Source organism: Zoogloea sp. GW822-FHT05C07 (assembly GCF_058800215.1).
This window is the reverse complement of record NZ_CM179510.1, coordinates 2986668-3041877: the sequence shown is the minus strand read 5'-3', so window position 1 is coordinate 3041877 and position 55210 is coordinate 2986668. Positions and strand designations below refer to the sequence as shown.

At 66.8% G+C, this 55210-nt stretch carries 53 protein-coding genes (2 of these 53 only partly in view); 13 read left to right on the top strand and 40 right to left on the bottom strand.

What is annotated here, in order from left to right:
- Positions 1-1534, top strand: the 3' portion of a protein-coding gene (locus AC3QL2_RS14235; RefSeq protein WP_493231047.1) for an acetate/propionate family kinase. It extends 776 nt beyond the left edge of the window; the window shows 1534 of its 2310 coding nt (coding positions 777-2310); its start codon lies beyond the left edge, outside the window; its stop codon occupies positions 1532-1534.
- A gap of 100 nt (positions 1535-1634) precedes the next feature.
- On the opposite strand, the gene AC3QL2_RS14230 is transcribed toward AC3QL2_RS14235, so the two are convergent.
- From AC3QL2_RS14230 to AC3QL2_RS14200, 7 genes are all read right to left on the bottom strand, one after another.
- On the bottom strand, positions 1635-1814 hold the full coding sequence (locus AC3QL2_RS14230) for a zf-HC2 domain-containing protein (protein ID WP_493231046.1): 180 nt from the start codon (positions 1812-1814) through the stop codon (positions 1635-1637).
- Entirely contained in the window at positions 1811-2398 is a 588-nt protein-coding gene (locus tag AC3QL2_RS14225; RefSeq protein WP_493231045.1) for a sigma-70 family RNA polymerase sigma factor, read from the bottom strand. The genes AC3QL2_RS14230 and AC3QL2_RS14225 overlap by 4 nt, the downstream gene beginning before the upstream one ends.
- 14 nt (positions 2399-2412) lie before the next feature.
- The gene (locus AC3QL2_RS14220; RefSeq protein ID WP_493231044.1) at positions 2413-2949 is read right to left on the bottom strand and encodes an HvfX family Cu-binding RiPP maturation protein; all 537 of its coding nucleotides are present in this window, start codon (positions 2947-2949) and stop codon (positions 2413-2415) included.
- Positions 2946-3704: an HvfC family RiPP maturation protein gene (locus AC3QL2_RS14215; RefSeq protein WP_493231043.1), complete on the bottom strand. Its 759-nt coding sequence runs from the start codon at positions 3702-3704 to the stop codon at positions 2946-2948. The genes AC3QL2_RS14220 and AC3QL2_RS14215 overlap by 4 nt, the downstream gene beginning before the upstream one ends.
- Positions 3701-4546: an HvfB family MNIO-type RiPP peptide maturase gene (locus AC3QL2_RS14210; protein WP_493231042.1), complete on the bottom strand. Its 846-nt coding sequence runs from the start codon at positions 4544-4546 to the stop codon at positions 3701-3703. Before AC3QL2_RS14210 ends, AC3QL2_RS14215 begins: the two co-directional genes overlap by 4 nt.
- Before the next feature lie 59 nt (positions 4547-4605).
- Positions 4606-4917, bottom strand: a complete 312-nt coding sequence (locus AC3QL2_RS14205; RefSeq protein WP_493231041.1) for an HvfA family oxazolone/thioamide-modified RiPP metallophore — start codon at positions 4915-4917, stop codon at positions 4606-4608.
- Between the two features lie 223 nt (positions 4918-5140).
- Positions 5141-5722, bottom strand: a complete 582-nt coding sequence (locus AC3QL2_RS14200; protein ID WP_493231040.1) for a peroxidase-related enzyme — start codon at positions 5720-5722, stop codon at positions 5141-5143.
- Positions 5723-5976: 254 nt separating this feature from the next.
- On the opposite strand from AC3QL2_RS14200, the gene AC3QL2_RS14195 reads away from it, so the two are divergent.
- On the top strand, positions 5977-6327 hold the full coding sequence (locus AC3QL2_RS14195) for a cyclophilin-like fold protein (protein ID WP_493231039.1): 351 nt from the start codon (positions 5977-5979) through the stop codon (positions 6325-6327).
- A gap of 25 nt (positions 6328-6352) precedes the next feature.
- On the opposite strand, the gene AC3QL2_RS14190 is transcribed toward AC3QL2_RS14195, so the two are convergent.
- The 14 genes from AC3QL2_RS14190 to AC3QL2_RS14125 form a co-directional block, all read right to left on the bottom strand.
- The gene (locus AC3QL2_RS14190) at positions 6353-7258 is read right to left on the bottom strand and encodes a LysR family transcriptional regulator (RefSeq protein ID WP_493231038.1); all 906 of its coding nucleotides are present in this window, start codon (positions 7256-7258) and stop codon (positions 6353-6355) included.
- Between the two features lie 27 nt (positions 7259-7285).
- On the bottom strand, positions 7286-9070 hold the full coding sequence (locus AC3QL2_RS14185) for a methyl-accepting chemotaxis protein (protein WP_493231037.1): 1785 nt from the start codon (positions 9068-9070) through the stop codon (positions 7286-7288).
- 7 nt (positions 9071-9077) lie between these two features.
- Positions 9078-10499 (bottom strand): pyruvate kinase, encoded by a 1422-nt coding sequence (gene pyk / locus AC3QL2_RS14180; protein ID WP_493231612.1) that lies wholly within the window; start codon positions 10497-10499, stop codon positions 9078-9080.
- The gene (locus AC3QL2_RS14175) at positions 10499-10906 is read right to left on the bottom strand and encodes a GlcG/HbpS family heme-binding protein (protein WP_374482366.1); all 408 of its coding nucleotides are present in this window, start codon (positions 10904-10906) and stop codon (positions 10499-10501) included. The genes pyk and AC3QL2_RS14175 overlap by 1 nt, the downstream gene beginning before the upstream one ends.
- Positions 10907-10966: 60 nt before the next feature.
- A complete protein-coding gene (locus AC3QL2_RS14170; protein ID WP_493231036.1) occupies positions 10967-12229 on the bottom strand; it encodes a glycerate kinase type-2 family protein in 1263 nt (420 codons plus the stop codon).
- Positions 12230-12247: 18 nt separating this feature from the next.
- Positions 12248-12670 (bottom strand): DUF3830 family protein, encoded by a 423-nt coding sequence (locus AC3QL2_RS14165; RefSeq protein ID WP_374487157.1) that lies wholly within the window; start codon positions 12668-12670, stop codon positions 12248-12250.
- A gap of 11 nt (positions 12671-12681) precedes the next feature.
- Entirely contained in the window at positions 12682-13578 is an 897-nt protein-coding gene (locus tag AC3QL2_RS14160) for a 2-hydroxy-3-oxopropionate reductase (protein ID WP_493231035.1), read from the bottom strand.
- Between the two features lie 38 nt (positions 13579-13616).
- A complete protein-coding gene (gene hyi, locus AC3QL2_RS14155) occupies positions 13617-14390 on the bottom strand; it encodes a hydroxypyruvate isomerase (RefSeq protein ID WP_493231034.1) in 774 nt (257 codons plus the stop codon).
- A gap of 79 nt (positions 14391-14469) precedes the next feature.
- Positions 14470-16245: a glyoxylate carboligase gene (gene gcl, locus AC3QL2_RS14150; protein WP_493231033.1), complete on the bottom strand. Its 1776-nt coding sequence runs from the start codon at positions 16243-16245 to the stop codon at positions 14470-14472.
- A gap of 182 nt (positions 16246-16427) precedes the next feature.
- On the bottom strand, positions 16428-16943 hold the full coding sequence (locus AC3QL2_RS14145) for an AmiS/UreI family transporter (RefSeq protein WP_493231032.1): 516 nt from the start codon (positions 16941-16943) through the stop codon (positions 16428-16430).
- 10 nt (positions 16944-16953) lie between these two features.
- Complete coding sequence (gene eno / locus AC3QL2_RS14140; RefSeq protein WP_493231031.1) at positions 16954-18234, bottom strand: phosphopyruvate hydratase; 1281 nt, start codon at positions 18232-18234, stop codon at positions 16954-16956.
- A 189-nt stretch (positions 18235-18423) separates the two neighbouring features.
- Positions 18424-18924, bottom strand: a complete 501-nt coding sequence (locus AC3QL2_RS14135; RefSeq protein ID WP_493231030.1) for an ureidoglycolate lyase — start codon at positions 18922-18924, stop codon at positions 18424-18426.
- A 9-nt stretch (positions 18925-18933) separates the two neighbouring features.
- Complete coding sequence (gene alc / locus AC3QL2_RS14130) at positions 18934-19977, bottom strand: allantoicase (RefSeq protein WP_493231029.1); 1044 nt, start codon at positions 19975-19977, stop codon at positions 18934-18936.
- Positions 19978-20144: 167 nt separating this feature from the next.
- Entirely contained in the window at positions 20145-21611 is a 1467-nt protein-coding gene (locus tag AC3QL2_RS14125; RefSeq protein ID WP_493231028.1) for an NCS1 family nucleobase:cation symporter-1, read from the bottom strand.
- A 345-nt stretch (positions 21612-21956) separates the two neighbouring features.
- Here AC3QL2_RS14125 and AC3QL2_RS14120 point away from each other — a divergent pair, with 345 nt between their 5' ends.
- From AC3QL2_RS14120 to puuE (AC3QL2_RS14100), 5 genes are all read left to right on the top strand, one after another.
- Complete coding sequence (locus AC3QL2_RS14120) at positions 21957-22709, top strand: GntR family transcriptional regulator (RefSeq protein WP_493231027.1); 753 nt, start codon at positions 21957-21959, stop codon at positions 22707-22709.
- Positions 22710-22746: 37 nt separating this feature from the next.
- Positions 22747-23478: an aspartate/glutamate racemase family protein gene (locus tag AC3QL2_RS14115; RefSeq protein WP_493231026.1), complete on the top strand. Its 732-nt coding sequence runs from the start codon at positions 22747-22749 to the stop codon at positions 23476-23478.
- 188 nt (positions 23479-23666) lie between these two features.
- The gene (locus tag AC3QL2_RS14110) at positions 23667-24770 is read left to right on the top strand and encodes a porin (RefSeq protein WP_493231025.1); all 1104 of its coding nucleotides are present in this window, start codon (positions 23667-23669) and stop codon (positions 24768-24770) included.
- An 87-nt stretch (positions 24771-24857) separates the two neighbouring features.
- Positions 24858-26327, top strand: a complete 1470-nt coding sequence (locus tag AC3QL2_RS14105; protein WP_493231024.1) for an NCS1 family nucleobase:cation symporter-1 — start codon at positions 24858-24860, stop codon at positions 26325-26327.
- Between the two features lie 75 nt (positions 26328-26402).
- Positions 26403-27338, top strand: a complete 936-nt coding sequence (puuE, locus tag AC3QL2_RS14100) for an allantoinase PuuE (RefSeq protein ID WP_493231023.1) — start codon at positions 26403-26405, stop codon at positions 27336-27338.
- Between the two features lie 167 nt (positions 27339-27505).
- Here the strand turns inward: puuE (AC3QL2_RS14100) and AC3QL2_RS14095 are convergent, their stop codons facing one another.
- Positions 27506-28378 (bottom strand): hypothetical protein, encoded by an 873-nt coding sequence (locus AC3QL2_RS14095; protein WP_493231022.1) that lies wholly within the window; start codon positions 28376-28378, stop codon positions 27506-27508.
- A gap of 36 nt (positions 28379-28414) precedes the next feature.
- Positions 28415-29848: a nucleobase:cation symporter-2 family protein gene (locus AC3QL2_RS14090; RefSeq protein ID WP_493231021.1), complete on the bottom strand. Its 1434-nt coding sequence runs from the start codon at positions 29846-29848 to the stop codon at positions 28415-28417.
- Positions 29849-30151: 303 nt separating this feature from the next.
- On the opposite strand from AC3QL2_RS14090, the gene AC3QL2_RS14085 reads away from it, so the two are divergent.
- Positions 30152-31057, top strand: a complete 906-nt coding sequence (locus AC3QL2_RS14085; RefSeq protein ID WP_493231020.1) for a DMT family transporter — start codon at positions 30152-30154, stop codon at positions 31055-31057.
- A gap of 11 nt (positions 31058-31068) precedes the next feature.
- The gene (locus tag AC3QL2_RS14080) at positions 31069-31767 is read left to right on the top strand and encodes a response regulator transcription factor (protein ID WP_493231019.1); all 699 of its coding nucleotides are present in this window, start codon (positions 31069-31071) and stop codon (positions 31765-31767) included.
- 1098 nt (positions 31768-32865) lie between these two features.
- Here AC3QL2_RS14080 and AC3QL2_RS14075 read toward each other — a convergent pair.
- The 5 genes from AC3QL2_RS14075 to AC3QL2_RS14055 form a co-directional block, all read right to left on the bottom strand.
- Positions 32866-33057, bottom strand: coding sequence for a 4-oxalocrotonate tautomerase (locus AC3QL2_RS14075; protein ID WP_493231018.1), 192 nt, complete (start codon positions 33055-33057; stop codon positions 32866-32868).
- A gap of 53 nt (positions 33058-33110) precedes the next feature.
- The gene (locus AC3QL2_RS14070; protein WP_493231017.1) at positions 33111-33893 is read right to left on the bottom strand and encodes a class II aldolase/adducin family protein; all 783 of its coding nucleotides are present in this window, start codon (positions 33891-33893) and stop codon (positions 33111-33113) included.
- A 10-nt stretch (positions 33894-33903) separates the two neighbouring features.
- Entirely contained in the window at positions 33904-34404 is a 501-nt protein-coding gene (locus AC3QL2_RS14065) for an ureidoglycolate lyase (RefSeq protein WP_493231016.1), read from the bottom strand.
- 9 nt (positions 34405-34413) lie between these two features.
- Entirely contained in the window at positions 34414-35457 is a 1044-nt protein-coding gene (alc, locus tag AC3QL2_RS14060; RefSeq protein ID WP_493231015.1) for an allantoicase, read from the bottom strand.
- A 119-nt stretch (positions 35458-35576) separates the two neighbouring features.
- On the bottom strand, positions 35577-36935 hold the full coding sequence (locus AC3QL2_RS14055) for a C4-dicarboxylate transporter DctA (RefSeq protein ID WP_493231014.1): 1359 nt from the start codon (positions 36933-36935) through the stop codon (positions 35577-35579).
- A gap of 288 nt (positions 36936-37223) precedes the next feature.
- Between AC3QL2_RS14055 and AC3QL2_RS14050 the strand changes: the two genes are divergently transcribed.
- Positions 37224-37886 (top strand): GntR family transcriptional regulator, encoded by a 663-nt coding sequence (locus tag AC3QL2_RS14050; RefSeq protein ID WP_493231013.1) that lies wholly within the window; start codon positions 37224-37226, stop codon positions 37884-37886.
- Positions 37887-37905: 19 nt separating this feature from the next.
- On the opposite strand, the gene puuE (AC3QL2_RS14045) is transcribed toward AC3QL2_RS14050, so the two are convergent.
- From puuE (AC3QL2_RS14045) to uraH, 4 genes are read right to left on the bottom strand one after another with little or no spacing between them, the layout of a single operon-like run.
- On the bottom strand, positions 37906-38838 hold the full coding sequence (gene puuE / locus AC3QL2_RS14045) for an allantoinase PuuE (protein ID WP_493231012.1): 933 nt from the start codon (positions 38836-38838) through the stop codon (positions 37906-37908).
- Positions 38839-38855: 17 nt separating this feature from the next.
- Complete coding sequence (gene uraD, locus AC3QL2_RS14040) at positions 38856-39371, bottom strand: 2-oxo-4-hydroxy-4-carboxy-5-ureidoimidazoline decarboxylase (RefSeq protein ID WP_493231011.1); 516 nt, start codon at positions 39369-39371, stop codon at positions 38856-38858.
- A gap of 43 nt (positions 39372-39414) precedes the next feature.
- The gene (locus AC3QL2_RS14035) at positions 39415-40608 is read right to left on the bottom strand and encodes a urate hydroxylase PuuD (protein ID WP_493231010.1); all 1194 of its coding nucleotides are present in this window, start codon (positions 40606-40608) and stop codon (positions 39415-39417) included.
- A gap of 42 nt (positions 40609-40650) precedes the next feature.
- Positions 40651-41001, bottom strand: a complete 351-nt coding sequence (uraH, locus tag AC3QL2_RS14030) for a hydroxyisourate hydrolase (protein ID WP_493231009.1) — start codon at positions 40999-41001, stop codon at positions 40651-40653.
- A gap of 123 nt (positions 41002-41124) precedes the next feature.
- Here uraH and AC3QL2_RS14025 point away from each other — a divergent pair, with 123 nt between their 5' ends.
- Complete coding sequence (locus AC3QL2_RS14025) at positions 41125-42060, top strand: LysR family transcriptional regulator (protein ID WP_493231008.1); 936 nt, start codon at positions 41125-41127, stop codon at positions 42058-42060.
- Positions 42061-42081: 21 nt separating this feature from the next.
- Here the strand turns inward: AC3QL2_RS14025 and AC3QL2_RS14020 are convergent, their stop codons facing one another.
- From AC3QL2_RS14020 to AC3QL2_RS13995, 6 genes are all read right to left on the bottom strand, one after another.
- Positions 42082-44283: a putative bifunctional diguanylate cyclase/phosphodiesterase gene (locus AC3QL2_RS14020; RefSeq protein ID WP_493231007.1), complete on the bottom strand. Its 2202-nt coding sequence runs from the start codon at positions 44281-44283 to the stop codon at positions 42082-42084.
- The gene (locus tag AC3QL2_RS14015) at positions 44280-45050 is read right to left on the bottom strand and encodes an oxygen-binding di-iron domain-containing protein (RefSeq protein ID WP_493231006.1); all 771 of its coding nucleotides are present in this window, start codon (positions 45048-45050) and stop codon (positions 44280-44282) included. The genes AC3QL2_RS14020 and AC3QL2_RS14015 overlap by 4 nt, the downstream gene beginning before the upstream one ends.
- 62 nt (positions 45051-45112) lie before the next feature.
- Positions 45113-46735 (bottom strand): methyl-accepting chemotaxis protein, encoded by a 1623-nt coding sequence (locus tag AC3QL2_RS14010; protein ID WP_493231005.1) that lies wholly within the window; start codon positions 46733-46735, stop codon positions 45113-45115.
- Between the two features lie 261 nt (positions 46736-46996).
- The gene (locus AC3QL2_RS14005; protein WP_493231004.1) at positions 46997-47629 is read right to left on the bottom strand and encodes a response regulator; all 633 of its coding nucleotides are present in this window, start codon (positions 47627-47629) and stop codon (positions 46997-46999) included.
- Positions 47626-48795: a sensor histidine kinase gene (locus tag AC3QL2_RS14000; protein WP_493231003.1), complete on the bottom strand. Its 1170-nt coding sequence runs from the start codon at positions 48793-48795 to the stop codon at positions 47626-47628. Before AC3QL2_RS14000 ends, AC3QL2_RS14005 begins: the two co-directional genes overlap by 4 nt.
- Positions 48796-48971: 176 nt before the next feature.
- A complete protein-coding gene (locus AC3QL2_RS13995) occupies positions 48972-49874 on the bottom strand; it encodes a LysR family transcriptional regulator (protein ID WP_493231002.1) in 903 nt (300 codons plus the stop codon).
- 123 nt (positions 49875-49997) lie between these two features.
- Between AC3QL2_RS13995 and AC3QL2_RS13990 the strand changes: the two genes are divergently transcribed.
- Positions 49998-51116 (top strand): S-(hydroxymethyl)glutathione dehydrogenase/class III alcohol dehydrogenase, encoded by a 1119-nt coding sequence (locus tag AC3QL2_RS13990; RefSeq protein ID WP_493231001.1) that lies wholly within the window; start codon positions 49998-50000, stop codon positions 51114-51116.
- Between the two features lie 65 nt (positions 51117-51181).
- Positions 51182-52030 carry an S-formylglutathione hydrolase gene (gene fghA, locus AC3QL2_RS13985; RefSeq protein ID WP_493231000.1) on the top strand — a complete coding sequence of 283 codons (849 nt, stop codon included), beginning with the start codon at positions 51182-51184 and terminating at the stop codon, positions 52028-52030.
- A 110-nt stretch (positions 52031-52140) separates the two neighbouring features.
- On the opposite strand, the gene AC3QL2_RS13980 is transcribed toward fghA, so the two are convergent.
- Positions 52141-53481, bottom strand: coding sequence for an aminotransferase class V-fold PLP-dependent enzyme (locus tag AC3QL2_RS13980; RefSeq protein ID WP_493230999.1), 1341 nt, complete (start codon positions 53479-53481; stop codon positions 52141-52143).
- 28 nt (positions 53482-53509) lie between these two features.
- On the bottom strand, positions 53510-55210 hold the 3' portion of the coding sequence (locus tag AC3QL2_RS13975) for a TonB-dependent receptor plug domain-containing protein (protein ID WP_493230998.1). It continues 744 nt past the right edge of the window; 1701 of the gene's 2445 nt are visible here — the last part of the coding sequence; the start codon falls outside the window, past its right edge; it ends in the stop codon at positions 53510-53512.

Sequence of the window (55210 nt, the reverse complement as noted above, 5' to 3'; positions counted from 1 at the left end):
CTTCGCCGCCGCGGCGGTCATCACGCCGACCGTCATCGCCGACATCGAGGCGCTGGCGGTATTCGCGCCGCTGCACAACCCGGTGAACGTGGCCGGCATCCGCGAAGCCCTCAAGCGGCTGCCCGACGTGCCCCACGTGGCGGTCTTCGACACCGCCTTCCACCAGACCCTGCCGCCCTACGCCTACCTGTACGGCCTGCCCTACGACCTCTACAAGCAGGATGGCATCCGCCGCTACGGCTTCCACGGCACCTCCCACCGCTACGTGTCGCTGAAGTCGGCCGAGGTGCTGAAGCGCCCCCTCGGCGAACTGGAGATCGTCTCCTGCCACCTGGGCATCGGTGCCTCCGTGTGCGCCATCGACCACGGCCGCTCGGTGGACACCTCGATGGGCATGACGCCCACCGACGGGCTGATCATGCCCAGCCGCTCCGGCAGCATCGACCCGGCTGTCATGGTGCACCTGATGGAGCACCAGCAGATGTCGCCGGAAGCCCTGTCCACGCTGATCAACACCGAGAGCGGCCTGAAGGGCATCTCCGGCATCTCCAGCAACATCCACGACATCGAGACCGCCGCCGGCAACGGCCACCACCGCGCGCTGCTGGCCCACAAGGCCTTCTGCTACCAGGTCCGCAAGAACATCGGCGCCTACGTGGCGGCGATGGGCGGTATCGACGTGCTGGCCTTCACCGGCGACATCGGCGAGACCAGCGCCGCGGTGCGCAGCCTGGCCTGCCAGGGCCTCGCCTACATGGGCATCAAGCTCGACGAGGAGAGGAACCGCAACCTCGGCAAGGTGGAAGACTTCGCGATCATCTCCACCGACGACTCGCCGGTAACCATCCTCGTCATCAACAATGACGACGAACGGCTGGTGGCCTGGGAGACCCTGCGCGCCATCGAAAGGGACGAACTGATCCGCGAGGCCAAGGCCGAGGAAAAGGCGCCGATGCCGATCCCCGTCGAGATCTCGGCTCACCACGTGCACCTGTCCCAGGCCGACGTGGAGAAGCTGTTCGGCCCCGGCCACCAGCTCACGCCGGAACACGAGCTGTCCCAGCCCGGCCAGTTCGCCTGTGCCGAGAAGGTGCACCTGGTCGGCCCCAAGGGACGCATCGCCAACGTGCGCGTGCTCGGCCCGACCCGCAAGGAGACCCAGGTCGAAATCGCCATGACCGAGCAGTTCAAGGTCGGCCTGCAACCGCCGATCCGCGAATCCGGCGACCTCGCCAACACCCCGGGCATCACCCTCGAAGGGCCGGCCGGCAGCACCACCATCGAACGCGGCGTGATCTGCGCCCAGCGCCACATCCACATGACGCCGGAAGACGCGCGCCGCCTGCGGGTGCGCGACAAGTACGTGGTGCGCGTGCGCGTCGAGGGCGAGCGCGAGCTGATCTTCGGCGACGTGATCGTGCGGGTCAGCCCGAGCTACCGGCTGGCGATGCACATCGACACCGACGAGGGCAACGCCGCCAACATCCGCACCGGCATGCTCGGCTACATCGAGGAAATCCAGAGCCGCCACTGAACCAGCCGGGCGCCCAGCCCGGCCCCGAGGAAGCAAGGAAATCCGAGGCAGTCCGGCATTTCCTTGCGTGCGGCAGCGCCTCTTCGAATGCGATGACGCGCTAGTCGCCGCGTTCGAGGAAGCGCCGAGTCGCCAGGCGCAAAAAATCCATCTGCTGACGAAAAGCCCGGCAGCCGCCGCAGAACAGCAGATGCACCCGCAAGCGCAGGCGTTCGCCGCGGCCCAGCGGGCGGTCCAGCGCCTCGGACATCAAGTGGGTCGCGTCCCTGCATTTCATCATGATGCCCGGCCCTCCGCGCCGAACCAGCCGTTGGTAAGACACTGCCGCAGCGCCGCGCGGGCCCTGTGCAGGATCACGTTGCAGTTATTGGCGGTGAGCACCAGCGTCGCACAGATCTCGTCGGTCTCGAAACCGAGGAACTCGCGCATCATGAAGACCCGCGCCGTGCGCGCCGGCAGCACCTCCAGACAGGTCTCGAAGACCTGCCAGAACTGGCGCTGGGCCAGCGCCTCTTCCGGATCGCCCCAGGCCTGCGGCCGCCCCTGCGGGCTCCAGTGCTCGTTGTCCTTGAAGAGCCGGTCGAAGGCCTCGTCGAGTTCCTCCTCGTCGCGCTCGAAGCTGGAGATCTGCACCGTACGGCCACGCTCGCGCAGCGTATCGATGATCTTGTGGCGCAGGATCGTGAAGATCCAGGTCTTCAAGGCCGAGCGCCCGGCAAAGCGGTCGATGCCCAGCAGCGCCGACTCGATGGCTTCCTGCACGGCGTCGTCCGCGGCGGCCTCGTCCTGCAGTTGCAGGCGGGCAAACTTCAGCATCTGCGGGCGGAAGCCCGAAATGAGGTCGGCACTGCCGGAGTCGATCATGGCTGGCGAACAATCTACGGGGCGGCGCTCCCATGCGGATCGGCAAGCAGCCGCCGACGGATCCACGCATCCATGCTCAGCCGCCCCGGCCCGAGCAGGATCAGTGGCATCAGCATAGCAAGGAAGAGCAGGGGCAACTTGAAATTGCCGTGGCCAGCGTCGGTGATCGCATAACCCTGCCAGAGTTCGCGGAGGCCCATCCAGTCCGCGGGCCAATGCACGGCAGCGATCGCCACCACCGTCAACACGGCCAGCGCCACGCTGAAGAAGCGCGTCGCCAGCCCCAGCAGCAGGGCTGCGCCGCCGATCAACTCGATCCACGTGGCGAGCTGCCAGCTGACCTCCGGCGGCACCAGGTCGAACGGAAATGGAAACTGGCCCTGGATGTCGGCAAACCAGTTGGGGCCGAACAGCTTTTCCCGCCCCGACTCGAAGAACTCCCAGGCCAGCAGTGTCCGCAGGCCGAGCAGCGCAATCCATTGCCCAAGGCTCTCCAGCTGCCCCAAGCCCGTATCGAACCAGGCCGAAGCCTGGATGCGCAGAGTCGTCATGTCCGTTCTCCCAGTAATACGCCGTGCTGGCGCAGCTCGGCCAGGCTGTGCCGGCCAAAATCGATGAATGCCGCATCGGCCGGCCGCCCCAGCTCCATGGCCAGCGCTTCGAGGGCTTGCCGCCCGCTGCGCTCGCCGTCGAGCAGCGCCAACAGACGCGCGCTTGCCGGGCTCAGCGCAATGAAGCGCACCACGTCGTCCGCATCCCGATACACCACCAGATAGGCCGCCTCGGGCTGGCGCGGCCGGAAGTCCGGCCCGATGCGCTGCACCGGCCACGCGAAGGCCAGCGACAGCCGCGCCGGGTTGGCCAGCGGCACGCCGTCGAGCAGATCGCCGTCGGGCCGGTGCGGCGGCACCGCCACATCCATCACGTCCACCGCCAGCTCCGTCCATTCGTAGCGCGCCAACTCGCCGAACCAGCGCGGCAGCGGCTGGCGGCAGGCGCCGCTGTCCAGGTAGGCCAGGAACTCCTGCGGGATCTCGCGGAACCACGGCGTCGCACAGCGCCAGTCGCGCAGGAAGGCGCGGCACAGGCGGGTCCACCGGGCCTCGCCCAGCGTCGCCCGGGCCACCGGAAAACAACGGTCGAGAAAGCCGCGCAGACGCTGGAACACCAGCCCCTCGTACACCGCCATGCGCCCGGCTGGCACGCCAACTGGACAGGCGGCCCGGCGGCCATGGCGCAGGCGCTCGCCGAAGGCGCTCTGCCAGGCCTGCAGCCCGGCGGCGGCCACATCAGCGGGCGCGCTCACACCGGCACCTCGGTGGCCCGCCGGGCACGGGCCTGGCGGGTGGCGATCTGCGCGACCTCGGCCCCCAGCGCGGCCAGCGGCGGAAAGTTGAAATCCCGCTCCAGGCAGGTCGGCAGCGGACCAGTACGCGCGTAGGCGGCATCGAGCAGCGCCCACACCGGGTCGATCACGTCGGCGCCGTGGGTGTCGAGGCGCAGCCCGTCCGGCTCCACGTCATGCCCCGCCACGTGGATGTAGCAGCAGCGCTCCAGCGGCAGCGCGTGCATGAATTCGTAAGGGTCGAAACCGAAGTTGGCGGCATTGACCAAGACGTTGTTCACGTCCAGGTGCAACCGGCAGTCGGCCTCCTCCACCACCGCGCGGATGAAGTCCGCCTCGCCCATCTCGGCGCCGGGCGGCGCCACGTAGTAGGAGGCGTTCTCGATGCCGATGGCCATGCCCAGCGCGTCCTGGGCCTGGCGGATGCGCGCGGCAACCCAGCGCACCGCCTCGCCGGTGCACGGCAGCGGCAACAGATCGTAGAGCTGGCCCGCATCGCCGCACCAGGACAGGTGTTCGGTGTACAGGCCGATGCCGTGCCCGGCCATGAAGGCGCGGATGCGCGCCAGCAGTTCCATGTCGAGGGGCTGCGGCCCGCCCAGATTCAGCGACAGGCCGTGGCAGACGAAGGGGTAACGCTCGGTGAAGGCGCGCAGCTGGCGCGCCGAACGACCGCCCATGCCGGCCCAGTTCTCCGGTGCCAGCTCGAAAAAGTCCACCGTGTCGGGTACGCCGGCTTCCATCTCCGCCAGCAACTCGCGGCGAAAGCCGAGCCCGGCCCCGTGGGGCATGCGTTCTGGCATGTCGAATCCTCCCGCATGGGCCGGGAAACGGCATGCGCCGTCCCGGCCATTCCGATCGATTATTTTTTCTTGTCGGCACCGCAGCTGCCGTCGGCCTTCTTGTCAGCGCCACAGGAGCCATCGGCCTTCTTGTCCATGGCCATCTTGTCGTTCATCTTCGTTTCGGCCTTGTGCGCGGACTTCCTGGCAGCCTTCTTGTCGGCACCGCACTTACCTTCACCGCACTTGCCGTCCTGCATCTTGGTGTCGGCCTGGGCCAGCTGGTAGCCCCCAGCCAGCGGCTTGGCGGCAAAGGGGTTGTCGGCGGCATGGGCAGCACCGAAAGCAACGGAAGCAGCCAGGGCGGCGGTGAGAGCGGTAGCCTTGTTCATTGCGAATCTCCTTGAGGGGTTGAAAGCAGCCCTGCCGGACGCCGGCATGGCGCCCCGGATTATCAGGTGCTGGCGATTGGACGGAAATGCCCCCCGCGTTCTTACAGCAACGACGAAAAAATATTCAGCGGCACCGCGAATGCCAAAAAAACGCCGGCAGAAGCCGGCGATGAAAGGGCCGGACTAGCGGCCGAGAGGGAAAGGAAAAAGCGGTTGCGGGTGCTCAGCTCTTCGGCAGGCGGCCCATCAGGTAGAACTCGTCGTTGGGGCGCAGGGAAATCAGGTTGGCGAGCCGATTGCTCATCGCGAAGAAGGCGGTGATCGCGCCGATGTCCCAGATCGCCTCGTCGTCGAAGCCGTGGGCCTTGAGGGCCGCGATGTCGGCATCGCCGACGGTGGCCGCATCCAGCGACAGCTTCAGCGCGAAGTCGAGCATGGCCTGCTGGCGCGGGCTGATCTCGGCCTTGCGGTAGTTGGTGGCCAGCTGGTCGGCGACGCGCGGGTTCTTGGCGCGGATGCGCAGGATCGCCCCGTGGGCGACCACACAGTACAGGCACTGGTTGGCGCCGGACGTGGCGACGACGATCATCTCCCGCTCGGCCTTGCTGAGGCCGACGTCCTTCTCCATCAGCGCGTCGTGGTAAGCGAAGAAGGCGCGGAATTCCTCCGGGCGGTGGGCCAGCGCGAGGAACACATTGGGCACGAAGCCGGCCTTCTCCTGCACGGCGAGGATGCGGGCGCGCACGTCGTCGGGCAGGTTGGCGAGTTCGGGAACGGGGTAGCGGCTGATCGGCAGATCGGACATGGCTGGTCTCCTTGAATTATGTTTTCTCATGTCATGGCGCGGGGTGCGCGCAGCCAGTGTAGCCGGCCCGCCGCGGCCCACGGCGCGGGCCCGTGCAGATCGTCGGAAAGTACAAACGAATTGGCCGAAAGCGCATGACGGCCGCCGCCGGGCCGATACCGGCGGTATGCACAGAACTGCCGCCCGCGGCGCTTATCGCCACCGCCCCACTCCCCTAAGATCAGCCCGACAGCATCGACACAAGGAGCACGGCCATGCGCATCCGGATTGCCTGGGATCACGGGGAAGTCTTCGCCCGCCTGGACGACACGCCGGGCGCTCGTGCGATGCTGGCCGCGCTGCCGCTGCAATCCACCGCGGCGAGCCGTGGCGACGAGGTCGTCCTCAGCGTTCCGCTGCGCGTCCGCGCTGGCGGCAAGACCCGTGACGACCTTGAGCCGGGCACCGTGTGCTACTGGCCGGCCGGCGCATCCATCGCCCTGCCCTTCGGCTCGTCGGCAGTCCACCACGACAGCGGCTGCCAGGTGCTCGGCCGCCTGGAGGACGATCCGCGCCTGCTGCGCCAGGTGCGTAGCGGCCACCTGCTGACGGTGACGCGGGCGTGAGGCAGGCAATGCCACGCGGCCGCCCTCAGCGTTCCCAGTAGCCCGGCTCGGCATAGATGCGCCTCAGGTAGTCCATAAAGACGCGCACCTTGGCCGGCAGGTAGCGCTGCTGCGGATAGACCGCCTGGATCGCATAGGCCGGCGCGGCGAAGTCGTCGAGCACGGTAACCAGCTCGCCGCGCTTCAGCTCGCCCTCGATCTCCCAGGTGGACCGCCAGCCGATGCCGAGGCCCTGCTTGACCCAGCTATAGAGCAGTTCGCCGTCGTTGCAGTCGAGGTTGCCGCTGACCTTCACCGCCACCATCTTCCCATCCTGCAGGAAGGCCCAGCCGCGCTGCTGGCCGCCCTGCAGGTTGAAGGCCAGGCAGTTGTGGTGAGCCAGGTCGTCCAGCGTCTGTGGCACCCCGTGACGCTCGAAATAGGCCGGCGTGCCGCACACCACGCGCCGGTTGCCAGCCAGCCGCACCGCCACGTAGTTCGGGTCGGTCACCTCGCCGATGCGGATCGACATGTCATAGCCCTCGCGCACCAGGTCCACCACGCTGTCGGTCAGGTTGAAGGACAGCTTGAGGTCTGGGTACAGGGCCTGGAAAGCTGGCCCGTGGGGCGCCACGTGGCGCCGCCCGAAGGCCGCCGGCGCCGATACCACCAGGTGGCCGCGCACCGTGTTGCGGCCGGCGGTGATCGCCGACTCCACGTCGTCGAAGTCCTTGAGCAGCTGGCGCGCCTGTTCGAGAAAGCGCTCCCCCAGCTCGGTGAGGTGCAGACCGCGCGTCGAGCGGTGCATCAGCTTGACGCCGAGGCGCCCTTCCAGCGCGTCGAGGCGCCGCCCCATGACCACCGGCGTAACCTGCTCGACCAGCGCTGCCGCCGCGAAGCTGCCCTTTTCCGCCACCAGCACGAAGCTGCGCAGCTCGGTGTAACGATCCATCCTGAATTCTCCTTGTCGCGCAGCCGCTCAGTCGCCCACCACCGGCCAGCCGCGCGGGTCGAAGCCGTAGCGCAGCGCGCCCCAGTGGCGGCCGCCCACGCGCAGCGGGACCGCCACCTCGGTGAGGATGTCGCCGTTGTCGCGGGTGTAGGTGCGCACCACGAAGGGCTTGTCGGTCTGGCGGGCCACGGCCAGCGCATCGGGGGTGTCGAACAGGCGCTTGTGACGGCTGCGCTCGCCATCCACCGCCGGGTCGCCACAGGCCGGATGGGAATGGCAACGGTTGTGGGTCGGCGCATAACCGTTGCGATCCACCAGCACGCAGAAGTGGCCCCACTCGAAGCGCGCCAGCACCAGGTCGAGCACCGCCTGCAGCGGCGCCTCCAGGGCCAGGTCGTAGCCGGTGTGGTACTGGCGCGGATCGGTGCCGGCAATCGGCCGGTAGACCTGGTCGAACACGTCGATGCCGCGCGCGGCGGCTCCTTCGAGGATCGCCGCCAGCTCGGCCGCCGCCGGCTGCAGGGTATTGATGACCTCGTGGAACTCCCCCTCGCCGACGACGAAGCGCAGGATGATCTCCTGGATCTTGCCCGACGCCTGGTCGAGCTCGCCGGCCACCACCTCGCTGTGTTGCAGGCGCTCGCTGACCTGCTGGCTGAGGGCGTCGATCTCGCCGATGTTGCGATGGACCGTGCGGTTGCTGTCGGCAAAGCGCTCCAGCGTCGCGGCGACGCTGCCGAGGGTCCGCGCGGTGCGGTCGAAATCCCCCATCAACACCGCGAAATTGGCGGCTGCCTTGTCCATCACGTCGCGGGTCAGGCCGATGTCGTCGGTAATCCGGGCCGTCTCGCTGCGGGTGCTGTCCACCAGGCCCAGCATGCCGTCGATGTTGCGCGAGATCTCCTCGGAGGCCTGGCGGGAGCGCTCCGCCAGGCCGCGCACCTCGTCCGCCACCACCGAGAAGCCGCGCCCTGCCTCGCCGGCCCGGGCCGCCTCGATGGAAGCATTGAGGGCCAGCAGGTTGGTCTGCTCGGCAATCCCGCGGATCAGCGCGACGATGGCCTGGATGCTCTCCGAGCGGGCGCTCAGGTCAGCCACCGTATGGTTGAAGCGCCCGACGCGCAGGCTGACTTCATTGACGCGCCGGGCCGCCTCCTCCAGCTCGTCGTTGGAGCTGCGCGCCAGCTCCAGGTTGGCCAGGGTCACACCGGCGATGCGCTGGGTCTCGGCGCTGACCTCGCTGATGCCCAGCGTGGTCGCACTGCTGGCCTCGCGCACCTGCTCGGCGAGGCGGTCCTGCAGCTGCGCACTGGCCGCCGACTGGCCCAGGTTGCGGCGGGTCAGCGCGGTGTCCATGCCGATCCGGAAGGTCATCAGGCGCACGTTGTTGAGCAGGTGGCGCATCTTGCGCAGGAAGCGGTTGTAGGCCTCGGCCAGCTCGCGCAGTTCGTCGTGGGTGCTGGCCGGCAGGTCCCGCGACAGATTGCCGACACCGGCGCCGATCTGCTCGAAGATGTCGATCACCGCGCGCACCGGCCGCACGATGAGGAAGCGGAAGTACCACACTGAAAAGGCCACATAGGCCACCGAGGCGAGGAGGAGCGCCACGTTCCACCCCAGCAGCCCGTCGAGTGCCGCTCCGGCCTGCCCGTCCCCGCCCGGCAGGCCGCGCAGTTGCTCGCGGGTCCGCCAGGTCAGCGCCAGCAGCACGAGCTGGAAACCGCACACCAGGAACAGGCTGCAGAACTTGCGGGTGAGGGAGTTCCACACCACCCGCTCGCTCAGTTCATAGAGCCGGACTACGGCCTTCATGCCCGGCTCACGCCCCCGGCACGCGGGCCACGTGCAGCAGGTTGGTACTGCCCTGCTGGCCGAAGGGCAGGCCGGCGATGACCACCACCGTGTCACCCGCCTGGGCCACCGCCTCGCGCAGGGCCGCGGCGGTGGCGTGCTCGATCATCTCGGCCACGTCATGCACCTCGTCGAAGGGCACCGGATGCACGCCCCAGGCGATGGCCAGGCGGCGCGCCGTGGCCAGCCGCGGGGTCAGCGCCAGGATCGGCGTCACCGGGCGTTCCCGGCTGGCGCGCAGGGCACTGAAGCCGGAGGTGGTGAAGGCCACCGTGGCGGCCGGTTCGAGCAGGCCGGCGACGCGGCGCAGCGCGCAGCAGATGGCGTCCGGCGTGGTGGCCGCGGCTGGCGTGTGGCTGGCCTCCAGCTCACCGCGCCAGGCCGGGTCCTGCTCCACCTCGCCGATGATGCGGTCCATGATCGACACCGCCTCCACCGGGTACTGGCCGGACGCCGACTCGGCAGACAGCATCACCGCGTCGGCGCCTTCATACACCGCGGTGGCCACGTCGGAGGCTTCGGCGCGGGTCGGCACCGGGGCGGTGATCATCGATTCGAGCATCTGCGTCGCCACCACCACCGGCCGGCCGGCGGCCCGCGCGGCGCGCACGATGCGCCGCTGCAGCACCGGCACCTGCTGGGGCGGCAGCTCGACGCCCAGGTCACCACGGGCCACCATCACGCCATCGGCCAGCGCGACGATATCGTCCAGGTGCTCGATGGCCGCCGGCTTTTCCAGCTTGGCCATGATCCACGCCTTGTCGCCGATCAGCTCGCGGGCCTCGCGGATGTCCTCTGGGCGCTGCACGAAGGACAGCGCAACCCAGTCGACGCCCATTTCCAGGCCGAAGGCCAGGTCGGCCCGGTCCTTGGCGGTGAGCGGCGAGATCGGCAGCAGCACGCCGGGCACGTTGACGCCCTTGCGGTCGGACAGCGGGCCGCCGACCAGCACGGTGGTCTCGGCGTGGTCCGGCCCGAAGCTGTCCACCCGCAGGCGCAGCTTGCCGTCGTCGAGCAGCAGCTCGGTGCCGGCTTCCAGCGCGGCGAAGATCTCCGGGTGCGGCAGGCCGGCGCGGGTCGCGTCGCCGTCGGCCGGGTCCAGGTCGAGGCGGAACGGCTGGCCGGCTTCGAGCAGCACCTTGCCGCCGGCGATGCGGCCGACGCGCAGCTTGGGGCCCTGCAGGTCCATCAGCACGCCGATCGGGCGGCCGCGCTCGGCCTCCACCTGGCGGATCAGCTTGAGGCGTTCGGCATGATCGGCATGGCTGCCGTGGCTGAAGTTGAGACGGAAGACATCGGCACCGGCATCGAAGAGTTCGCGGATGCGCGCCAGCGTCGAGCTGGACGGGCCGAGGGTGGCGAGGATGCGGGAACGGCGGGCGCGCTTCATCATGCCACCTCCGCCAATGCGGCAACCCCGGCGCGGGCCACCTGGGCGTCCTCGCCGGCCTTGACGCCGGACACGCCAACGGCGCCGACGATCACCCCATCCACGACGATCGGTTCGCCGCCTTCCAGCGGCACCACCGGCATCGCCAGCGCGGCGATGCGGCCGTTGTTCACCATGTCCTCGAAGGCCTTGCTGGGCTTGCCGGTGAGCACGCAAGTGCGGGCCTTTTCCGGGGCCACGGCGGCGCTCATCAGCGGCGCGCCGTCCATGCGCTGCAGCCACAGGGCGTGGCCGCCGCCATCACAGACGGCGATGCTGACCGCCCAGCCCTGGGCCCGCGCCTCGGCCTCGGCGGCCGCGGCAATACGCTTCACGTCGTCGAGCGTGAGTGCCTTGATGTTCTTCATGTGTGTCTCCTCGTTATCTTTTGGTGTGCTGCGGTGGGGGCGAAGTCACTCGCCTGCGGATCACGTCACCAGGATCGCCCGGAAGTCGTTCACGTTGGTGAGGGTCGGTCCGGTGATCAGCGAGTCGCCGAGGGCCTCGAAGAAACCGTGGCCGTCGTTGTTGTCGAGGCTGTCGCGGGGGCGGATGCCCTTTGCCCAGGCACGTTCGAGCGTGTCGGGGAAGGTCAGCGCACCGGCGATCTCCTCCAGGCCGTCCACGCCGTCCGTGTCGCCAGCCACCGCGTGGATGCCGGACGCGCCGTCAAGGGCCACCGCCAGGGACAGCAGGAACTCCACGTTGCGCCCGCCGCGCCCGTTGCCACGTACGGTGACGGTGGTCTCGCCGCCGGACAGCAGCACGCAGGGCGCCGCGATGGGCTGGCCGTGGCGCTTCACCTGCAGCGCGATGGCGGCCATCACCTTGCCCACGTCGCGGGCCTCGCCCTCGATGCTGTCGCCGAGCAGCAGCGGCGTCACGCCGGCGGCGCGGGCCACATCGGCGGCAGCCTCCAGGGCCATTTGCGGGGTGGCGATGAGGTGCGTGCTCACCCCCGCCAGGCGCGGATCGCCCGGCTTCACGGTCTCGCCGGCACCGCTCTCCAGCAGCGCGCGGGCGCCGGCCGGCAGCTCGATGCCGTAGCGGCGGACGATCTCCAGCGCGCCGGCGCAACTCGTCGGGTCGGCCACCGTGGGCCCGGAGGCGATGTCCATCGGGTTGTCGCCGGGCACGTCGGAGATCAGCAGGTTCACCACCCGCGCCGGGTGGCAGGCTGCCGCCAGCCGGCCGCCCTTGATCGCCGAGAGGTGGCGGCGCACGCAGTTCATCTCGGAGATCGTCGCGCCGGACTTGAGCAGGGCCCGGTTGATGGCCTGCTTGTCCTCCAGCGTGACGCCCGCGCCGGGCAGCGGCAGCAGCGCCGAACCGCCGCCCGAGATCAGGCAGATCACCAGGTCGTCGGCGCTCAGGCCGCGCACCAGTTCAAGCATCCGCGCGGCCGCCTCGCGCCCCGCCGCGTCGGGCACCGGGTGGGCCGCCTCGACGATCTCGATGCGCTCGCAGGGCACCGCGTAGCCGTAGCGGGTGACCACCAGGCCGGACAGTGGGCCCGGCCAGTGGCGTTCCAGCGCCTGGGCCATCGCCGCCGACGCCTTGCCGGCGCCGATGACGAGGGTCCGCCCCTTGGACGGCTCGGGCAGGAAGCGGGGAATGCAGTGCTCGGGCTGGGCGGCATTGACCGCGGCAGTGAACATTGCGGTGAGGAGATCGCGGGGGGCGCTGTGCATGTGGGTTGTCCTTGTCGTTCAGCGGCTGCCCAGGTCGAGGAAGCGCACCCACTGGGAGCCCTTCCACAACACCGTGCGGCCCATGTCCATCAACTGCTCGGCGCCTTCCACGACGGTCAGGAAGTGGTTGCCGGCGAGCTGCCCCATTTTGCTGCCAAAGCGGCAGCTGCCATAGGCAAACAGGATCTCGGTCTCCGAGAAGCCGCCCGGGTAGAGCAGCACGTCGCCCCGCGACGGGTGGCTGGTGTGGTTCTCGAAGTCCAGGCCGGTGTCGAAGTCGGCCAGCGGCACCCACACCGCCTCGCCGCTCCAGCGGGAATGGATGACCTGGTTGGAGAAGGGCAGCATCTTCAGGAAGGCCGCGCAGGTCTTCGGCGCGGCCTCCTCTTCGAGCCGGGCGACAAAACGGTAGGAACCGACTTCGATGGCGAGATGGCGCACCGGCTCGCTCCTCACTCGGCAGCCTGCTGGCCGATCTCGAAATTGGCCATCTTCTCGAGGGCGCGCACCAGGGCCGAATGGTCCCAGCCGGCGCCACCGTGGGCCGCACAGGTGTTGAACAGCTCCTGGGCGATGGCGGTGCTGGGCAGCGCGACACCGAGCTGGCGGCCGGTGGTGAGGGCCAGGTTGAGGTCTTTCTGGTGCAGCGCGATGCGGAAGCCCGGATCGAAGCTGCGCTTGACCATGCGCTCGCCGTGCACTTCCAGGATGCGCGAGTTGGCGAAGCCGCCCATCAGCGCCTGGCGCACCTTGGCGGGGTCGGCACCGGCCTTGGCGGCCAGCAGCAGAGCCTCGCCCACCGCCTCGATGGTCAGCGCGACGATGATCTGGTTGGCGACCTTGGTGATCTGGCCGTCGCCGTTGCCGCCGACCAGGGTGATGTTCTTGCCCATCAGCTCGAACAGCGGCTTGACCTTGTCGAAGGCGGCCTCGCTGCCGCCGACCATGATGGTCAGGCTGGCCGCCTTGGCGCCCACTTCGCCGCCGGACACCGGCGCGTCCAGGTATTCGCAGCCCAGCGCGTTGATGCGCTTGGCGAAATCCTTGGTGGCCACCGGGGAGATGGAGCTCATGTCCACCACCGTCTTGCCGGCGGACAGGCCCGCGGCGACGCCCTCGGGGTTGAACAGCGCGTCCTCCACGTGGGGCGTGTCGGGCACCATGGTGATGACGATGTCGGCCTGGCGGGCGACTTCGGCGCCGCTGGCGCAGGTCCGCGCGCCGGCCTCGACGAGTTCCGCCGGCGTGGCGCCGTGGGTGAAGGTGAAGACGGTGTGACCGCCCTTGATGAGGTGGCCGGCCATGGGGGCGCCCATGATGCCGAGACCGATGAAGCCGATGTTTGCCATGATGTCTTGTCTCCTGGTGATCGTCGTGGGGCCGGCGCTCAGGCGTTCTTCAGCCAGCCGAGGCCTTCCGTGGTGGTGGTGGCGGGCTTGTATTCGCAGCCGATCCAGCCGGCGTAGCCGAGCCCGTCGATGTGGCGGAACAGCCACGGGTAGTTGATCTCGCCGCTGCCCGGCTCGTGGCGGCCGGGGTTGTCGGCCAGCTGGATGTGGGCGATGCGCGGCAGGTTTTTAGCGATGGTCGCCGCCAGTTCGCCTTCCATGCGCTGGGCGTGGTAGATGTCGTACTGCACGAACAGGTTGTCGGAGCCGACCTCGTCGAGGATCTCCAGCGCCTGCGCCGTGCGGTTCAGGTAGAAGCCGGGGATGTCGTAGGTGTTGATCGGCTCGACCAGCAGGCGGATGCCGGCTTCCTTCAGCTGCGCCGCGGCGAAGCGCAGGTTGGCGACGAAGGTCTCGCGCAGCGCGGCCTCGGACACGCCGGCCGGGGCGATGCCGGCCAGGCAGTTGATCTGCGTGCAGCCGAGGGTGCGGGCGTAGTCGATGGCGGTGGCGACGCCGTCACGGAACTCGGCGACCCGCTCCGGGTGGCAGGCGATGCCGCGCTCGCCGGCTTCCCAGTTGCCGGCCGGCAGGTTGTGCAGCACCTGGACGAGGCCGTGGCGGGCCAGCTCGGCAGCCAGGTCTTCCTTGGCGAAGGCGTAGGGGAAGAGATACTCGACCCCCTTGAAGCCGGCTGCCGCGGCGGCGCCGAAGCGCTCCAGGAAAGGCAGCTCGGTGAACAGCATGGAAAGGTTGGCGGCGAAACGCGGCATGGTGGTGTCCTTTCTGTGGCCCCGGAGGGCGTGAAGCCGTGGGGCGCGTGGCGTCGCCCGCACGGAGTCAGTGTTGCGGTCAGTCCAGCAGGGCCACCGCGGTCGGGGCGTCGGCGCCGCAGGCGGCCAAGTCCTCGAACTCGTTGATGGCGTTGATCTCGGTCCCCATCGAGATGTTGGTGACGCGCTCCAGGATGATCTCGACGACCACCGGCACGCGGAACTCCTCCATCCAGGCATAGGCCTGGGCAAAGGCCGCCTGCACGTCCTCGGCCTTGCGCACGCGGATCGCCTTGCAGCCGAGGCCTTCGACGACGCCGATGTGATCGACGCCGTAGCCCTCGGTCTCGGGGGCGTTGATGTTCTCGAAGGCCAGCTGCACGCAGTAGTCCATGTCGAAACCGCGCTGCGACTGGCGGATCAGGCCCAGGTAGGCGTTGTTCACCACCACGTGCAGGTAGGGCAGCTTGAACTGGGCGCCGACGGCCAGCTCTTCGATCATGAACTGGAAGTCGTAGTCGCCCGAGATGGCCACCACCTTGCGGGACGGATCGGCCGCACACACACCGAGCGCCGCCGGGATGGTCCACCCGAGGGGACCGGCCTGGCCGCAATTGACCCAGTGACGCGGCTTGTAGACGTGCAGGAACTGGGCGGCGGCGATCTGCGACAGACCGATGGTGCTGACGTAGGTCGTGTCCTTGCCGAAGGCCTTGTTCATCTCTTCATAGACCCGTTGCGGCTTCATCGGGGTCACTTCGAAGTGGGTCTTGCGCTGCAGCGTGCGCTTGCGCTGCTGACAGTCGGCCACCCACGCGCTGCGGTCGGCGAGCTGGCCGGCGGCCTTCATGTCGCGGGCCACGGCGATCAGCTGGTCGAGGGCCGCGCCAGCATCGGAGACGATCCCGTAGTCGGGCCCGAAAACGCGGCCGATCTGGGTCGGTTCGATGTCGATATGGACGAACTTGCGCCCTTCGGTATAGACCTCGACGGAGCCGGTGTGGCGGTTGGCCCAGCGGTTACCGATGCCGATCACGAAGTCGGACGCCAGCATCGTCGCGTTGCCATAGCGGTGGGAGGTCTGCAGGCCGACCATGCCGGCCATCAGCGGATGGTCGTCAGGGATCGTGCCCCAGCCCATCAGCGTCGGGATCACCGGCACGCCGGTGAGCTCGGCAAACTCCTGCAGGCGGGCTGCCGCATCGGCGTTGATGACGCCACCGCCGGCCACGATCAGCGGACGCTCGGCGGCGTTGAGCATCGCCAGCGCCTTCTCGGCCTGGGCGCGGGTCGCCGCCGGCTTGTGCAGCGGCAGGGATTCGTAGGTGTCGATGTCGAACTCGATCTCGGCCATCTGCACGTCGAAAGGCAGGTCGATCAGCACCGGGCCGGGGCGGCCGGAGCGCATGACGTGGAAGGCCTGCTGGAAGACGCGCGGCACCAGGGCCGGTTCGCGCACGGTAACGGCCCACTTGGTGACCGGCTTGGCGATGGACTCGATGTCCACGGCCTGGAAGTCTTCCTTGTAGAGCCGGGCACGGGGCGCCTGGCCGGTGATGCACAGGATGGGGATGGAGTCGGCGGAGGCCGAGTAGAGGCCGGTGATCATGTCGGTGCCGGCCGGGCCGGAGGTGCCGATGCACACGCCGACGTTGCCGGCGGTGGCACGGGTGAAACCTTCGGCCATGTGGGACGCACCTTCGACGTGGCGAGCCAGCACGTGCTTGAAGCCGCCATCCTTCCTCATCGCCGAGTAAAGGGGGTTGATCGCTGCGCCGGGCACGCCGAAGACGGTCTCCACACCTTCCTTGCGCATCACCGCCGCGGCGGCATCCACTGCTCTCATTCGGGCCATTTTTTCCTCCTTAGGGGTCTGTCCGATGAATCGATGGGGACAGCTTAGGGATAAAGGCAGGCGGCTTGAATTGCCGCCGGGATCGGTTCTTTCGATACTTTTAATATCGAATTGTGGTGTGAAGCTGCTGCCCCCGATATTCACTGCGCACTACCGCAGCGCCCCGGAGGCGGCCTCCACGATCAGCTCAAATTGCCATTCAGCAAAAGATAGCCGGGCACCCAGCCGGTCAGCACGCCCTGGCCGATGGCCACGCAGGCGGTCAGCCGGGTCAGCGGCTTATTGAGCGCAAGCAACAGGAAGAACAACAGCCAGAGTATCGACCAGGCCACCCACGACAGCCCCAGCCACCACTCTCCAGGCGAGTTCGCCAGGCGCAGGCAGTCCGCCGCCACCGGCACCGCGGTGAGGGCCACGAACAGGCTGAACCAGCCCAGCCCGCGGCCGTCCGCCCCGCTGTAGCGGTTGATCGCCACCCACAGGTAGGTGAAGGAGAACAGCAACGACAGCGCCGCCGCCTTCACCGACGCCAGGTCGGCACCGTCACCGAAGGCCAGCTTGAGGGCCACCAGCAGGGACAGGCCGCCGGCGAACAGGTTGATCACCGGGATCTCCCTATCGCCGATGCGGCCGAGCATCCACAGGCCGTTGAGGATCAGCACGGCGCCCACGTAGAGCAGCGCCAGTCCGAGCAACATGGCTGCGTCCTCAGCGTCGGGCCAGCGCCGCGCTGCCGGCGAAGCGGGCCGCCGGGCCCAGCTCGCGCTCGATGGCGAGCAGCCGGTTGTACTTCTCGACGCGATCCGAACGGCTCGCCGAGCCGGTCTTGATCTGCCCGCAAGCAGTGCCCACCGCCAGGTCGGCGATGGTCGTGTCGCCGGTCTCGCCGGAGCGATGGGAGACGATCGCCGCGTAACCGTGCTGGCGTGCCAGATCGATGGCGGCGAGGGTCTCGGTGAGGGTGCCGATCTGGTTGGGCTTGATCAGGATCGCATTGGCGACGCCCTTGTTGATGCCGTCGGCCAGCAGGCGGGTGTCCGTCACGAAGAGATCGTCGCCGACCAGCTGGGTGCGCCGGCCGAGACGGTCGGTGAGCTGGCCCCAGCCGGCCCAGTCGTCCTCGGCCATGCCGTCCTCGATGCTGACGATCGGGTAGTCGGCGACCAGCTTGGCCAGGTAGTCGCAGAACTCGGCCCGCGACAGGTCGAGGGATTCGCCGGCCAACACGTAGCGCTCGCCCTTGGCGAACTCCGACGAGGCGCAGTCGAGGGCCAGCGCCACCTGGCTGCCCGGCTCGTAGCCGGCCAGACGGATCGCCTCGACGATCAGGTCGAGGCCCTGGCGGGTGCCGTCCACATTGGGCGCGAAGCCGCCCTCGTCGCCCACCGACGTGGGGAAGCCGTAGCGGTCGAGCAGGCCACGCAGCGCATGGAAGACGCCGACCCCGGCGCGCAGCGCGTCGCCGAAGCGATCGAAGCCATGGGGCACGATCATGCATTCCTGGATGTCGAGGCTGTTGTTGGCGTGGGCGCCGCCGTTGAGCACATTCATCAACGGCACCGGCAGCACCGGCTCCCGCCCGTCAGACAGGTGGCGGTACAGCGGCTGGCCGGCCGCCTCCGCGGCGGCCCGGGCGCTGGCCAGCGACACGGCGAGGAGCGCGTTGGCGCCGAGACGGGACTTGTCGGCGGTGCCGTCCAGATCGCACAGGATGCCGTCGATATCCGCCTGGCGGGCCGCGTCGTGGCCCTTCAGCGCGGTGACGATGGGGCCTTCGACGTGGGCCAGGGCCTTCTGCACGCCCTTGCCGCCGAAGCGCGCCGGGTCGCCGTCGCGCAGTTCGAGGGCTTCGCGCTTGCCGGTGGAGGCACCGGAGGGCACCGCGGCGGTTCCGCGGTGGCCGGACTGCAGCGTGACGGTGGCCTGCAGCGTCGGGTTGCCGCGGGAGTCGAGGATCTCAAGTCCCTCGATATGGGTTATTTCGTACATGTAATGCTGTCTCCAGGAAAGTACACGGGGCCAATTCGTGGGCCGGCGGACGCCAGGCCGCAGCGCGAACAGCTTAGAGACAAAGCCGGGGCGCTTGAATTGGCGCCGGAATAGGCACTTTCAATACACACCGTATCGATCTGCCAACGGACAGAACGGAAGCCTTGGTGCGGATAAGCTTCATTCTCCTTACAGTGCCTGGATCACCGCGCCGGGATCGAGGCTCACCTCGTCGCAGTTGGGGGCGCTGCCGCTGCGGTCCACGACGAGGAAATCACACACCGTCTCCAGCGCCAGCAGCGGGTGGTGCCACACGCCGGTGGCGTAGTTGACGCCTTGGTCGCCGCGGGCCAGGAAGACCCGCAGGTCCTCGGCCTTCGGCGCCGCGCCGGCCGGCGCCACCACCACCAGGTAGGGCTTGCCGGACATCGGGATGAAGGCCTGGCTGGCCAGCGGGTGGCGCTCCATCATCTCGACGCTGAAGGGCAGCGTGCGCGGCTGGCCGCGGAAGATGGAGACGATCACCTTGCCGTCCGGGCCCGCTTCGATCTGGGCGAGGTCGTGGTAGCGCTCGGTGTTGCCGGCGTTGATGGTGAAATGGCGCACCGCGTCGCTCGCCTCGATGACTTCGCCGAAGGGGGCGAAGGCTTCGCGGGTGAGCGGCTGCGGGCTCAGGCGGAGGCTGTTCATGGCCGCTCCTTATTTGGCCACCTTGCCCCACAGGCGCAGGCGCGACACGCCGCCGTCGGGGAAGATGTTGAAGCGCACATGGGTGATCGGCCCGAGCTTGGCGATCTGTTCGGTGAAGGTATGCACCGCATCCATCGACAGCTTCTGCTCGGGCAGCAGGGTCTGCCAGAACATGCTCTGGGTGGTGATGGAACGGTCGGTGCCGCCGCTCACGAAGGCCGCCTGGATCGAGCAGCGGTCCGGGAAGTTGCCCTTGAAGAAGGCGGTGTCCACTTCGATCTTGTCGACCGTGCCGGCGGCGCCCAGTTCGAGCACGCACCAGTCGTTGCCGGGTTCGCGGCGGCGGCGGGTTTCCCAGCCGTCGCCCATGTTCTGGCCGCGGCCGGGCAGCAGCAGGGCGGCGACGGTGGAGCCGAAGCTGGCGTCGTTCCACGATACCGCGCGGCCGCCGTTCTCCATCGCGACGAGGTCGATGGTCTCGTCGCCGGTCAGGCTTTCCAGCGCGCCGACCGGGCGGCCATAGACGCGCAGGCGGGCGATGCCGCCGTCCGGGTAGATGTTGACGCGCAGGTGGGTCCACGCCGCGTCGCTGGCGCATTCGAGGATGTGGTGGCTGTTGGGGCCGAGGGGCGTGGCGGGCAGGATCTCGGTCCAGTTGGCGGCCTTCAGGCTCTCCACGTCGTCAGTGGCGGAAACGGTGGCCTCGATGGACACCGCCGGCGGGTAGTTGCCGGTGAAGTGGCTGGTGTCCACGTCGAAGCCGCGGATCACGCCTTTCACGCCGAGCTTGAGCAGCGCCCAGTCGTGGCCCGCGACGCGTTTGCGGCGGGATTCCCAGCCGTCCATCCACTTGCCGTTGGTGTCGAACTTGCCCGGCACGAACTGGGCCGGTTCGGGGTTGAGCATGCGCGACACTTCGGCGAAGAAGTCGTCGGAGGCGTACAACGCCTGCGCGCCCAGGCGCGGGTTGGCGAGATCCACCGAACGCAGCGCCCAGTCGGGCAACTCGGCGGGGGCGGCGAAAACGGGGGCGCCGGGGGTATGGCTGGCCATGGGTCAGGTCTCCTTTGGAATTTTGGTTTGCAATGCGTGGAAGCGATCTGCCCCGCAAGGGCAGCCACGCATGCCGTTTCATGGTGATCAAGGGAAGCCCCGAACTGCTCGAGGCTCCACACTGAAAAGGATCTTGGGCGAGCTTTCAGCACCCGTGATCCAAAGCGTCAGGACGTGGCTTCAGGAACCATGGGGGCAAGCGCTTCATGGGATCCCTGCGAGACCGTCTGGCCTTTCATCGCAAAGTGGTAGCACAAGGCACCGAGCGCACAACCGATGAACCAATTGAAGTCGGCCAGCGCCTTGACGCCCAGCAGCGTGATCGCCACGCCCGCGATCACAGCCGGGACAAGCGCCCAGATCGCACGCTTATTGACCCCGTTTTCGTACCAGTAGGCGCCACCCGGCTTGTCGCTGTAGAGGTCATCGACGACGATCTTGCGCTTGCGCACGAAATAGAAATCCACCAGCAAGATGCCAAACAGCGGGCCGATGAAGGCGGCGAGCATGTCGAGGGTGTAGTGAATCACGTCCGGCGAATTGAACAGGTTCCACGGCGTGATGAAGATCGACCCGACCGCAGCGATGAAACCGCCCGTACGGAAGCTGATGTGCCGGGGCGCCACGTTGGAGAAATCGAAGGCCGGCGACACAAAATTGGCGACGATATTGATGCCGATCGTGGCCGTGACGAAAGTGAAGGCGCCCAGCACCGCGGCCATCGTATTGTCGATCTTGCTGACGGTCTCGATCGGATCGGTGACCATATGGCCGAACACGGGAATGGTGCCGGAAGTGATGACGACGGTGACAATCGAGAAGGCGATGAAGTTAACCGGAAGCCCCCAGAAGTTGCCGCGCTTCACCTCGTCGAAATGCCGGCCATAGCGTGAAAAGTCGCCAAAGTTCAGCATCGGTCCGGAAAAGTAGGACACCACCAGCGCAATCGCCGTGATCATCGGCCCCACCACACCAAAACCCTGGTACTTCACTTCGCCCAGATTAAGGCTGATGTTATCGAGGCCGGCCTTCCAGACGATCCAGCCGGCAAGCAGGAACATCACGACATACACAGCGGGCCCCGCCCAGTCGATGAAGCGCTTGATCGCTTCCATGCCATGCCAGAACACCACTGCCTGCAACACCCACATCGTCATGAAGCCCAACCAGCCGAGATATGACAGTCCGGCGAAGCTCTGATGCGTCAGGCTCTCGAGCCCGGGAAAGAAGCGCAACAGCACAATCGTCAAGGCCGACGATGCAAGAAAGGTCTGGATTCCGTACCAGGCGACTGCAATCAGGCCACGGATGATCGCGGGAACATTGGCCCCCCAGACACCGAAAGCCAGACGGCAAGCGACGGGATACGGGACACCCGCCTGCTGGCTGGGCAAGGCAACCCAGTTGCACAGCACATTGACCAGACAGATACCGATGATCAGCGACACCAGTACCTGCCAGCTACTCAAACCAAGCGCAAACAAACTGCCGGCAAAAACGTATCCACCGACACTATGAACATCGGACATCCAGAAGGCGAAAATGTTGTACCAGTTCCAGTTCTTGTCCTTCAGAGGAGCGAGGTCCTCGTTGTACAGACGGTCGCTATAACCCGCCGGCAGGTGCTCTGACATGCTTGTCTCCTCATTTCCGCGGTCTTGCCACGGAAGCATCTCTAGGTGTGTTGAGCGGTCCTACGGTCTAGGAGCACGGGGCGTATAATTTTTTTATGCACCCATAGACTGTATCCGTTATTACATAAAAATGTATCCAGTTAACGAAGTCAAGAGGATTTTTGTACGCATACAGTCGACGGCCCCCACAAAGCGGCAAGCGCACGCCAGAAACACAGAAGCCAATACCAAAACTACTTACAGAAGCTACGGATACAAAAATAAGTTTAATTGTATCCAAAACACATCTAAACTGAATTCAACGATGGGTCGACCATGGTCACGCCCACATGGAGATTTTTAAGAATGGGAAAACGTACATCCCCCGAACTCGAATCAGGCCGCAACGACAACGGCCTCGGCGGCAATGGGCGTGATGAGACGATCTACCGCAATCTGTTCACCGCGATCGTCGAGAACCACCTCGCACCCGGCACGAAACTGCCAGAGGACACGCTGGCCGAAACCTATGGGGTCAGTCGGACGAGCATCCGCAAAGTACTGCAGCGGCTCACCCACGAGCGCCTGGTAGATGTGCGTCTGAATCGCGGCGCATCGGTCGCTCAACCCTCAGTCGGCGAGGCACGCGACATCTTTTCAGCCCGCCGGGTCATCGAATGCGGCGCGATCCCTCTCGTGGTTTCAAAAGCAACGCCGGCTGCGCTGGATGGCCTGCGCGATCTCGTCCGGCGCGAGACAGCCGCCCAGGAACGCGGCGACTGGCGAGAGTCGATCTACTTGTCGGGAGCCTTCCACGTCGCACTGATCGGCATATCGGGCAATGAAACGCTCACCGACTTTCTGACCCAACTCGTATCGCGCTCCTCGCTCGCCATCGCCACCTACGGCTCGCCACAGACGGCGAGTTGCCGGCATTCCGAGCACGACGACGTGATCACGATCATCGCTGGCGGCGATGTCGAAGGTGCCATGCAGTGGATGGACCGTCACCTGCGCGACGTCGAGCGCACCGTCGTGTTCGTCGAAGAAGAACCCGCCGCCGCGGACCTGAAGAAGATCCTCGAGGAGGTCGCCCAGCGCCGCACCAAGCTGCGTTAGGGGCGCTCCCCCGCCTATAAAACCCAAGGAGACAGCAATGCAGATACGTGTCATCAATCCCAACACCACGCTCAGCATGACCGAGAAGATCGGCGCGTCCGCACAGCGCGTGGCCGCACCGGGCACGTACATCGTGGCAACCAATCCGAAGAGCGGTCCCGTTTCGATCGAGAGCCATTTCGACGAGATGATCAGCGCAGTTGGTGTCGCTGAAGAGGTCCGCAAGGGCGAACGCGAGGGAGCCGACGCATATGTCATCGCCTGTTTCGGCGACCCTGGGCTGCTCGCAGCACGCGAGCTGACGCGTGCGCCGGTAATCGGTATCGCCGAAGCCGCCTTTCACCTGGCAACCATGATCAGCACCCGCTTCTCGGTCGTAACGACCCTCGGGCGCACCTGCATCATCGCCGAACACCTGCTGCAGTCCTACGGCTTTGCCCACCACTGCCGCCGGGTGCGGGCAGCCGAAATCCCGGTGCTCGATCTGGAGGAGGACGGTGCCTGTGCCCTCGACCGTATCGTCGAGGAATGTCGCCGTGCCAAGGCGGAGGACGGCATTGGCGCAATCGTGCTCGGCTGCGGTGGCATGGCCGATCTCGCCGATGAGATCCAGGCCGCTGTGGGCCTGCCCATCGTTGAAGGCGTCACCGCCGCAGTCAAACTCGCCGAGACGCTGGTCAGCCTGAGGTTGGGCACCAGCAAACACGGCGATCTCGCCTTTCCGCGAAACAAGCGCTTCACCGGGCAGTTCGAACAGCTGAGCAGCTAGCCCGGCTCCCCCCCATTCCGCCGGGACTCCTGATTGAAGGAGTCCCACAGACTGAATTATCCGTGCCGGTCGCATGCGACCGGCACCGGGTACCGCTGCGCCGTCGTTTTCATTATTGCTCCACGAAAGCGCCGGTGACGGCGCGCAGCAGAAGCACCCACAAGACCAATCGACATAAAGGAGACAGCATGAACACCAAAGGAGGCAGCATGAAACGGAGAAGGAGTGTGAGCACGGCGATACTGGGCATCGCGGGCGTCGCACTGAGCGGGGCAGCATGGGGACAGAGCAATATCACGATCACCGGCCGCGCGGCCGCGCAGGTCGATGTGGTGTCCGCGAAAGGTGCGACTGCGGGCCCCGCGGCCGACATTGACCAGCGCACCCGGGTGACCGATATCGCTAGCCGCATCCGCTTCCTCGGCAAGGAAGATCTCGGTGGCGGTCTGCGTGCCTTCGTCTGGATCGAAGGCAATACGCCGCTCGACGGATCGCGTGCCGGTGCATTCGGCACCGAGGGCTCGGAAAGCTATGTGGGCCTGGGGGGGAACTGGGGAGAACTCATGCTCGGGAAACGCCACCGTCCGTTCTATATCTCGAGTCTGAGCGCCGACCCCTGGGACATCCTCACCCTGGGCAGTATCGATGCCGTGGTCTATGTTGCGCCGCTCAAGCTCGGCGCACCACCCAGCGGATTCCAGGCGACGAACAGCGTGAACTACTGGTCGCCCGACTGGAACGGCATGCGTCTGCGGGTCCAGCACAGTGCCGGCGAAAACAAGACCGCCACGACACACGCCACCGACGAGTATTCGGTCGCCGGAACCTACGACCTCGGCGGCCTGCATACCGCACTGGGCTACCGCCATCAGAAGGGTGCGGTACAAGGCAGCAGCGAATCGTGGAGCCTCGCCGCCACCTACGTGATCGGTGGCGGACCGAAGCTCGGCGTGGTCTACGAAGACCACAAGGCGGACTTCACCGGCAGCCCTCTCAAGATCAGCGACTGGGCGCTCACCGCATCCTGGCCCTTCGGCCCTCACGAACTGCGGGCCAACTATGCGCGCGACTCCGGCGTGCGGAACGCGGCCATCGCGCGCGAAGACACGCGCAGCAGCCACTGGGCCCTGGGCTACGCCTATCACGTGTCGAAACGCACGGAGTGGTACGCCCAGTATGCGCGGCTGACGAACGGTGCGGCGGCAAACAACGACTTCGATGCAGGTGTCGGCGGTGTCGCACCAGGCGCGGACCCCAGGGGATTTGCTTTGGGCATGATTCATTACTACTAAGCCTAAAGAGGGGGCGGACCTGCCGCCGGCTGGTTCAGCACGGTTGCTGCAGGTCCGACGCCGCCAGCACACACGAAGGAAGACAGCATGAGCACGAAAAATACCGTCGGCGCGAACGAGACAATCGCTACCGGCATGCCAGGCGCAGATCCGCGCCTGTACAACCACGACCTTGCCCCGGTCCCTGCAGGCAAGCGCACCTGGAATGGCTACAGCATCTTTGCGATGTGGATGTCGGACGTGCATAGCGTCGGCGGATACACCTTCGCGGCGAGCCTGTTCCTGCTGGGCCTGTCCGGCTGGCAGGTTCTCGCCGCACTCACCATCGGCATTCTGATCGTCAATCAACTCATGAACTGGGTCGGCAAACCCAGTCTCGTACACGGCATTCCGTTCCCCGTGATGGCGCGTGTGAGCATGGGTGTCATGGGCGCCAATCTTGCGGCCATCATCCGTGGGGTCGTCGGCATCGTCTGGTACGGTGTGCAGACCTATTTCGCCTCGAAAGCCGTAGCGACGCTGGTTCTGCTGTTCTTCCCCGCGGCAGTGGCACTGCGGGAGACGACTTTCCTGCAGCTGGATCTCCTCGGCTGGGCCTCTTTCCTTTTCATGTGGTTCTTCCAGCTGGTGATCTTCCAGCGCGGCATGGAAGCGATCCGCAAGTTCATCGACTTCTGCGGGCCGGCCGTTTATGTCGTGATGTTCATCCTGATGGGCTGGATCCTGTCCCGTGCCGGCCTCGGCGCGCTCGACCTGACCCTCGGCGACAAGGTGCTGACCGGCGCCGAATCCTTCACCGCGATGGGCAGCGCCATCCTGCTGGTGGTCAGCTACTTTGCCGCGCTGCTGCTCAACTTTGGTGATTTCTCGCGCTTTGGAAAAAGCGAGCGCCAGATGAAGGTTGGCAACTTCCTCGGCCTCCCCGTGAATTTCATCGCCTTCTCGATCATTACCGTCATCGTCACGGCCGGCAGTACCACCGTATTCGGCACGATGATCATGGACCCGGTCGAGATTGTCGCCCGCATCGACAACAAGTTCGCCGTCGTCCTCGGCAGCCTGACTTTCATCATTGCGACCATGGGTATCAACATCGTCGCCAACTTTGTCTCGCCGGCCTACGACATTGCCAACCTGTTCCCCAAGCATGTGGACTTCAAGCGTGGCGGTCTCATCGCCTCGATCCTTGCGGTCATGGTCTGCCCCTGGATCTTCGTGGACAGCCCGAAGGCCATCACGGTCTTCGTGAGCATTTTCGGCGCAGTGCTCGCTCCGCTCTACGGCGTAATGATGGCCGACTTCTACCTCGTCAAGAAACAGGTCGTGAAACCTGTGGAGCTCTACACCATGGCGCCCGATGGACGCTATCACTACGACGGCGGCTGGAACAAGGTAGGCCTCACGGCCCTCGCCATCTCCGGCGTCCTGGCGATCGGTTGGGAACTTGCGACCCAACTTCTCCACCTCATCCCCGAAAACAACTTCGGCTGGGTAATCGGCGCTTTGTCGGGTGCCGTGGTCTACGTGGCGATGATGCGGGCCGCGCGGCGCACCTGAAACAAGCACAACAACACCCCCTGGCGCCAAGCAAACCAACTTGGAGTCAGGGGTCAAGACATGCAAGAGAAGTACATGACAAACATGAAGAACTATCCCCGCGACCTGATCGGCTACGGCCGCAAGCCGCCCTTCGCCGACTGGCCGGGCCAGGCCCGGGTGGCCGTCCAGTTCGTCCTCAACTACGAGGAGGGCGGCGAGAACTGCGTGCTGCACGGCGACCCCGGCAGCGAGCAGTTCCTGTCCGAGCTGTTCAACCCGCCGGCCTTTCCGGACCGCCACCTGTCGATGGAGGGCGTCTATGAATACGGCTCCCGCGTTGGCGTGTGGCGCTTCCTGCGCGAGTTCGAACGGCGCGGCTTGCCGATGACCATCTTCGGCGTGTCGATGGCGCTGCAGCGCCACCCCGAACTCACCGCCGCCTTCAAGGAACTCGGCCACGAGATTGCCTGCCACGGCTGGCGCTGGATCCACTACCAGAACGTGGACGAGGCGACCGAGCGCGAGCACATGCGGATCGGCATGCAGATCATCGAGCAGCTCACCGGCGAGCGGCCGCTGGGCTGGTACACCGGGCGGGACTCCCCCAACACGCGGCGCCTGGTCGCCGACGATGGTGGCTTCCTGTACGACTCGGATTACTACGGCGACGACCTGCCGTTCTGGTCCGAGGTGCAGAAGAGCAACGGCAGCACCGCACCGCACCTGATCGTGCCCTACACCCTCGACACCAACGACATGCGCTTCTCGCTGCCGCAGGGCTTCTCCCACGGGGATGAGTTTTTCGAATACCTGCGCGACGCTTTCGACGTGATGTACGAAGAAGGGGACGAGCGGCCGGCGATGCTCAGCGTCGGCATGCACTGCCGCCTGCTCGGCCGCCCCGGACGTTTCCGTTCGCTGCAGCGTTTCCTCGACCATATTGAAAAACATGATCGGGTGTGGGTGTGCCGACGGGTGGATATCGCCCGCCACTGGATCGAGAAACACCCGTTCCGCCAACACCCCTGACACTCCCGTACGGCGAGGTCGGAGCCCCCTCGCCCCCTCCGATGTCCCTTCGACACCACAAAACCACCACGCCTCGCCCGGTCCTCGGCATTCCTGAGCCGACGACCGGACGTCGCCCCATGCACCTGCATGCGTTGACTTACCGAGGCAGGCGATATGACGCATGGTCAGAAGTGCCACTCCAGTTGCAGCGTCGGGGCGCGGGTGTTGATGCCGGGCTTGGTGACGCCGGCAGCGGTGGCGTGGTTGCCGAACTTGTTGAGCCACAGCTCGTAGCCGATGCCGGCCCAGACGGTGTTCTTGCGGCTGCCGGCGAGCTGGCCGAGGTCGGCCATCAGGGAGGTGCGCATCAGGGTTTCCGCCTCGGTCTTCACGCCGGCGTAGTCCTTGCCCTTCTCGCCGATGTAGTTGATGAAGCCCTGGAACTTGAGGGGCAGCGGACCGGCCTGGAACGGAATGCCCCACGCGGCGCTGAGCATCCACTGGGTGTCGAAGGCGATCTCGGCCTGCGGACAGGCCGGCGCGCCGAGGCCGCAGTGGTTCCACTCGCGGGCGGCCAGCAGGCTCACGTCCAGAAAACCGGGCACGTCGAACTTGAGGGTCGGGCCGACCACCAGCAGGCGCTTGCGCGGCGCGAAGCGGGTGTCCTTGGTGTTGAGGTCGAAGCCGCCGGTCAGCGCCACCTCCTTCACCGGGCCGAAGGACAGGTCTTTGTCGAGGGCCTTGCCCAGGTGCAGCTGGTGGCGGTAGGTCAGGTAGAACTCGGTGGCGCCGGAACCGCCGCCACTCAGCGGATCGTTCTTGTCGGACTGCAGCACGTCCAGGTTCAGAAAGTTCTGGCCGACCGAATAGCCGCTGCTGTGAGTGAATTGCAGCACGTTCTTGCGCACGTCCTGGGTGTTGTTCGGCTCACGGAACTGGGTACCGTAGCGATAGCCGAGGAAAGTGTCGGACCAGGTGGCGGCAGAAGCGAGGGGCGCGGCAATCGACAGGCAAAGGGAGGCCGCACCGGCCAGCGGCCGGCAAAAAATCTTCTTCATTTTGTATCTTTCGGTGAGGTGTGGTCCGGGCGCGGATCAGTGGGCTTCGTGGGGGATGGCTTCGCAGGCTTCGCCGCTGGCGTTGCGGCGGCCGGTGCCGTTGAGGAACACGTTGAGCACGACGGCGGACAGGGCGGCGAGCAGGATGCCGCTGTGCAGCAGCGGGCCAAGGGCCTTCGGCATGCTGTGGAAGAAGGTCGGCGCGACCAGCGGGATCATGCCCAGGCCGACGCTGACCGCCACCACATAGAGGTTGTTGCGGTTGGTGCGCAGGTCGGCCCCGACGAGGATCTTGATGCCCGTCGCGGCGACCATGCCGAACATCACGACGCCGGCACCACCGAGCACGAACTGGGGCACGGAGGCGATCACCACCGCCATCTTCGGGAACAGGCCGAAGGCCATCAGGATCACCCCGCCGACGATGCACACCCAGCGGCTCTTCACGCCGGTGACGCCCACCAGGCCGACGTTCTGGGAGAAGGAGGTGTGCGGGAAGGTGTTGAGGAAACCGCCGATCAGCGTGCCGAGGCCGTCGGTGCGCAGGCCACGGGTCAGGTCGTCACGGCTCAGGCGGCGCCCGGTGAGATCGCCGAGGGCCAGGAACATGCCGAGGGATTCGACCATCACCACCACCATCACCAGGCACATGGTCGCCACCGACACCAGGTCGAAGGTCGGCATGCCGAACTGCAGCGGGGTGACGAGGGCCATCACCGGCGCTTCGTCGATGCCGGCGAAGCTGACCTTGCCGAGGGCCATCGAGATCAGGAAGCCGACCACCATGCCGAGCAGCACCGACACGTTGGACAGGAAGCCACGGCCGTACTTGGTGATCAGCAGCACGGAGACCAGCACGATGGTGGCGATGGCGATGTGCTCCGGCGCGCCGTAGGCCGGGTTGTCGATCATCTTGCCGGTCGCCGCGTCCTTGATCATGGGATTGCCGCCGGCCGCCCAGTTAACCGCCACGCGCATCAGCGAGATGCCGATCACCGAGATGATGGTGCCGGTGACGACGGGCGGAAACAGCGGCAGACAGCGGGATACCAATGGCGCGAAGAAGATGCCGAAGATACCCGCCGCGATACCGGCGCCGAGAATGGCGTTGATGCCCAGCTCGGGGTTGCCGGCCATCGCCACCATCGGGCCGACGGCGGCGAAGGTGACGCCCATCATCACCGGCAGGCGGATGCCGAACTTGCCGAAGCCGAAGGCCTGGATGATGGTGACGAGGCCACAGCACAGCAGATCGGAATTGATCAGCAGCGCGATCTGGTCCTTCGGAAAGCGGAGGGCGCCGCCGACGATCAGCGGCACCGCGATGGCGCCGGCGTACATCACCAGCACGTGCTGCAAGCCCAGGGCCAGGAGGCGGGCGGCGGGCAGGCGCTCGTCGACCGCATCGACCGGTTGGGCACTTCTTTCCTGCGAATACTCCGACATGGAGGTCTCCTTCGTTATCAGCATGAGCGCCTCTGCGGGCGCTGGTGGCGAATGCGCCGGCCGAGGAATCGACCGGACTCAGGCCCAGTTTAGGTGGCGGCCCACCGTGCGGCAGAGCCGAGTCTTGATAAGCGGAATAAGCACTTCGATATTGTCGCGGCGCAGCATTTTTCATCCCCATCAAACACAGGCCCACCCTGCCTTCCATCCTGCAGTGCAGCACGATTTAGCGGGCCGTACGACATGGCTGGCGGCTTCATCTGCGGCACCTTGTGGGTATTCTGCGGACCAAGCGATGCCCCCCACTATTCGAAATCCGATAAGCCGATGAAGCCGTCCTCCTCCTTCCCCCGCCCCGCCGCCGCCGCACTGCTGTTGATGTCACTGATCTGGGGCTACAACTGGGTGGTGATGAAGCAGGTGATCCGCTACGCCGATCCCTTCGACTTCTCGGCGATCCGCACGCTGCTCGGTGCCCTGTCCCTGTTCGCGCTGCTGCTCCTGCGCCGCCGACCGCTGAAACTGATCGCCGCCCGCCAGACCATCCTGCTCGGCCTCTTGCAGACCGCCGCCTTCACGGCGCTGATCCAGTGGGCGCTGGTGGCCGGCGGCGCCGGCAAGACCGCCGTGCTGGTCTACACCATGCCCTTCTGGCTGGTGCCGCTGGCGGCCTGGCGCCTCGGCGAACGCATCAGCCCGCTGCAGCAGGCCGGCACCCTGGTGGCCGCCGGCGGGCTGCTGCTGATCCTCGAACCCTGGGGAGCCGCCCACGGCAGCCTGACCAGCAACCTGCTGGCGCTCGCCGGCAGCCTCGCCTGGGCGCTGGCCACCGTCGTCGCCAAGCGCCTGCGCCAGCAGCACGAAGTGGATGTGCTGACGCTGACCGCCTGGCAGATGCTGTTCGGCGCGCTGGCCCTGTGTGTCGTCGCCGCGCTGCATCCGTCGCGCCCCATCGAGCCGACGCCCTACTTCTTCGGCGCCCTCGCCTTCAACGCGCTGCTCGCCACCGGCCTCGCCTGGCTGCTGTGGCTCTACGTGCTGGAGCATCTGCCGGCCGCCATCGCCGGCCTGTCGGCCCTCGGCATCCCGGCCATCGGCGTGCTAGCCGGCTGGCTGGAGCTGGGCGAACGCCCCAGCAACGCCGAGCTCGGCGGCATGCTGCTGATCGCCGCCGCGCTGCTGCTCGTCAATCTCGTCCCGGTCCTCCGCCGCGGCGGCCCACCCCGTTCCTGAACAGGTTTGCCATGACCACGCCCCGCCCCGCCATCCACTGCATCGACGACACCCCGGCCACCCGCCGCGCCCTCGCCGCCTGCGCCCACAGCCTGGATCTTCCGCTGCACGTCTGGAACAGCCCGGACGAATTGCGCGCCGCCCTCGACGGCGACGCCTGTGGCGTGATCCTGGTGGACATCCGCCACACCGACGGCGACTGCGCCGACTTCATCGCCGGACTCAGCGCCGGCGGCATCGACCTGCCGGTCATCGTGCTGGCCGCCGACGCGGACACCGCCCAATGCCGGCAGGCCTTCCGCGCCGGTGCCGCCGACTTCCTGGAAAAACCGCTGCAGCGCGCCGAACTGCGCCAGGCCCTGCGCCACAGCATCGGCCAGCACGTGCTGCAGCACGCCCGCCTCGCCGCGGAACGCCAGGCCCGCCGGCGCTATGCACAACTGTCGGAACGGGAGCGGGAAGTCCTGGCGATGATCGTCGCCGGCCTCACCAACAAGGAAGTCGCCCGTGCGCTGGAAGTGTCGCCCCGCACCGTCGAGGTCCACCGTTCGCGCCTGGGGCGCAAGCTCGGAACGGATTCGTTTGCGCAGATGGTGAGGTGTTATGCGGGGCTGGTGGAGGGGGAAGGTGTGGCGGACACGGCCGGTGTCGTGCGGGCGAGCGGGCGCGTGCCCATCCCTGGTGCGAGCTCACTGGACTTGCGGATGTAATTGCTTGGTGGTCCTTACTGGGCGGCTTTCCTTTTTATTGGCTTGCATTGGCCGGGACGCGCCCCGGCGGGCGCCCTACTTTCTTGCGTCGCCAAGAAAGTAGGCAAAGAAGGCGACCCGAGCCTCACCTGTCGTCCGCGTTGCAGACGACTTCCCTGCGCTGCTCGCAGCAGGCGGCCGGCGCGGAACTCGCCGGCTACGCCGGCTCAAACAACCGCGCCGGACTTCCCCGCCTGCCGCTGTGCTGCTCGGCGGTTCGGAACGGGCTTTGGGGAGACACCGAGCCTTTCCTGAAATTGCGGTTTGTTGCTGGACATGGCTGCGCAGCCCTGATCCGCCCGTCCCACCCTCCACTCGGCGCGTCAGAGGGGGAAAGGAAAGGCGGCCGCTCGACGGCTGGTGCCGCCAAAAGCGGCTATGACTGGCTGCTCCCTGCAGAAAAGCACGGCGAACTGCCGCGCCGAAGGAAACGGGTTCGTCTCGGACGGTAACGGGCTCAGTACAAAGGTAAGCGAGCCTCCCTTGGACTTGAACCCGCTCAGCTCCCAGCCGAGCTCTTTCAGCGCCGAGGGCAGTGGTCTCACCGCCGGAGGAAGCTGGCTCATCTCGGACGGAAGCGGGTCCAGTACAAAGGCAAGCGAGCCTCTCTCGGACTTGAGCCAGCTCAGCGCCCAGCCGAACTCTTTCAGCTCCGAGGGCAGTGGTCTCACCACCGGAGGGAGCGGGTTCATCCCGGACGGAAGCTGGCTCCGCACAAAGGTAAGCGAGCCTCCCTCGGACTTGAACCAGCTCAGACCCAGCCTCAGAAAAGGCTCGGTGCCCCAAAAAGCCCGTCCTGAACCGCCGAGCAGCGCAGGGCAGTCGGCCGCACAGCGGACGACCGGTGAGGCACGGGTCGCCTTTCTTGCCTTCTTCTTTGGCGACGCAAAGAAGAAGGTCGCCCGCCGGGGCGAGTCCCGGCCAATTCAAGCCAATAAAACGGAAAGCCGCCCAGAAAAGAGCAGCGAAAACCGAAAAGGCAAAAACACAAAAAAACGGCCCACCACCGAACGGGAGGGGAGAATCGGCAGCGGGCCCAGGGCAAAAAAAGAAACCCGATTAACCCGCCCTCTCCGACCACAACACCCCACCCGTCGCCCAGTTCTCCCGCTTCACATCCACAAACAGGATATCCACCGCCGACGGCTCGCAGCCGAGCACCCGGCAGGTTTCACGGGTCAAGACCTCGACGAGCTCACGCTTTTCGGCCGGCGTACGGCCCTCAAAGAGTTCGATGTGAAAAGTCGGCATGGAAGAGTCCTTTCGGAAAACAGAAGGGAAAACACCGGCGACGAAGCGGACGATCAAGCCGCAAACGACGGATCGTCCCGCATCAGGCGACGCAGCAGCATCGGCCATTCGAGCGCGCCTTCCGGTGCCGGGTCGGCGGTGAGCTGGCTGTGGCTGCGGGCCAGCACGTCGTCCGGCGGCATCACCCGGTGGGTGGCGTCGGGGGCGGCGGCCAGCGCGGCGAGCTGGATCTCGCAGGCCTGCTCCAGGGTGTGCATCAGTACGTAGGCCTCGGCCACCGTGCGACCGCAGGTCAGCGTGCCGTGGTTGCGCAGCAGCAACGCCGGGTGCTGCCCGAGGGCGGCGACCAGGCGGGCCAGTTCGGCGGCGTCGAAGACGAGGCCCCCGTAATCGTGGATGCCGATGTCGCGCCAGAAACGCAGCGCCGGCTGGGACAGCGGCAACAGGCCGTCGGCCAGCGTGGATACGGCGACACCGGCGCGGGTGTGCAGGTGCAGCACACAATGGGCGTCCGGCCGGGCGCGATGCACGGCCGAGTGGATGGCGAAGCCCGCCGGGCTGGCGACGCCCTCCCCGGCCAACACCTGACCGGCGAAGTCCACCACCAGCAGGTTGGACGCGCTGACCTCCTCGAAACCCAGCCCGAAGCGGTTGATCAGGAAGGCATCGTCGCGCCCGGGCAGGCGCCGGGAGATGTGCGTGTAGACCAGGTCGTCCCAGCCTTTGCGGGCCACCAGGCGGTAGCAGGCGGCCACGTCCACCCGCGCCCGCCACTCGTCCTCGCCGCAGGCCTTGGGCCGCCGGGCGTAGGCTTCGCCGACATCGTCGCTGGACATGGCCGTCTCCTTACAGGGCCGGGATCACCGCGCCGGGATCGAGGCTCACCTCGTCGCAGTTGGGGGTGCTGCCGCTGCGATCCACGACGAGGAAATCGCACACCGTCTCCAGCGCCAGCAGCGGGTGGTGCCACACGCCGGTGGCGTAGTTGACGCCCTGGTCGCCGCGGGCCAGGAAGACGCGCAGGTCTTCCGCCTTCGGCGCCGCGCCGGCCGGCGCCACCACCACCAGGTAGGGCTTGCCGGACATCGGGATGAAGGCCTGGCTGGCCAGCGGGTGGCGCTCCATCATCTCGACGCTGAAGGGCAGCGTGCGCGGCTGGCCGCGGAAGATGGAGACGATCACCTTGCCGTCCGGGCCGGCCTCGATCTGGGCGAGGTCATGGTAGCGCTCGGTGTTGCCGGCGTTGATGGTGAAATGACGCACCGCGTCGCTCGCCTCGATGACTTCGCCGAAGGGGGCGAAGGCTTCGCGGGTGAGCGGCTGCGGGGTCAGGCTGAGGCTGTTCATGGCCACTCCTTACTTCGCCACCTTGCCCCACAGGCGCAGACGCGACACGCCGCCGTCGGGGAAGATGTTGAAGCGCACATGGGTGATCGGCCCGAGCTTGGCGATCTGTTCGGTGAAGGTATGCACCGCATCCATCGACAGCTTCTGCTCGGGCAGCAGGGTCTGCCAGAACATGCTCTGGGTGGTGATGGAGCGGTCGGTGCCGCCGCTCACGAAGGCCGCCTGGATCGAGCAGCGGTCCGGGAAGTTGCCCTTGAAGAAGGCGGTGTCCACTTCGATCTTGTCGACCGTGCCGGCGGCGCCCAGTTCGAGCACGCACCAGTCGTTGCCGGGTTCGCGGCGGCGGCGGGTCTCCCAACCATCACCCATATTCTGGCCACGGCCGGGCAGCAGCAGCGCGGCGACGGTGGAGCCGAAGCTGGCGTCGTTCCACGACACCGCGCGGCCGCCGTTCTCCATCGCCACGAGGTCGATGGTCTCGTCGCCGGTCAGGCTCTCCAGCGCACCGACCGGGCGGCCATAGACGCGCAGGCGGGCGATGCCGCCGTCCGGGTAGATGTTGACGCGCAGGTGGGTCCACGCCGCGTCGCTGGCGCATTCGAGGATGTGGTGGCTGTTGGGGCCGAGGGGCGTGGCCGGCAGGATCTCGGTCCAGCTGGCGGCTTTCAGGCTCTCCACGTCGTCGCTGCCCGACACGATGGCCTCGATGGACACCGCCGGCGGGTAGTTCCCGGTGAAGTGGCTGGTGTCCACGTCGAAGCCGCGGATCACGCCCTTCACGCCAAGCTTGAGCAGCGCCCAGTCGTGGCCGGCGACGCGCTTGCGGCGGGACTCCCAGCCATCCATCCACTTGCCGTTGGTGTCGAACTTGCCCGGCACGAACTGGGCCGGTTCGGGGTTGAGCATGCGCGACACTTCGGCGAAGAAGTCGTCGGAGGCGTACAGCGCCTGCGCACCGAGGCGCGGGTTGGCGAGATCCACCGAGCGCAGCGCCCAGTCGGGCAGTTCGGCGGGGGCGGCGAAAACGGGGGCGCCGGGGGTGTGGCTGGCCATGAGTCAGGTCTCCTTTGAATTTTGGTTTGCGATGCAGGGGAGCCATCCGCCCGCAATGGGCGACATGCTCCCGGTTAAAAAAGCCGGGGTGCCGGGCTGGCGGCCCCGGTTCAGTGTCTTCAGCGGGACGCCTCCTGCTGCGCGGCCAGCGGGCCGGTGCTGGCAAGGGCCTCGCGCTCTTCGGTGAGGGCGTCCGTGGACGTCGCGTTGAGGTCCACCGGGATCAGGCCGTCCAGTACGCCCCGCGCCCGCTCCCGGTCGATGTCCTTCTCCCACACGCCGATCACGACGGTGGCGACGCAGTTGCCGATCATGTTGGTGAGCGCCCGCGCCATGCCCATGAACCAATCCACCGACAGCACCAGCACCAGGCCGATGGCCGGGATCGCCGGCACTGCGGACAGCGTGGCGGCGAGGATCACGATGGCCGAGCCCGGCACGCCGTGCGCGCCCTTCGAGGTCACCAGGGAAATGGCCAGGATGGTCAGCAGGTCCGTCAGGGACAGCGGCGTGTTGGTGGCCTGGGCGATGAAGACCGCGGCCAGCGTCAGGTAGATGGAGAAGCCGTCCAGGTTGAAGGAATAGCCGGTGGGGATCACCAGACCGACCGTCGAATTCTTGATGCCCATGAGTTCAAGCTTGCGCATGACCTGGGGCAGCACCGCATCGGACGACGCGGTGCCCAGCACCACCAGCAGCTCCTCCCGCAGGTAGCGCAGCAGCTTGAAGATGTCGAAACCCACCAGGCGCAGAATGGCGCCGAGCACGACGACCACGAAGACCGCACAGTTGAGGTAGAACAGGGCCACCAGCATGCCCAGCTGCTTGAGCGAACCGACGCCATACTTGCCCACCGTGAAGGCGATTGCGCCGAGCACGCCCAGGGGTGCCAGCTTGACGATGTAGCCAATCACCTTGAAGAACACATGGGCCAGGCTGTCGATCGCCAGCGTGACCGGCCGCCCTCGCTCGCCGAGGGCCGCCACCGCACAGCCGAACAGGATGGCCAGCAGCAAAACCTGCAGGATGTCGCCCTTGGCGAAGGCATCCGCGAAAGTGTTCGGAATGATCCTGAGCAGGAAATCCACCGTGCTGGTGGCCTGGGCGGCCTTCTCCGCGTAACCGGCCATCGCCGACGCGTCGAGGTTGTGCGGATCCACATTCATGCCGGCGCCGGGTTGCAACACGTAGGCCAGCAGCACACCGAGGGCCAGCGCGAAGGTGGTGACGACCTCGAAGTACAGCAGCGCCTTGACCCCGACGCGCCCGACCTTCTTGAGATCGCCGGTGCTGCAGATGCCATGGACGACCACGCAGAACACCAGCGGCGCGATGATCGCCTTGATCAGCTTGATGAAACCGTCGCCCAGGGGCTTCAGTTTGGTGGCGAAATCGGGCCACAGGGCGCCGACAACGATCCCCAGGATGAGGGCAATGACAACCTGCCCGAACAGTGTCTTGTAAAAGCGTTTGTGCATGGTTTTACCTCTTGAGCCGGATGAAAGAAGGCCCCCCAGGGGCGGCCGTTCGGGTGCCGCAGTGACGACGGAAGCGATTGCCACCCGTCCATCCTTGGCCATCGATGCCAAAGCCGCCTGGTATTGCAGCCCGCACAGATGCCTACAAACATATTTTGTAAAATGTTAGTTACAAGCTCAGAGATATACCAATAAAAATTTCTTCTAAAAAATCACTCCAATACCACCCGACATTTGCCCACCACGACGCATGGTGTGAAAATCGGCGCCCACACCACGGGAGCGCTCATGAACCTGCCGGACGCCGAAGGCCTGCTGATGGCCGACAAGGCTTTTCTTGCACTGCGAACGCTGCTCACCGGCGGTGAGCTGCGCGCCGGGCAATTCCTCTCCATGCCCGACCTGATGCGTACCCTCGACATGCCCATGGCACCGGTGCGCGAGGCCGTCAAACGGGCCGAATCCCTGGCCCTGGTCCGCGTACTGCCCAAGCGCGGCGTGGCGGTCATGGAAGCCACTTCTGCGCTCATCCGCGACTGCTTCCACCTGCGCACCATCCTCGATCAGGAAGGCGCCCGGGAACTGGTCCGCACGGGCGCCGGCAACCGTCTCGACGGACTGCGGGACAGCCACCAGCGGGTCCTCGACGCAGCCAACGAAGGCATCACCCCCGCGCTGCAGCAAGAAGCCATGCAGGTGGACTGGGACCTCCACACAGCCCTGTCCGAAGCCCTCGGCAACGACAGTGCCCTGGAAATCTACGCCCGCAACCGGGACCGGATTTCCGTCATGCAGCATTCCCGTCCGCTCCTGCCCGACCGCATCATCCCCGCCATGGGCGAGCACCTGGCCATCCTCGACGCGGTGGCCGGCGGCGACGAGAACGCCGCCGCGGCGGCCGTACGCGACCATTTCCGCCAGACCCTGCGCTGGTGGGGCATCATCGCCTGAGCCCCAGCGCCCCCACGCCTCAGCGCTGGAACGGGTGTTTCTCGATCCAGTGCCGGGCGATATCCACCCGCCGACACACCCACACCCGATCATGTTTTTCAATATGGTCGAGGAAACGCTGCAGCGCGCGGAAACGTCCGGGGCGGCCGAGCAGGCGGCAGTGCATGCCCACGCTGAGCATCGCCGGCCGTTCGTCCCCTTCCTCATACATCACGTCGAAAGCGTCGCGCAGGTATTCGAAAAACTCATCCCCGTGGGAGAAGCCCTGCGGCAGCGAGAAGCGCATGTCGTTGGTGTCGAGGGTGTAGGGCACGATCAGGTGCGGTGCGGTGCTGCCGTTGCTCTTCTGCACCTCGGACCAGAACGGCAGGTCGTCGCCGTAGTAATCCGAGTCGTACAGGAAGCCGCCATCGTCGGCGACCAGGCGCCGCGTGTTGGGGGAGTCCCGCCCGGTGTACCAGCCCAGCGGCCGCTCGCCGGTGAGCTGCTCGATGATCTGCATGCCGATCCGCATGTGCTCGCGCTCGGTCGCCTCGTCCACGTTCTGGTAGTGGATCCAGCGCCAGCCGTGGCAGGCGATCTCGTGGCCGAGCTCCTTGAAGGCGGCGGTGAGTTCGGGGTGGCGCTGCAACGCCATCGACACGCCGAAGACGGTCATCGGCAGGCCGCGCCGTTCGAATTCGCGCAGGAAGCGCCACACGCCGACGCGCGAGCCGTACTCGTAGATGCCCTCCATCGACAGGTGGCGGTCCGGGTAGCTGGCCGGGTTGAACAGCTCGGACAGGAACTGCTCGCTGCCGGGATCGCCGTGCAGCACGCAGTTCTCGCCGCCCTCCTCGTAGTTGAGGACGAACTGGACAGCCACCCGAGCCTGCCCCGGCCAGTCGGCGAAGGGCGGCTTGCGGCCGTAGCCGATCAGGTCGCGGGGATAGGCGGGATCGATCTTGCTCATGACGGGACTCCTTGCGCTCAGCCGAGCAGCGCGTCGAGGCGGAAACGGGCGATGCGGCCGATCTGCGCCAAGCAGGTGCGGAACTCGGTGGCCACGTCGTTGGCAAGGCGGGCTTCTACCGCATCCAGGATCTGGTAGCGGGACAGGCCCTTTACCGCGATGACGAAGGGGAAGCCGAAACGTTCCCGGTAGGCGGCATTCAAGTTGCGCAGGCGGGCCAGTTCGTCGGCGCTGCACTGGTCGAGGCCGGCGCCGCGCTGCTCGCCGGTGGAGGCTACGGTCAGCGTGCCGGCGGCGGCTTCCTTGCCGGCCAGTTCCGGGTGGGCACGGATCAGGCCGAGTTTCTCTTCATCCGTGGCGGCGTCGAGCACCGCCAGCATCGCGGCGTGCAGCGCGTCGACGTCGGCGAAGGGGCGGGCCGCCCAGGCCCGCTCGGGAATCCACGGGGAATGTTCGAAGATGTCGGCCAGGCGGGCGACGAACTCGTCCCGCGGCAGCGCCGACAGGGCGGCGACGGAGGTGAGCGCATTCATTTTTTCAAGTCCTCAAGGTCGTGCTGGGGTCGGGGGCTGAATCTCAGTCGGCGAGCCTTGCGCCCTGGGCGTACCAGCGGGCGATCAGCTGGCGCTCGGCGTCGGTGATGCCGGTCAGGTTGCCGAGGGGCATGTAGCCGCTGGCCACCGTCTCGGCCATCTTGGCGGCGTGCTGGCCGATGCCTTCGGCGCTCTGCAGCACCACCCCCTTGGGCGGCTGGGCAAAACCGGCCTGGGTCGGATGCTCGGCGTGGCAGGCAGTGCAACGGGTATCGACCACATGCTTGACGGCAGCGAAGCTCACCTTCTCGCCATCGCTCTTCACCGGCGCAGGGGCCATCAGCACCATCAGCAGGGCCAGCAGCGCGACACCGGCGGCGGGCAACCACCACTTCACCTGGCCCCGGTGGCGCAGCACGAAGAACTGACGGATCAGCACGCCGGCCAGCATCATGACCACCAGCACCAGCCAGCCGTTGGGGTGGGAATAGGTCATCGGGTAGTGGTTGCTGATCATCACGAACAGCACCGGCAGCGTGAAGTAGGTGTTGTGCACCGAGCGCTGCTTGCCGATCTGGCCGGGGCGCGAGTCCACCGGCTCGCCGGCGCGGATCTGCTCGACCATGCGCTTCTGGCCGGGAATGATGTGGATGAACACGTTGGCCACCATCATCGTGCCGAGCATCGCCCCCACATGCATGTAGGCGCCGCGGGCCGAGAACAGGTGGTGCAGCAGCCAGTCGGCCAGCACCACGAAGCCGAACAGCAGCACCGCCAGCAGGCCGTCGCGGCCCATCAGCTTGCGGCACAGCAGGTCATACACCACCCAGCCGCTGGCCAGGAAGGCAATGGAGATACCGACCGCGGCGGGCGGCGTCAGCGCCATGACCTTGGCGTCGATGAGGTAGCTGGAGGCACCGATCCAGTACACCACCGCCAGCAGGCTCATGCCCGACAGCCAGGTGGTGTAGGCCTCCCACTTGGACCAGTGGAGGTCGTGGGTCAGCGGCTCGCCCTGCGGGCCGGTGAGGAACTTCTGGCTGCAGTAGAAGCCGCCGCCATGCACTGCCCACAGCTCGCCGAACACGCCGCGCTTGGCGTCCTCGGGCTTCTTCGGCGGACGCAGGGAGTTGTCGAGCATCACGAAGTAGAACGACGCGCCGATCCAGGCGATGCCGGTGATCAGGTGGAGCCAGCGTAGCAGCAGGTTGGCCCAGTCGAGGAGATAGGTTTCCATGTTTCTTCAGTCTCTCGTGCGAAACGGTGCGCGGGTTCGGGCTCAGCTGCCGCGGTAGGTGGAGTAGCTCCACGGGGAGACCAGCAGCGGCACGTGGTAGTGCTGGGCCGGGTCGGCGATGCCGAAGCGCAGCACCACTTCATCCACGAACAGGGGTTCCGGCAGGGCCTGACCCTGGGCGCGGAAATAGTCGCCGGCGGCAAAGACGATCTCGTAGCTGCCGCGCTCGAAGGCCTCGCCGTCGAGCAGCGGGCTGTCGCAGCGGCCGTCATGGTTGGTGACGGCGCGGCGGATCTCGCGGCGGCCGCCGTCCAGGCGGTAGAGGGTCACGGCAATGCCGGTACCCGGCTTGCCGCTGGCGGTGTCCAGCACGTGGGTGGTAAGGCGTCCCATGCTTGTGTCTCCGGTTGTTGGTGTGGGGATGTGCTGTGCAGTTTAGAGCGGGCTTGGATTAAGGAAATGGATATGAGCTTATAAGCTATATATACTTTTCAATATCTTCCTGCCCCCGCCCCCATGAGCACCCGACGAAGCGACGACCAGCTCGACACCTACCTGCTGCGGATCTTCTGCCTGCTGATCACCGAGCGCAGCGTGTCGCGCACGGCGCTGCGCCTGAACCAGTCTCAGCCGGCGGTGAGCCTGGCGCTCAAGCGCCTGCGCACGATCCTCGGCGACCCGCTGCTGGTGCGGGAAAAGAGCGGCATGGTGCCCACCGAGCGGGCGCTGGCGCTGCTGTCTCACGCCAAGGGCGCGCTGGCGGAGATCGACCGGATGACGTTTGCGCCGGAATCCTTCGAGCCGCAGACCAGCCGCTACGAATTCCGCGTCGGCGCGCCGGACTACCTGGCGCCGATGTTCATTTCAAGCGTGGTCGAGCGGATCCGCAAGGAAGCCCCGCACCTGCGCCTGAGCCTGCAGTCGCTGGGGCCCAACTTCGATTTCGAGCGTTCCCTCGCCGAGGGGGATCTGGACGTGGTGATCGGCAACTGGCCGGAGCCGCCGCACCGCATGCACCTGTCGATGCTGCTGGAGGATGAGATCGTGTGCCTGGTCGGGGCGAGCCATCCGCTGGCCCGCAAGGGATTCACCGCCGACGACTACCAGCGGGCGGTGCATGTGGTGCCGATGCCCTATTCGATGAGCCAGCGCGGCGTGATCGACACGGTGCTGGCGACGCACCGCCTGAACCGGGACGAACGGGTGGTGGTGCAGTCCTTCACGATGGCACCCTACCTGCTGCAGCACAGCGACCTGGTGTTCACCACCACGCGGCATTTCGCGCAGTTCTATGCCGACCTGCTGCCGCTGGTGATCCTGCCGTCGCCGATCCCCTTTCCGGCGATGCGCTTCTACCAACTGTGGCACGAGCGCAACCACCTGTCGCCGGCCCACCGCTGGATCCGCCGGCTGCTCGCCGACTGCGGCAAGCAGATCAAGCCGGGCAGTTGAGGCGCCGCCCGGCGGGCGGCGTCAGGCCATCTGCGAGACCGGCATGGCCAGGTGGAAGCCCTGGGCGTAATCCACGCCCATGCCGCGCAGCTCTTCGAGAATCTCTTCCGACTCGACGAACTCGGCGATGGTGAGGATGCCGAGTTCCTGGCACAGGCGCGTGAGGTTGCGGACCAGCGTGCGATCCACCTTCGACTTGACGATGTTCTTCACGAAGGCGCCGTCGATCTTCACGTAGTCGAAGGTCAGCTCGCGCAGGTAGTGGAAGGAGTTGTAGCCGCTGCCGAAGTCGTCGAGCGCGAACAGGAAGCCCTTCTTGCGCAGATCGCTGAGGAATTTGCGCATGTGGGTCATGTCGCCGATGGCGTCGCGCTCGAGGATCTCGAAGACGATGACATTGGGCGGAATGTCCAGTTGCGCGCACAGCATCTCGGCGTAACCGAGGATGCCGCGGCCCTGGATCTCCTGCGCCGACAGGTTGATGAACAGGCGGAACGGCGGCGTGCCGGGGGTATCCAGGCGTTCCCGCGCGGCGGCGAAGGCCTGCTCGATGATGGCCCGGTCGAGGTCGCGGCCGAGGCCGTATTTCTCGATGGTCTCGATGAAGGCACCGGCCGACAGCGTGGTGCCGTTGGGCTCGATGATGCGCGCCAGCGTCTCGTAGGCGAAGGGCTGGCCGGTGCGGCAGTCGAAGATGGTCTGAAAGTACGGCACCACCCGCTTCTCGCGCAGGGACACGCGCAGCTTCTCGGCGTAGTCGCGGGTCACGCGGCTGGCATGGACCCGGTCCTTCACCGATTCGAAGGTGCCGATGGTGTCCTTGCCGAGCTCCTTGGCGCGGTACAGGCCGATGTCCACGCCGGCCATCAGGTCGGTCATGCTCTTCGCGTCGTTCGGGTAGGACACGATGCCGATCGACGTGGTGACGTGGAAGATCTTGCCGTCGTCGCCCTCGAAGCTCATCTGGCGCAGCTCGGTGCGCAGCTTCTCGGCCACCACCACCGCGCCGTCCAGGCCGGTTTCGACGAGGATGATCGCGAACTCGTCGCCGCCGATGCGGGTCGCCAGGTCGCCGCGCCGCATCACCGTGCGCATCTTCTCGGCAACCTGCTGCAGCACGATGTCGCCGCGCGGGTGGCCGTAGGTGTCATTGACGTCCTTGAAGTCGTCCAGGTCGAGCATCAGGATCGAGAACTCGTGCACATGGCGCTCCGAACGACCGAGCTCATAGCCGAGCATCTCGTTGAAGTAGCGCCGGTTGTGCAGGCCGGTCAGCGGATCGTGGGTCGAATAGTATTCGAGCTCCGACAGCGTGCGGCTGAGGGCCTTGCTGGACCCGACCACCATCACCATCACGGCGAGGATGGAGTGGATCACGCTGCTTTCCTGCGGCGTCAGCTTGTCGAGGGACGCATAGGCGATGCCGAGCAGGCCGGACAGGTTGGACGAATCCATGTCCGGCACCGGCACGGTGATCATGCGGATGTTGTTGGCGTCGACGGCCCGGCGGTTGCGGTTGCGGACGACCTGGAATTCCTCGATGTCGAGCGGCACGTCGGCCGGCAGATCGAGGTGGTCGATCATGTCCCGCGACAGCTTGTGGCGGGCCGAGGTCTTCACCTCCTCCGGGTACTCGCCCATGTAGTAGATGTACAGGGACAGCGCGTTGTCTTCGGAGAAGGCGATGAAAAAGACATCGAAGGGGAAGAAGGCGTGGAAACCGAGCAGCACTTCCTGCACGAAGGCTTTCCACTGGGTGACCTTCTCGTGGGACAGCACGATGGTTTCAAGCACCCGGCTCTGGCGTTCGAGCAGGTCCTTCTCGATCAGCGTGCCGGCCAGGTCCTTGGAGACCCGGTTGAACTCCAGCATGACCTGCTGCAGGTCGCGGGAGTTGTTGCCAAGCTGCCGGCGCCGCTCGCCGACCAGCAGTTCGAGGGTCTTGTCGAGGCGCTCGCAGCGGGCCACCGCCCGGTCCAGGCCACGGGTCAGGTCGTTGCGCTGGGCCTCGCTCATCGGCAGGCCTTCGATCTGCCCGAGGGAATTCTGCAGCCCCTGCAGGATCTCCGCCCGCACGCTCTGCGTCAGTTCGGTGATGCTGGCGGCAAACAAACTGCTGCGCGTCTGGCTCTCGAACAGGGCCGCGAAGCTTTCCAGCACCCGCTGGCGCACGCCCTCCTGGCGCTGCGGGGCGACCAGCAATGGATTGGGTCTCAGATTCACGTGACTCTCCGGAAACGTCCCGACTCCACCATCAGGTCCACGCCGCATTCCAGCTCACGGAACCAATCGAGGAAGGCGGGCACCGCGGCCCCCCGGTAGATCGGGCCGTGCTGCGGCGCGATGAAGTCGATGTCGAGCTTCGACACCGCATCCACCCACAGGCGCGCCGCCTTGTTGGACGCCATGTAGCGGCGGTGGAAGCCGTCGATGTACTGCACGTGGCTGGCGAAGTCCTCCACATAGGGCTCGTCCTCGCCGTCGGGCATCATCGCCGCCCCGATGTCGCCGGTGAACAGCACTTTCGAGATCGGGTCATAGACGTTGATCTGCCCTTCCGAGTGCAGGAAGTGGGCCGGCACCAGCTCCAGCCGGAAACCATCGGCCAGCTCGACCGGCATGCCCTCGTCGGGCACCCCGATGAAGCGGCGCATCGACGAGATGCCGTAGTGCGGCAGGAAGCGCATCCAGATGCTCGACACGTACACCGGTGCCTCGGAGATCTCCAGCCAGGTGGCCAGGCCACCGACGATGTCCGGATCCTGGTGGGACAGCATGATCGCCTTCAGGTGGTCCGGGCTCACGTAGCGCAGCAGCTCGGACAGCACGCGCGGCATCACGCCGAAACCGCCCGGATCGAGCAGCACGCCGTCGTCGCCATGGACGACCAGGTACTGGTTGGAACGGATGCCGTCCTCTTCGCCCGGCTCGCTCTCATTCAGGAGGATGAATTTGTGATCGTCAGTATTGAACAGGGGGATGTTGCGCATGCTGCTTCCTAGGATCCTTCTGTACTTGTCACAGGTGGAATGTGGCGAGGGATTCGCCGTATTCACGCCTTGTGAATTCTGAACTCGCCAATCATGGCCTTGAGGTTTCCCGACGTGGCGAGAAGTTCGCCCGCCGCCCGCTTGGCGTCGCGGGACGCCTGCAGGTTATCGTCGATGAGCTGGGTGATGCGTTCCATGTTGCGGGCCACCTCCTCGCTGGCCTGGGTCTGTTCGACGGTAGCGGCGGAAATGCTGCGGGACATGCCCGTCACCTCGTCGGCGGCGCGGGTCACGCCACCCAGGCTGGCAGCCCCATCGTCCAGGGACGCAATGGTCGCCTCGACCTCGGCGCGGGCGACGGCCATCGCCTCCACTGCCTCGGCGGTGACGGACTGGATCGCCGTCACCGTGGCGGCGATGTCGCGGGAACTGGAGGCGGTCCGTTCGGCCAGCGTGCGCACCTCGTCGGCCACCACCGCGAAGCCGCGGCCCTGCTCACCGGCCCGTGCCGCCTCGATGGCCGCGTTGAGCGCCAGCAAGTTGGTCTGGCCGGCCACGTCGCCGATGACCTGGGTGATGCCGCCGATCTTGCAGATGGCTTCGGACAAACTGTGGATCGTGTCGCCCGAGCGGCTCACCGCGTCGACCACACGGCGCGTCATGTGCACCGTCTCGCCGATCCGCTCATTGCCATCGGCAATCAGTTGCTGGGCCCGCTGGGCGGCGTCGGAGGTATCGCCCGCGCTGCCGGCCACCTCGCGCACCGACACGCTGAGCTCCTCGGTGGCCGCAGCCACGCTCTTGGCGCTGTCGTACTGCTGGACCGACTTGTCGCCGACCTGGCCCATCTGCCGGTCGAGCTGCAGGCAGCGGACCTCGATGGCCCCGGCCGCCGTGGCGATGTCGTCGAGCATCGCCAGCAGATGGGCCTGCATGCCCCCCAGCTGGCAAAACAACAGGCCCGTTTCATCGCGGCGGCTGACGTCCACCTCGTTGGTCAGGTTGCCCTCGGCGATCTGGTCGAAGAAGCGGGCCGCCCTCGCCAGCGGACGATCGACGCGCAGCGAAAAATAGACCCCGACGAAGATGGAAACGAGGGCAGACAGCGCCGCCGCCGTACCGACGAAGACGGTACGCGCCGGCGTCAGCTCGCCGATGGCGCTCGCCACCAGAATCCCTGCTGACAACATGGACATGACACCCATTATGGCCCACAAGCGGGTCTTGAAGGAAAAGCGCCCCAGCAGGCCGGGATTGACGCTGGGAAAGCGCGCCTTGCTGTCGCGGACCCGGGCATACAGTTGCTCGACGGCACGCACCTCGTCACGGGCGGGTTCGGTGCGCACCGACATGTAGCCCACGGTCTGGCCGTTCTTGCGGACCGGCACGACGAAGGCCCGGACCCAGTAGTAATCGCCGTTCTTGCAGCGGTTCTTGACCACGCCGTGCCACGGCAGGCCGCTCTGCACCGTGCGCCACAGGTCGGCAAAGGCCTCCGGCGGCATGTCCGGATGGCGGACGAGGTTGTGGGAACGTCCGAGCAGTTCATCGCGTTGAAAGCCGCTGATGTGGACAAATGCATCGTTGGCGTGGGTGATGATGCCTTTCAGATCGGTTTTGGAGACCAGGTAGCGCCCTGTCGGAAACGGTACTTCGGTCTGTGAAACAGGCAGGTTGACCTTCACGGGTTGTCTTTGGTGTGTATGCCCTCCGGCCGATCTGGCGGCTCGGTAACCGGGGAGACGCGTGCTGTTGTCCAGGATGCGCGGGCTATGTTTTTTATATGGCGCCCGGCATTCACGTCAGCCATCGATTCGATGGCCTCGCGCCCGACGATAGCAATCTTTCATGGGGGTGTATGTCAGGCTTTCCTGAATCACACACAGAAAACCCTGATTTCCGAATGGTCTCCCGGGCGGTCCCCGAAAGCGGCCCTTCCGCCGGCCTCAGGCGACGGTCAGGCCATGGCGGATCGCATAGCGGATCAGGTCGGCGTTGTTGTCCACCTGCAGCTTTTCCATCAGGCGCATCTTGTGGGTGCTGACGGTCTTCGGGCTGAGGTGCAGCTGGTCGGCGATCTCGCCGAGGGGGAGGCCGCTGGCGATGCCTTCGAGCACCTGGCGCTCCCGCTCGGACAGCGCCGCGTGGGCCAGGGAATCGGCCGGGCCACGGTCGAAGACCATCAGGTCCACCAGGGCCGGATCGATGAAACGGCCACCCTGGGCAACCTTGCGGATGCCCGCCAGCAACACCTCCGGCTCGCTGTCCTTGGTGATGTAGCCGCTGGCACCGGCGCGCAGCGTGCGGGCCACGATCTGCCCCTCGTTGTGCATGGACAGGACCAGCAGGGGCAGGCGCGGATAGTCGAGCTGCAGGCGGCCGATGAGGTCCAGCCCGGCCAGGCCGGGCATCGACATGTCGAGCAGCAGCAGGTCCACCGACAGGCGCTGCAACTGCTCGAAGACGTCCTCGCCGCGAGTCGCCTCGGCCACCACCGCGATGTCGATGGTGGTCGCGATGATCTGCTTGAGGCCACTGCGCACGATGGCGTGGTCGTCGGCAATCATCAGCCTGATCATGCGGCCTCCCCGGCCACCAGCGGCAGCTCGATGGACACCGTCGTGCCCCGCCCCGGGCTGCTGTCGAAGACCAGCGTTCCATCGAGGGCCAGCACCCGCTCGCGCATGCCGAGCAGGCCGAAGCTGCGCAGCTTGTCGGCGGCCTGCGGGTCGAAGCCGCAGCCGTCGTCGGAAACATGCAGGCACAGGCGTCCGCTCTCCCGCTTCAGCGACACCTCCACGTGGCGGGCGCGGGCATGGCGGGCGATATTGGTCAGCGACTCCTGCACGAGGCGGAACACCACCGTCGCGCGGGCCTCGTCCATCGCCAGCTCGTCGTCGCCCACATACAGACGGCAGCGGATCTCGGAGCGCCGCTGCAGATCGTCGAGCAGCCACTCGATGGCCGGCACCAGGCCCAGGTCGAGGGCTGCCGGGCGCAGGTTGCTGGCGATCTGGCGCACCACGTCGATGGTGCCCTCGGCCAGTTCGCGCATGCGCTCGGCCATACGGAAGAGTTCAGGGTTGTGGCCGAAGCCGATGCGCAGCAGGGAAACGTCCATCTTCAGCGCGGTCAGGCGCTGGCCCAGCTCGTCGTGGATCTCGCGGGCGATGTGCTTGCGCTCCTGCTCCAGCAGCGTCTTCTGGTGATGGGACAGCTCGCGCAGCTGCCGCCGCGATTCGAGCAGGGCCTGTTCGGCCTGCTTCTGGGTGTCGATATCGAGCATCTGGCCGACCGACGCAATCATCCGGCCGTTCTTGTCGAGGATCTCGGAGACCACCATCAGCGCCCACACCACGCGGCCATCCTTGCGCACGTAGCGCTTTTCCATCTGGAACTTGGGCAGCTTGCCGTCGAGCATCAGGGCCCGCGCACTGACGTTGTCCGCCAGGTCATCCGGGTGGGTCAGGTCGTGGTAGGACATGCCCAGCAGTTCGGCCTCGGAATAGCCGACGAACTCGCACATGGCCTGGTTGACCTTCATGTAGCGCCCGTCGAAGTCGGCCACCGCCATACCGACCGCCGCCGAATCGAAGGTGCTCTGGAAGAACTCCTTGCTGAGGCGCATCTCCTCCTTGGCGCGACGGACCTTGGCGATGACCGAGCAGGCACCACCCACCGTCGACAGGCTCAGCAGGGTCATCGCCACGGCGATGGAAAGGTTGATGTTCGCGAATACGTCCATGCGCTTCGAAAGGGTCCGGCAGCCCGGGCTCCAGTGTTTCGACGCAGGTTAACACATGCCCCGGAGCGCTTTGCGGTACTCCACCACGGTCCGGCATGCGTTTGCCGGCGCGCCCGCAAAATTCCCGGCCATCCGCGCCGAAGGGCGCCGGCCGTGGCTTTCCGGCCGATGCGGGGTCAGGCGCCGGTGGCGTATTCGGGCCGCGCGGCGAGACGCTGGCGCAGGCGCTCGACGACGATGCGCACCTTCGGCGACAGGTTGCGCCGCGGCGGGATCAGCGCCCACACGCCGTGGGCCGGGCTGTGCAGTTGGAAGTCCGGCAGCAGCGCCACCAGCGCGCCGCTGTGCAGGTGCGGCAGCACATAGTAGTCGGGCAACTGGCACACGCCGATGCCGCACAGCGCCGCATCCAGCACCGCCAGGCCGCTGTTGCAGCGCCAGTTGCCGGCCACCCGCTGGGACAGCTCGCGCCCGTCGGCCTGGAACAGCCAGCTGTCGGAAATGCCCAGCAGGCAGTTGTGGCGCTCCAGGTCGGCAAGGGTGCTTGGCGTGCCGTGGCGGGCCAGGTAGTCGGGCGTCGCGCACACGTACATCACCCGCGGCGCCAGGCGTACCGCTACCAGCCGGGTGTCGCTCAGGCGGCCGAGGCGGATCGCGATGTCGTAGCCCTCCTGCACCAGGTCGCGGGGCGTGTTGTCGAGTTCGATCTCGACCTGCAGCTGGGGATGTTCGGCCACCAGCTCGTTGATCAGCGGCACGATGTAGCGCTCGCCGTACACCGCCGAGCTGGTGATGCGCAGCAGGCCCTTGGGGCTCTGCTCCAGGTCGAGCACCGAGCGGAAGGCCTCGTCGAAGCCGTCCTGCAGCTGGCGGCAGTGCTGGAAGAAGGCCTGCCCGGCCTCGGTGAGGCGCACCAGCCGCGTGCTGCGGTGGAACAGGCGGGTCTGCATGCGCTCCTCGAGGCGCTGCACCTGGCGGCTCACGTGGGACGCCGACAGGCCCAGGCGCCGCGCCGCCGCCGAAAAGCCGCCGGTCTCGGCGACGGCCACGAATTCTTCCAGACCTTCCCAACGGCTCATGACGGTACGCTACGATCTATTATTGTCAGACAGCAATAATGTTTTGACAAAGCACCGGATTATCCGCCAGCAGTCCATAAATTACACTGCCGGCTTTCCTTCAGCCTTCCACCGGAGACACCGATGATCAAATCCCGCGCCGCCGTCGCCTGGGCCGCCAAGCAGCCCCTCGAAATCACCGAAGTGGACGTGGCCCCGCCGAAAGCCGGCGAGGTGCTGGTGCGCATCGTGGCCACCGGCGTCTGCCACACCGACGCCTTCACGCTGTCCGGCGCCGACCCGGAAGGCATCTTCCCGACCATCCTCGGCCACGAAGGCGGCGGCATCGTCGAAGCCATCGGCGAAGGCGTCACCTCGGTCGCCGTCGGCGACCACGTGATCCCGCTATACACGCCCGAATGCGGCAAGTGCAAGTTCTGCCTGTCCGGCAAGACCAACCTGTGCCAGGCCATCCGCGCCACCCAGGGCAAAGGCCTGATGCCCGACGGCACCACCCGTTTCAGCAAGGACGGCAAGCCCATCTTCCATTACATGGGCACCTCGACCTTCTCCGAATACACCGTGCTGCCGGAAATCTCGGTGGCCAAGATCAGCAAGGACGCCCCGCTCGAGAAGGTGTGCCTGCTCGGCTGTGGCGTAACCACCGGCATCGGCGCGGTGATGAACACCGCCAAGGTCGAACCGGGCGCCACCGTGGCGATCTTCGGCCTCGGCGGCATCGGCCTGTCGGCGGTGATCGGCGCGGTGATGGCCAAGGCCTCGCGCATCGTCGCTGTGGACGTGAACCCGGCCAAGTTCGAGATCGCCAGGCAGCTCGGCGCCACCGACTGCATCAACCCGCTCGACTACGACAAGCCGATCCAGGAAGTCATCGTCGACCTCACCGACGGCGGCGTCGATTACTCCTTCGAGTGCATCGGCAACACCAAGGTCATGCGCTCGGCACTGGAGTGCTGCCACAAGGGCTGGGGCGAATCGATCATCATCGGCGTCGCTGGCGCCGGCGAAGAGATCTCCACCCGCCCCTTCCAGCTGGTCACCGGCCGAGTCTGGCGCGGTTCGGCCTTCGGCGGCGTGCGCGGCCGCTCCGAGCTGCCGGGCTACGTCGAGAAGGCCCAGCGCGGCGAGATCCCGCTCGACACCTTCATCACCCACACCATGGGCCTCGCCGACATCAACAAGGCCTTCGACCTGATGCACGAAGGCAAGAGCATCCGTACCGTCATCCACTTCGACAAGTAAGCGGCGCGGCCCGGCGGGCGGGTTCATCCGGGCCCGTCCACCGGGCCGGCCCGGAGCCCTCCCCCATGACTTCTCCCCTCACCCTCGTTTCCGAGAACCGCAGCTTCGGCGGCTGGCACCGCCGTTACCGGCACGCCGCAACCAGCACCGGCTGCGCCATGACCTTCGCCGTATTCCTGCCGCCGCAGGCGGCGGACGGCCCGGTGCCGGTGCTGTACTGGCTGTCCGGCCTCACCTGCACGGACGAGAACTTCATGCAGAAAGCCGGCGCCCACCGGGTCGCCGCCGAGCTGGGCATCGCCATCGTCGCTCCCGACACCAGCCCGCGCGGCGCCGACGTGCCCGGTGACCCTGACGGCGCGTGGGATTTCGGCCACGGCGCCGGCTTCTACGTGAACGCCACCCAGGCCCCGTGGAAAGACCACTACCGCATGCACGACTACGTGGTGCACGAGCTGCCGGCCCTCGTCGAGGCGAACCTGCCGGTGAGCGCCGCGCGCGCCATCTCCGGCCATTCGATGGGCGGCCATGGCGCGCTGGTGTGCGCGCTGCGCAACCCCGGCCGCTACCTGTCGGTGTCGGCCTTCGCGCCGATCAGCAACCCGATGGACTGCCCGTGGGGCCACAAGGCCCTGTCCCGCTACCTCGGCGAAGACCGGGAAAGCTGGCGCGCGTGGGATGCCTGCGAGCTGATCGCCGGCGCCAGCGAACGCCTGCCGCTGCTGGTGGACCAGGGCGAGGCCGACAGCTTCCTCGCCGAACAGCTCAAGCCGGACGCCCTCGCCCGCGCCTGCGCCGCCGCCGGCCACCCGCTGACCCTGCGCCTTCAGCCGGGCTACGACCACAGCTACTACTTCATCGCCAGCTTCATCGAGGACCACCTGCGCCACCACGCGGCGGCGCTGCGCGGCTGAGGCCGGCGGTGGGCGACCGAGTTCGCCCCCACGACTTGAAGCGCATCGGCCGCTCCACCAGCCAGAGCCAATGACTTCGCCCCCGGCTGGTCATGCACCTCCAGGCCCGCTCAACCGCGGGCGATCTCCTGCACTGCCGTCACCAGCCGGTCCAGGTCGGCCGGGCGGGTGAAGATGGCCGGCGTGACGCGCACAACGGCGCCCGACGCCAGCCCGTCGCGGGCCACCGTGAAGATGCCGTACTGCTCGCGCAGGCGGCGCGCCAGGGCCTGGCTGTCGGCCAGGCTGCTGCGCCCGCCGATGCGCAGCGCGCTGATCGCCCCGTGCAGGCGCGGCGCGTCCGGCGTCAGGATCTGCACGCCCTTCACGTCGCGCACCCGCTCCACCCAGTAGTCGCGCAGGTAGCGCAGGCGGGCCTCCTTGTTGGGCACGCCGATGGCGGCCTGGAAGTCCAGCGCGGTCGGCACCGTCATCACGTTGGCGGTGGCTGTGGTGCCGGAATGGACCCGCGCGCGGATGTCGTTGGTGCCCTCCCCCGCCGCACTGAGGTGCGGCGCGATGTCGTCCAGGCGGCTCTTGCGGATGTACAGGAAACCCACGCCCAGCGGCGCACCGACCCACTTGTGCAAATTGAAGGCCGCGAAATCGACGCCACCCAGCTCTGGCAGGCGGAAGTCGATGTGGCCCCACGAGTGGGCCGCATCGAGGATCACATCCACCCCGCGGGCCTTGGCCAGCCGGGTGATCTCGGCCACCGGCAGGATCAGCCCGGTCTTGTGGTTGATGTGGGTCAGCAGCAGCAGGCGGGTGCCCGGATTGGCGGCCAGCCCCTTGGCGTAAGCGTCGACGATGCCGGCCTCGGTGGCCGGTTCCGGCAGCACGATGCGCGCCACCTTCACGCCGCGCCGCTCCGGCAGGTAGTCGAAGACGCTCTGCGCGCTGTCGTAGTCCAGGTCGGCGTACATCACCGTGTCGCCGGGCTTGAGGCCACGGTAGTTGGTGATCAGGTTCTGCAGCGCCTCGGTGGCGCCGCGGGTCAGCGCAATCTCGTCGGCCTGCACGCCCAGCAGCGCGGCGATGCGGCCGCGCACGGCGTCCGTCTCGCGGCTGAACTCCTGGCGCAGGAAGTAGGAGTTGCGCTCGTTGAGGCGCTCGATGTTGCGCTGCAGTTCCACCAGCACCGGGCGCGCCATGATGCCGTAGAAGCCGTGCTCCAGATTGACGAAATCCGGCGACTGGCGATACAGCGCGGCGATCTGCGCCCAGTAGGCCTCGTTGCGGGCCAGCGTCAGCGCATCGCCGCCCGGCAGCGCGGGCAACGTGGACAGAGCGGTGGCCGGGGCGGACGCCGCCTGGGCCAGGGCCGGCGCGCCGCGCAGGGTGGAGGCGGCGGCCACGGCGAGGCCGAGGGAGCCCTTCAGCAGGGCCCGGCGGGAAAGTTGGGGATTCATGTGGAAGACTCCGTGAATCGGCGCCCGCTCAGAAGCGGTAGTTGGCCTTGAAGTAGTAGTAGCCGCCGTTGATGCCGATCGGCGAGAAGGACGCGTACTGGGAGATGTTCTGCCGGCCGGCGGCGTTGAGGGCCTGGCGGTAGTCGCTGTTGAGCTTGTCCGGATAGACGTTGAAGAGGTTGTTGGCGCCCACCGTCACGGCCCAGGCCTTGGTGATCTGCCGGGTCACGTCCAGGTCGGTGATGAACTTGGTGCCGGTGCGGTTCTCGTAATAGGTGACGTTGTTCACCGAGGTGTAATACGACGACGGGCCGAAGACGTTCTCGCGCAGGTTCACCGTCCAGTCGTTCTTGCGCCACAGGGCGCCCAGGTTGATGCGGAAGGCCGGCGACGAATCCTCGATGTAGCTGATCGCCGTCTTGTCGAGGAACTGCTGGCCATTGAGCTGGCTCGGCGCGCCCTTCACCTTGGTGACCTTCACCTGGTTGATGTTGGCGCCCAGGCTCCAGTCCACGCGGCCGAAGCCGCCGTACTCGTCGGCGTAGGTGACCACCGCATCGGCGCCGGTGTTGCGCGTGTCGCCGGCGTTCGAGAAGACCACCACGCCGGTGGACGACAGGCCGGCCGGAATGCTGTTGCCGTTGGCAACGATCGCCGCATTGACCGCGTCGGCGCGCACCGCGCCGTTGAGGATGCCGTACAGCGTGCCGCTCTGCAGGATGCGGTCCTTGATGTTGATCTGATAGACATCCAGCGTGGCGGTCACCTTCGCGGCCGGCTTGGCGACGATGCCGATGCTGAAGTTGCGCGACTTCTCGGCCTTCAGCTCGTCAATGCCGAGCAGGCGCGCGGCGGCCGCCGAGGTCGGCAGGATCACCGAGGCGGTGGTCGGCGACACCGAGGTGGCGGAATAGCTCTGCTCGGCTAGCGTCGGCGCACGGAAGCCATTGCTGACGGTGCCGCGCACCGCGAAGCTCGGTGCCACGTCGTAGCGGCCGGTCAGCTTGCCGACCGTGGCGCTGCCGAAATCGCTGTAGCGCTCGGTGCGCAGCGCGGCATCCAGCTTCAGCTTGTCGATCGGCGAACCGGCCACGTCCACGTACAGCGCATTGCTGCGCCGCTTATGGTTGCCGGCGTCGGACGCGGTGTAGCCGGGAAAGGCCGCCGCGCCGCCGCGGTAGATGGAAGCCGCTTCGCCGGCGCCGATGGCGTACTCGTCCACCCGGTGCTCGGCGCCGAAGGCCACGTTGAGCGGCGAGGCCCAGCCCACGTTGAAGTCGCGGCTGAAATCCAGGTTGGTGGTGGTCTGGTTGGCCTTCAGATAGCCCTCGTAGAAGCGGTTCTGGGTGCTGCCGGTGTCCTTCCACAGCTGCACGTTGAGCGAGTCGATGTTGCCCACCGACGCGTAGTCGCGCCCGTAGGTGGTGGCCAGGTCGTAGCGCCAGCCGGCCGGCGCCTCGCCCTTCACGCCGACGGTGAAGGCGAAGTCCTCTTCGTCATGGACTTCGACCGGGCTGAAGCCGAGGGGATAGACCCCCGGCGCGGTGGAGGTGCCGCGGTAGTTCTGGATCGCCTCGGCGTGCTTGGCGCCATAGGTGGCGAAGCCGTACAGCTCGGTACCGCCGGACAGGTCGATACCGCCGTTGGCGGACAGGATGGTCTGGCGCACGGCCGCATCGCCGAAGGTACGGTTCACGTAGGGATAGCCCGGCACGTTCTTCACGTTGGC

What these genes read in the sequence shown, in the direction of transcription:
- AC3QL2_RS14230 (WP_493231046.1), bottom strand. Translation starts at nt 1,814, where the DNA reads ATGATGAAATGCAGGGACGCGACCCACTTGATGTCCGAGGCGCTGGAC.
- AC3QL2_RS14225 (WP_493231045.1), bottom strand. Translation starts at nt 2,398, where the DNA reads ATGATCGACTCCGGCAGTGCCGACCTCATTTCGGGCTTCCGCCCGCAG.
- AC3QL2_RS14220 (WP_493231044.1), bottom strand. Translation starts at nt 2,949, where the DNA reads ATGACGACTCTGCGCATCCAGGCTTCGGCCTGGTTCGATACGGGCTTG.
- AC3QL2_RS14210 (WP_493231042.1), bottom strand. Translation starts at nt 4,546, where the DNA reads ATGCCAGAACGCATGCCCCACGGGGCCGGGCTCGGCTTTCGCCGCGAG.
- AC3QL2_RS14205 (WP_493231041.1), bottom strand. Translation starts at nt 4,917, where the DNA reads ATGAACAAGGCTACCGCTCTCACCGCCGCCCTGGCTGCTTCCGTTGCT.
- AC3QL2_RS14200 (WP_493231040.1), bottom strand. Translation starts at nt 5,722, where the DNA reads ATGTCCGATCTGCCGATCAGCCGCTACCCCGTTCCCGAACTCGCCAAC.
- AC3QL2_RS14195 (WP_493231039.1), top strand. Translation starts at nt 5,977, where the DNA reads ATGCGCATCCGGATTGCCTGGGATCACGGGGAAGTCTTCGCCCGCCTG.
- AC3QL2_RS14190 (WP_493231038.1), bottom strand. Translation starts at nt 7,258, where the DNA reads ATGGATCGTTACACCGAGCTGCGCAGCTTCGTGCTGGTGGCGGAAAAG.
- AC3QL2_RS14185 (WP_493231037.1), bottom strand. Translation starts at nt 9,070, where the DNA reads ATGAAGGCCGTAGTCCGGCTCTATGAACTGAGCGAGCGGGTGGTGTGG.
- pyk (WP_493231612.1), bottom strand. Translation starts at nt 10,499, where the DNA reads ATGAAGCGCGCCCGCCGTTCCCGCATCCTCGCCACCCTCGGCCCGTCC.
- AC3QL2_RS14175 (WP_374482366.1), bottom strand. Translation starts at nt 10,906, where the DNA reads ATGAAGAACATCAAGGCACTCACGCTCGACGACGTGAAGCGTATTGCC.
- AC3QL2_RS14170 (WP_493231036.1), bottom strand. Translation starts at nt 12,229, where the DNA reads ATGCACAGCGCCCCCCGCGATCTCCTCACCGCAATGTTCACTGCCGCG.
- AC3QL2_RS14160 (WP_493231035.1), bottom strand. Translation starts at nt 13,578, where the DNA reads ATGGCAAACATCGGCTTCATCGGTCTCGGCATCATGGGCGCCCCCATG.
- hyi (WP_493231034.1), bottom strand. Translation starts at nt 14,390, where the DNA reads ATGCCGCGTTTCGCCGCCAACCTTTCCATGCTGTTCACCGAGCTGCCT.
- gcl (WP_493231033.1), bottom strand. Translation starts at nt 16,245, where the DNA reads ATGGCCCGAATGAGAGCAGTGGATGCCGCCGCGGCGGTGATGCGCAAG.
- AC3QL2_RS14145 (WP_493231032.1), bottom strand. Translation starts at nt 16,943, where the DNA reads ATGTTGCTCGGACTGGCGCTGCTCTACGTGGGCGCCGTGCTGATCCTC.
- eno (WP_493231031.1), bottom strand. Translation starts at nt 18,234, where the DNA reads ATGTACGAAATAACCCATATCGAGGGACTTGAGATCCTCGACTCCCGC.
- AC3QL2_RS14135 (WP_493231030.1), bottom strand. Translation starts at nt 18,924, where the DNA reads ATGAACAGCCTCCGCCTGAGCCCGCAGCCGCTCACCCGCGAAGCCTTC.
- alc (WP_493231029.1), bottom strand. Translation starts at nt 19,977, where the DNA reads ATGGCCAGCCATACCCCCGGCGCCCCCGTTTTCGCCGCCCCCGCCGAG.
- AC3QL2_RS14125 (WP_493231028.1), bottom strand. Translation starts at nt 21,611, where the DNA reads ATGTCAGAGCACCTGCCGGCGGGTTATAGCGACCGTCTGTACAACGAG.
- AC3QL2_RS14120 (WP_493231027.1), top strand. Translation starts at nt 21,957, where the DNA reads ATGGGAAAACGTACATCCCCCGAACTCGAATCAGGCCGCAACGACAAC.
- AC3QL2_RS14115 (WP_493231026.1), top strand. Translation starts at nt 22,747, where the DNA reads ATGCAGATACGTGTCATCAATCCCAACACCACGCTCAGCATGACCGAG.
- AC3QL2_RS14110 (WP_493231025.1), top strand. Translation starts at nt 23,667, where the DNA reads ATGAACACCAAAGGAGGCAGCATGAAACGGAGAAGGAGTGTGAGCACG.
- AC3QL2_RS14105 (WP_493231024.1), top strand. Translation starts at nt 24,858, where the DNA reads ATGAGCACGAAAAATACCGTCGGCGCGAACGAGACAATCGCTACCGGC.
- puuE (WP_493231023.1), top strand. Translation starts at nt 26,403, where the DNA reads ATGACAAACATGAAGAACTATCCCCGCGACCTGATCGGCTACGGCCGC.
- AC3QL2_RS14095 (WP_493231022.1), bottom strand. Translation starts at nt 28,378, where the DNA reads ATGAAGAAGATTTTTTGCCGGCCGCTGGCCGGTGCGGCCTCCCTTTGC.
- AC3QL2_RS14090 (WP_493231021.1), bottom strand. Translation starts at nt 29,848, where the DNA reads ATGCTGATAACGAAGGAGACCTCCATGTCGGAGTATTCGCAGGAAAGA.
- AC3QL2_RS14085 (WP_493231020.1), top strand. Translation starts at nt 30,152, where the DNA reads ATGAAGCCGTCCTCCTCCTTCCCCCGCCCCGCCGCCGCCGCACTGCTG.
- AC3QL2_RS14080 (WP_493231019.1), top strand. Translation starts at nt 31,069, where the DNA reads ATGACCACGCCCCGCCCCGCCATCCACTGCATCGACGACACCCCGGCC.
- AC3QL2_RS14075 (WP_493231018.1), bottom strand. Translation starts at nt 33,057, where the DNA reads ATGCCGACTTTTCACATCGAACTCTTTGAGGGCCGTACGCCGGCCGAA.
- AC3QL2_RS14070 (WP_493231017.1), bottom strand. Translation starts at nt 33,893, where the DNA reads ATGTCCAGCGACGATGTCGGCGAAGCCTACGCCCGGCGGCCCAAGGCC.
- AC3QL2_RS14065 (WP_493231016.1), bottom strand. Translation starts at nt 34,404, where the DNA reads ATGAACAGCCTCAGCCTGACCCCGCAGCCGCTCACCCGCGAAGCCTTC.
- alc (WP_493231015.1), bottom strand. Translation starts at nt 35,457, where the DNA reads ATGGCCAGCCACACCCCCGGCGCCCCCGTTTTCGCCGCCCCCGCCGAA.
- AC3QL2_RS14055 (WP_493231014.1), bottom strand. Translation starts at nt 36,935, where the DNA reads ATGCACAAACGCTTTTACAAGACACTGTTCGGGCAGGTTGTCATTGCC.
- AC3QL2_RS14050 (WP_493231013.1), top strand. Translation starts at nt 37,224, where the DNA reads ATGAACCTGCCGGACGCCGAAGGCCTGCTGATGGCCGACAAGGCTTTT.
- puuE (WP_493231012.1), bottom strand. Translation starts at nt 38,838, where the DNA reads ATGAGCAAGATCGATCCCGCCTATCCCCGCGACCTGATCGGCTACGGC.
- uraD (WP_493231011.1), bottom strand. Translation starts at nt 39,371, where the DNA reads ATGAATGCGCTCACCTCCGTCGCCGCCCTGTCGGCGCTGCCGCGGGAC.
- AC3QL2_RS14035 (WP_493231010.1), bottom strand. Translation starts at nt 40,608, where the DNA reads ATGGAAACCTATCTCCTCGACTGGGCCAACCTGCTGCTACGCTGGCTC.
- uraH (WP_493231009.1), bottom strand. Translation starts at nt 41,001, where the DNA reads ATGGGACGCCTTACCACCCACGTGCTGGACACCGCCAGCGGCAAGCCG.
- AC3QL2_RS14025 (WP_493231008.1), top strand. Translation starts at nt 41,125, where the DNA reads ATGAGCACCCGACGAAGCGACGACCAGCTCGACACCTACCTGCTGCGG.
- AC3QL2_RS14015 (WP_493231006.1), bottom strand. Translation starts at nt 45,050, where the DNA reads ATGCGCAACATCCCCCTGTTCAATACTGACGATCACAAATTCATCCTC.
- AC3QL2_RS14005 (WP_493231004.1), bottom strand. Translation starts at nt 47,629, where the DNA reads ATGATCAGGCTGATGATTGCCGACGACCACGCCATCGTGCGCAGTGGC.
- AC3QL2_RS14000 (WP_493231003.1), bottom strand. Translation starts at nt 48,795, where the DNA reads ATGGACGTATTCGCGAACATCAACCTTTCCATCGCCGTGGCGATGACC.
- AC3QL2_RS13995 (WP_493231002.1), bottom strand. Translation starts at nt 49,874, where the DNA reads ATGAGCCGTTGGGAAGGTCTGGAAGAATTCGTGGCCGTCGCCGAGACC.
- AC3QL2_RS13990 (WP_493231001.1), top strand. Translation starts at nt 49,998, where the DNA reads ATGATCAAATCCCGCGCCGCCGTCGCCTGGGCCGCCAAGCAGCCCCTC.
- fghA (WP_493231000.1), top strand. Translation starts at nt 51,182, where the DNA reads ATGACTTCTCCCCTCACCCTCGTTTCCGAGAACCGCAGCTTCGGCGGC.
- AC3QL2_RS13980 (WP_493230999.1), bottom strand. Translation starts at nt 53,481, where the DNA reads ATGAATCCCCAACTTTCCCGCCGGGCCCTGCTGAAGGGCTCCCTCGGC.